The following is a 41,374-nucleotide window of genomic DNA, read 5'->3' as shown; positions in this document are numbered from 1 at the left end:
CTGGCGCAGGACCTGGATTGCTTCCCTGGCGAAGCGTCAAAGAACCGGGCGCGGGTGACCGATTCCCAAGACCTCCTGGGAATCGGTCACCCGTCAGCCGACGCGCGGGCAGCCGCGAGCCAGAGGGTCACCACGGAGCGGGCGGTCCGCTGGAGGTTCGCGGCGGTGACGTCGGGGGCGAGCAGATCGGCCGGGGCGGTGGCGCCGTCGGCGATGGGCAGGACGGCAGCGGCACCGGCGTCGAGCACCGTCTCGGCACCGTCGCCCACGCAGCCGGCGAGGACCACCACCGGGACGGCGAGCTCGCGCGCCATCGAGACCACCCCCGCCGGCGTCTTCCCGTGCAGTGTCTGGGCGTCGACCCGGCCCTCGCCGGTGATCACCAGGTCGGCCCCGTGCAGGGCGGAGCGCAGCCCGACCACCTCGGCCACCAGCTCGACGCCAGGACGCAGGTCGGCCCCCAGCTGCAGGAGCGCGAGGCCCGTCCCCCCGGCAGCACCTGCCCCGGCGACGTCACGACGGTCCTCGCCGGATCGGGCGACGACGTCGGCCCACCGCGTGAGCGCCGCCTCGAGGTGCGCGACGTCCTCTGCGGACGCCCCCTTCTGCGGTCCGAACACGGTGCTGGCGCCCCGCGGTCCGAGCAGCGGGTTGTCGACGTCGCACGCCACGTCGAGGCGGACGTCGCGCAGCCGGGGGTCGAGCCCGGACCAGTCGACGTCGGCGACGTCGTGCAGGCCTGTCGCCCCCGCTCGCACCGGTTCGCCCGCCCCATCGAGCACGCGCGCACCCAGCGCGACGAGCAGCCCGGCGCCGCCGTCGTTCGTGGCGCTGCCGCCGATCCCGACGACCACCCGCGTCGCCCCGGCGTCGAGCGCGGCGCGCACCAGCTCGCCCGTCCCGAACGTGCCCGAACGGTGCACGTCCCGGTCCCCCGCGGCCACCAGCTCGAGGCCGGAGGCGGCGGCCAGCTCGACCACCGCCGTGGTGCCGTCGCCGAGCAGGCCGAACGACGACTCGACCGAGGTCCCGAGCGGTCCCGCGACGGTCACCGGGACGTGCCGGCCACCCGTGGCGGCGACGAGCGTGGCGGCCGTGCCCTCCCCGCCGTCGGCCATCGGCACGCACGCCACCTCGGCGTCCCGCGCCGCGGCCCGGACGCCCTGCTCGAGCGCGGCACAGACGTCCGCGGCGGGAAGGCTCTCCTTGAACGAGTCCGGCGCCAGCACCACCCGCAGGCTCACAGCACCACCAGCGAGAGCACCCAGATCACGACGATCGTCGTCAGACCCTGCACGAGGGTCGCGCCGGTCTGGGCGCGGTAGGCCTGGGCGACGCTCATCCGGGAGAACTGCGCGACGACCCAGAAGTAGCTGTCGTTCGCGTGCGAGACCGTCATCGCGCCGGCGCCGATCGCCATCACGACGAGCACCCGCCCCAGGTCCGACCCGAGACCGAGGTCGCCGACGAGGGGCGCGACCAGTGCCGACGTCGCGACGAGCGCGACCGTCGACGACCCCTGGGCGGACTTCAGCGCGGCCGCGACGAGGAACGGCATGAACACGCCGATGCCGAGACCCGACAGCGACTCACCGAGGTAGTCGCCGAGGTCGCTGGCCTGGATGACCGCGCCGAACGCGCCTCCGGCGCCGGTGATCAGCAGGATGGGACCGGCCGCGGTGACGCCGTCGGACAAGTCGGCCTGCATGCGCGTGCGCCACGAGTCGGACCTGCCGGCGCCGGTGTCGGCGGCCGTCGCGACGCGCACCTTCGAGCCCACGAGCGGCAGCGCTGAGACGACGCCGACGAGCAACGCGATGGCCGGGGTGCCGAGGAAGGTCAACGTCGACGTGGCCGCACCGAACGGCTCGGCCGGCAGGGCTGCCACCGACCCGATGCAGATCAGGGCGATCGGCACCAGGATCGGCGCGAACGCTGCGAGCGGCGACGGCAGGTCGGCGTAGCGTTCCTTGAGCTTCTCGAAGTCCGCCGTCGCGACCTCCAGGGCCGACGTCGCCTCCCCGGCGGGCTCCTCGCCGGCGAACCGGGTCGCCCACCAGAGCCCGGCGAGTGCCGCCGGGATCGCCAGGGCGAAGCCGACGAGGATGACGAGGCCGAGCTGGTCGGTGAGGTCGAGGTTGCCCGCCGCAGCGATCGGGCCGGGCGTCGGCGGCACGAGCGTGTGCGTCGCGAACAGCCCGGTGGCCAGCGCCACGGACATCGCGACCGTCGAGGTGCCGGTCCTGCGGGCGAGCGACTCCTTGAGCGAGTTGAGGATGACGAAGCCGGAGTCGCAGAAGACCGGGATGGACACGATGTAGCCGATGATCGAGACCGCCAGCATCGGATGCCTGGGGCCGATGAGCTTGATGACGAGCTCGGCCATCGTCACGGCGGCACCGCTGCGCTCGAGGATGACGCCGATGATGGTGCCCAGGGCGATGACGATCCCGATCCCGGCGAGGATCGCCCCGAAGCCCTCGGTCGCCGTGGCCACGACCTCTCCGCCGGGCACGCCGAGGCCGAAGCCCCCGACGATCGCTGCCACGAGCAGGGCGATGAAGGGATGGACCTTGAGCCACGTGGTGGCGATGACGATCAGGCCGACGAGCCCGATCAGGACGAGGACGAGCTCCATGACGCTCCCTTCGAGGGCGCCGACCCGGGCCGTCGACGCGTGATGGCCGTCACGTTATCGCGCACGATGCCCCGCCGACATCGGGCGGACGCCCCACGGTGCAGGCCTTCAGTCGTCGGCGACGGTGCGCATGCACAACCGACCCGTCCGCACGGCGCCGACGAGGAGGTGCGCCGCGCCCCGCACGTCGCGCACGTCGACGCCGCTGAGCGTGGCGGCCCGGTCGAGTCGGTAGCGCAGCGTGTTGCGGTGCACGTGCAGGTGCGCCGCGGTCGCGGCGAGGTCACCTCCGGACTCGAGGTAGGCCACCACCGTCGTCGCGAGGACCGCGTCGGCGGTCGCCAGGCGGTTCCACGGGTCGGCGAGCGCGGCCGTGCGCCAGTCGTCGTCCAGACCGGCGACGAGTGCTGGCAGCGGGTCGTCGGTCCAGCGCAGCACCACGTCCGCGTCGTCGGCAGGGTGGCCGGGCGGCCGGACCGCGACGACGTCGAGGGCCGCCGCACACGAGATCGGCAGGGCATCGACACCCGGTCCGAGCGACGGGCCCACCACCAGGACGACCTCGCGCCGCACCGGTCCCAGCGCCGACAGGAGCGCTTCCGTGGCGACGTCGTCGGGCACGAGCACGAGCAGCTGCTCGGGTTCGAGCAGCGCGGTCAGCAGGTGCAGACCGCTGCGGTGCAGTGCCCTCCGCGCCGCGTGCACCCTGCCGTCCACCGGTCCCCGGCGGGGCAGCACGAGCACGGCGTGCCGCGGCACGTCGAGGTCGATGCCCAGCCCCTCGGCCCGCCGTCGCACGGTGGCGCGTTCGGCGGAGTCCTGGTCTGGTCGGACGAGCGCGCGGACGACGGTGTCCAGACGCGTCGACCGCCACTGCTCGTCGTCGAGGTCGGCGGCCTGCTGCACCATGAGCTCAGCGGCCATCTGCAGCAGGTGCCCCACCTCCCCGAGCGTCTCGGGATCGCCGGTCAACCCGATCGCACCCACGGTTCGACCGTCGACGACGATCGGCGCGTTCACCCCGGGCCGCACCCCCGACATCCGGTCGGCGAGGGCCTGGTCGACCGTGACCGTCCGTCCGCCGCGGATCGCGAGCAGGGCGCCCTCATGGACCTCGCCGAGCCGCGAGAGGTCGCCGGACCCGACGATCACCCCGTCGGCGTCCATGACGTTGACGTTGTGACCGAGGCGGTCCATCGCCCGCTCGACGATGCGCCGGGCGAGGTCGGGGCCGAGCCCGTCGACCAGGGGATCCATCAGGTGCACCCGCCGCCGTCGAGCTGGGCGAGCCCGGCCAGGTCGCCCGAGCCCCACTCCGTGGGACCGGCCGCAGGCTGCATGAGGGCGTCGTCGTCCTCGACGTGGTCGAGGCCGACGAGGTGGCCGAGCTCGTGCAGCAGCGTCGCCCGGGTCTGCTCGGGGCCGAGGGAGGTCAGCTGCGGACCGTCCAGCAGCACCTGGCCGGTGATGTAGCGACGATCGCCGTCCTCGTCGGCCCATGCGCTCCCCCCGAGACCGAGCACGTTGCCGGACAGCTCCGGGACCTCCTCGTCGTCGGTCCACGCGATCAGGACGGGCTCCCACACGTCGCCGTCGCGCGCGGGCTGCCAGTCCGCAGTGGGACTGCGCGTCGCAGCACCCCGCAGGTCGAAGGCGAGTCCGGTGAGCTCGGACATCTCCGCGAGCGCGTCCGTCACGAGCGCCTCCGTGCCGGGTGGGCCGGTCCGGTCGTCCAGCACCACGCGCACGGGCTCGCACGCGTCGTAGGTGACCGGCTCGTCGGAGTCCGGCTGGGTGACCAGGAAGGCGTACTGCCCGCCGTCGGGCGTCGTGCGGATGTCCTCCGGGTCGGCGACCGAGGACGGGTCCCACGTGACGACGACGCCCGTGCCCTCCGGGTCGAGCAGGATCTTGCCCATCACCGCGCCGAGCGCGACGAGGAAGAAGCCGACCGCCACGGCGGCCCGACGCCGCGCGCGTCGTTGTGCCGGCGTGGGACCGAGCCGCACCGGGCCCGGGTACGAGGTCATGGCCGGGCGCCGATCGCGGCGATGCAGCGTTCCGCCGCGGCGCGACCCGCCTCGAGCGCGGCCACCGGCTCGCGCCGCACCGTCCACACCGAGAGGAACCCCGCGGCGAAGGCGTCGCCGGCGCCGGTCGTGTCGACCACCGGCGAACGAGGCGCCGTGACCTGCTCGCGCCGAGGCTCGACGTCACCGCGTCGCTCGACGAACGCCGCACCCATCGGCCCGAGGGTCACCACCAGCGCCCCGACCCCGTCGGCCAGCGCGTCGAGGTCGACGTGCGGCCCGCGAGCGTCGACGAGCACCCGCGCCTCCTCGAGGTTCGGGAACAGCAGGTCGACGCCCGCGACCCAGCGCAGGAACGTCGGACCTCCGCAGTCGCGCAGGAAGGACACGGTGCTGGGGTCGACGCTCACCCCGACGCCCCGCTGCTCGGCCTGCGCGACCAGGGCGTCGGCGACGGGCCGGGTGGCGGGGTCGAACCACGTGTACCCGGTCAGGTGCAGCCAACCGACACCGTCCCACGCGACCTCGGGGACGTCGTCGACACGCAGCGACGTGTTGGCGCCGCGGTCGACGAACATCGTCCGCTCGCCGACGTCGTCGAGCTGCAGGACGATCGTCGCGGTCGGGAGGTCGGTGTCGGCGGCGAGCATCGCGCGCACGCCGTGCTCGGCGAGCGCAGCCTCGTGCCGTTCGACGCCGTCCGCCCCGACCCGGCCCACGAAGGTGCACTCGACGCCGAGGTGGCCCAGCCAGGCTGCGACGTTGGCCGCCGAGCCTCCGGGCCGCATGCGGATGCGAGCCGTCGTGTCGCTCGCGGCCGCGGTGGGCGCGAGGGCCTTCACGCTGATGTCGTCGACGACGTCACCGACCACGAGGACGCGCGTCACTGCCTCGCCCAGGCCACCGCGATGTCGGCCGCGACGCGGATGTTGTTCTCCACGATGCGTATGTTCACCTCGAGGCTCTTGCCCTCGGTCAGCTCGACGATGCTGGCGAGCAGGAACGGGGTGACGTCCTTGCCCTCGACCTGCTTCTCCTCCGCCCGTCGCAGCGCCTCGGCGAGGGCCCGGTCGTGCAGGTCGGGGTCGAGCTGCTGGTCGACGGGCAGCGGGTTGGCGACGACGATCCCCTCGCACATCTCCAGCTGCTCGCGCGACTCCATCACCGCGGCGACGGCTGTGGCGTCGGGGACCGACCAGTCGAGCCGGTGGCCCGACGACGACAGCCAGAACCCGGGGAACTCCGCCGTGCCGTAGCCGATCACGGGGATGCCGAAGCTCTCGAAGCGCTCGAGCGTCGCAGGGATGTCGAGGATGGACTTGACGCCGGCCGAGACCACCGTGATGGGGACGCCGGAGAGCGTCTTGAGGTCCGCGGACTCGTCCCAGGTCTGCGCGGCTCCGCGGTGCACGCCGCCCAACCCACCGGTGGCGAAGACCCGAACCCCTGCGAGGTCGGCGATGAACGACGTGGAGGCGACCGTCGTCGAGCCGCTGCCAGCACGCGCGAGGACGATCGGCAGGTCGCGCGTGCTCAGCTTGGGCAGGTCCTCCTCGACGAGTCGCGCGAGGGAGTCGTCGTCGAGCCCGACGCGCATGTGGCCGTCGAGCACGGCGACCGTGGCGGGGACGGCCCCGTGGCCGCGCACGAGCGACTCGAAGCCGCGGGCCGCGTCGAGGGCCTCCTCACGCGGGAGGCCGTGGGAGATGATCGTCGACTCGAGCGCCACGACGGGGGTGCCCGACGACAGGGCATCGGCCACCTCGGGTCTGACGATCAGTGGTGCGTCGGACATGTGGTGCTCAGATCGTGGTCTGGTGGAAGTTGGCGTGCGACCGGGAGGCGGTGGGGCCGCGCTGTCCCTGGTAGCGCGAGCCGTACTTCTGTGATCCGTAGGGATGCTCCGCGGCGGAGGACAGCCGGAAGAAGCACAGCTGACCGATCTTCATCCCCGGGTACAGCTTGATCGGCAACGTGGCGACGTTGGCGAGCTCCAGCGTGACGTGCCCCGAGAAGCCCGGGTCGATGAAGCCCGCGGTCGAGTGGGTCAGGAGACCGAGCCGGCCGAGGGAGGACTTGCCCTCCAGCCGCGCGGCGATGTCGTCGGGGAGCGTGACGGTCTCGTAGGTGGAGCCGAGCACGAACTCGCCCGGGTGCAGCACGAAGGTCTCGTCGCCGTCGACCTCGATCGCACGCGTGAGGTCGCTCTGGTCCGCCGCCGGGTCGATGTGGGGGTACTTGTGGTTGTCGAAGACGCGGAAGAACTTGTCGAGCCGCACGTCGATGCTGGACGGCTGGATCATCGCTCGCTCGAGCGGATCGAGGCGCACCCGGTCGGCGTCGAGCTCGGCGAGGATGTCGCGGTCGGAGAGGAGCACGCGGTCACTGTACCCAGCGGATCGGCCCACGGTGGCGGCTATGGTGGCCGCCTCATGTCCGATCACGCGTACGCCCAGATCCGCTACGAGCTCTCCGACCACGTCCTCGTGGTCACGCTCGACCGTCCCGGGCGTCGCAACGCCTTCACCCCCGTCATGGCCGACGAGCTGGTGGACGCGTTCGCCCGCGCCGACGCCGACGACGACGTCCGCGCGGTCGTCCTGACCGGTGCGGGCGACCACTTCTGCGCCGGAGCGGACCTGCAGGGCGGGGAGAGCGCGTTCGACTCCTCGGGGCGGCCGAGCACGGAGGACCTGGCGGGACGCGTCTCCCTCGCCGTCTACCGCTCGCTGAAGCCCGTGATCGTGGCCTTCGAAGGCGTCGCGGTGGGCGTCGGTATCACGATGGCGCTCCCCGCGGACCTGCGCATCGCCTCGACCCACAGCCGGTTCGGGTTCGTGTTCGTGCGCCGTGGCATCGTGCTCGAGGGCGCCGCCGGCTGGTTCCTGCCCCGACTCGTCGGCGTCGGCAAGGCCCTGGAGTGGAACGTCACCGGCCGACTCGTGGAGGCCGACGAGGCGCTGACCGCGGGCCTGCTCACCGAGCTTTGCGAGCCCGGGGAGGTGCTTCCCCGCGCGATGGAGATCGCGCGGGAGATCGCCGAGAACGCCGCCCCGGTCGCGGTGGCGCTCACGCGTCGCCTCATCTGGTCCGGGCTCGGCCAGGCGCACCCGATGGACGCCCACCAGGTCGACTCCGCCGTCCTCGCCGAGCGCGGCGCCTCCCCCGACGCTCGCGAGGGCGTCACGTCGTTCCTGGAGAAGCGGCCCGCAGAGTTTCCCGACCGCGTCTCGACCGACCTGCCTCCGACGGGCGGCTGGTGGGAGGAGCGGGAGTACCAGGAGCCGGACGCGTCCACCTGAGTCGGAAGCGAGCCGAGACGTGCGCAGCCAGCAGTGCTGGACGCCCTCGTGCCCGACGTGAGGGCGCGGGCGTCGAGCCTTCCAGAACGCGCGCCCACCAGGGCCGACCCGAACCACCCCCACCCACGGTGGTCTGGGGGTCCCCCCTGCGCGGAGTGCTCGGGGGCGTAGCGCGGAGCGCGCCGAAGGCGCTGGTCCGCGCGCATCGAGGCCACGCCCGGACTCTGCGGACTCTCCAAAACCGACTGTCGGTGGTCGAGCGTATGTTTGATTCATGGACATCGGGGAGAGCACGAGCGAGGAGGCCATGGTCATGGCTGCTCGCACGGCGGCTCGGGGTGAGGCGGCAGTGTATTCGGCGATGCTCGCGTTCCGCGACGCCGAGGAGGCGCGGATCAGCCGGCTGGACTCCCCGATGCGGCAAATGGTGGAGCGCTCGGCGATCCCGATGACGATCGGTCAGGCCATGGGACTCTCGGAGAACCAGGTCTGGTCCCGCCTCGCGACCGCCGACCGGATGGTCGCCCACGCGCCCACCTGCTGGGCCGCGTTCACCGAGGGGCTCATCGATGCCGCCCGCGTTCGCGAGATCTCCACGGGATTGGACCGGCTGGAACGGGAGTCCTCGTGGGCGCTGCTCGACGAGAAGGCCCTCGCCTACGCCACCACCCACACCACTGCTGAGCTGCGGGCCTGGATCAAGCGGTTCGTCACCCGCATCGAGCCCGACGAAGCGCTCGAGCGGGCCGAGAAGGCCCGCGCCCAGCGCCACGTGTCCCTGCACCACCTCGAGGACGGCATGTCCTGGCTCTCGGCCTACCTGCCGTCGCACCAGGCAGCGGCGGTGATGAAGCGCCTCGACCGCGCCGCACGCATCCCCGTCGACGACGAGGACGACCGCACGTTGCCGCAGCGGACCGCCGACCTGTTCGTCTCCTGGCTCACCCACGGCGACACCACCGCAGAGCCCACCATCGGTGGCGACGTCGCGGTGATGATCGAGGCCGACGTCCTCACCGGACTCATCGACGGCCACGCCCAATCCAGTGATGGCGAATGGTCCGTCCCCGCATCGTGGATCCTCGAGAACATCGACCCCGACGACACCTTCTGGCACCGCATCATCACCGATCCCGTCACCAGCGACGTTCTCGCTCACGACTACGTCGGACGGTTCGCCCCCGAGACCCTCGCCAAGGCCATCAGGTTCAGGGACGGCGTCTGCCGAGCACCCGGATGCCGGGTCCCCGCCGAACGATGCGACCTCGACCACCGAGAACCCTGGCCCACCGGGGCGACCAACGGATCGAACATGTGGGCACTGTGCAGGAGACACCACTCCATGAAGGGCCACGACGTCCTGCGATGGATCCTGCCCACCGGCCGCCAAGTCTCCGCCGAAGCCGCCCTCACTGGCTGAGCTACGCCCGACGACCGATCGGGCAAAAGATGGCTTCACGACCGAGCGATGCCGCGCTCGGAGCCGATGACAGGATCCCTCGCAACGCGCTCCGCGCGAGGAGGTGGGGATCCCGACAGCGTCTCCTCGCTGCGCTCGGAGCCGATGACGGGAATCGAACCCGCGTATCTTGCTTGGGAAGCAAGCGCTCTGCCATTGAGCTACATCGGCGAACGGCCTCACTGTAGCCGACGGGTGAACGTCGCGATCCGGGCGCGTCCGAGCGGCATCGGCGGTGTTCCCCGGCGATGACGATCCCTTGAACACGTCATGTCGACGCCGAGCCGCCGACGACGCCCGCGAGCCGGGGCTCTACGGTCATGCCCATGACGCAGCCGCTGACCCTCCCGGCCGTCCCGTCGTCGACCCCCGCTCCGGACTCCCCCGCAGCCTGGACGACCCGGACCATCACGTTCCCGTCGCCGCCGCAGGCCACCGCGCCGGTGCCCACCGACCGTCCCGGCGACTTCAGCTACTCCAACCTCAGCGGCCGTCCCTCCGGCTCGATCGTCCGCGCCCTCGGCACCGTCGTCCCAGGGGTGCGCAGCATCATCGACGACATCGCTCCCTTCGCCTCCTGGTGGGAGCAGCGCAACCGAGAAGCCGTCGGGTCCGGTCGTCCGCTGTGGATCGTGCTCGGCGACTCCCTCTCCCAGGGCATCGGCGCCACCTCTCCCGACCGGGGCTGGGTCGGCCGCCTTGCCGACGACCCGCCCGCGTTGCTGCGCGGCATGGAGGTCGTCAACCTCTCCTTCAACGGGGCCCGCGCCATCGACGTGCTCGAGCGCCAGCTCGACGTGTGCGACGACCTGCGCCGTCACCACGACGTCGCCCGCGTGACCATGCTGATCGGCAACAACGACCTCATGAAGCCGAGCTGGTGCCGCGAGCTGCCCGCCACGCTGCATCGGCTGCTCGACGCCATCCCTCAGGGCACCGTCGTCGGCCGACAGCCCGGGATGCAACGCACCGCGCGGCTGTTCAACCGGATGGTCGAGGTCGCCGCCGCCCGTCGCGGGCTGCACGTCGCCGACTTCCGCATCCCGCACCTGCGTGACTTCGCCGGCCGTCTCGGGCGCGACTTCTTCCATCCCAACGACCGCGGCTACGCCGAGATGGCCGCAGCGGCCCGCCTCACCGTCTGAGTCCCCAGGCGCCGGCGAGACTGGTCGGCGGGACCAGCGGCTCGGTGCTTCACTGGGCGGATGGACCCGGAGACGGCCTTCACCTACTCCAACCTCAGCGGCAGGCCCCCCGGTCCGATCGTCTCCGCCCTCGCCAAGGTGTCGTCCGGGGTCCGGTCGGTGCAGGAGCAGGTCGAGCCGTACGCCCACGCCTGGCAGGAGCACAATCGCGGCGCGGTCGGCGAGGTCGCCGCCGGACGCCCCTGGTGGGCGGTGCTGGGCGACTCGATGTCGCAAGGCATCGGTGCGAGCGCCCATGACCGCGGCTGGGTCGGGCGCCTCGCGCCGCAGGTGGGTCTGCCCTCGGTCAACCTCTCCTTCAACGGCGCCCGGATCGCCGACGTCCTGGAGCGCCAGCTCCCCGCCATGGAGGACCTCGCTGCCCAGCACCGCAGTCCCGCCGCGCTCGTCACCCTCATGATCGGCAACAACGACATGATCAGCCGCCGCTGGCGCAGGGAGATCCCTCGAGCGATGCGCGACCTCCTGCTCCGCATCCCCCGCGGCACCGTCGTCGCCACCCAGCCCGCCGCACACGGCGCGGCGCTCACCGTCAACGAGGCCATCGACGAGATCGCTGCCACCGGACGCATCCAGGTGGCGGAGTTCCGCGTCCCTCACATGCGGTCCTGGCGCGGCTGGGTCGCCGCGGACCGCTTTCACCCCAACGACGAGGGGTACGCCGCGATGGCCGAGGTCATGGCCGGCGCCGTTGCGGGCCCCTGGTCCTGACGCCTCCCTCCGCCCATGGGTGAGAAGTCCCTGAGAGATTCGGTACGGACGCGTTCCTCACCCGGCGGACGTCGCACAGTGACCTCACGCTGAGCCTGTGAACGACGACGCGAGAGAGGCGACGCTGCTGCGGGAGGCGCGCCTCGGAGACCGCACAGCCTTCGACGGCATCGTGCCCCGTGCTCGGCGCCTCGGGCCACGCCCAGCGCATCGCCGGGACCGACGTGATCGAGGTGCGCGCCGCGATCGACCTGCGGGCCGACGCCGACCTCGTCCACGAGGTCGCAGCCCGCACCAGCCAGGAGGTCTCGTCCTCCCTGAGCGCCGTGAAGCCCGCGACCCGCGTGCTGCTCGACGCACCGCGACGACTGTCGCGCCTCACGACCAGTGGACCGGCCCGGGTCCACTGACCCCCAGGAGACACGACAGAAAGGAACGATCATGGGATTCGCTGACAAGGCCAAGGAGGTCATCGGGGACGTCACCAACGACGACGAGCTGAAGGCCGAGGGCACGAAGGATCAGAGCAAGTCGAGCATCAAGGATGCCGGCGAGAACGTGAAGGACGCCTTCAAGAAGTAGGCGTTCCCCGAGGGCCCCGACCACCGTGTTGTCGGGGCCCTACGCTGACGTCATGTCCCTCGTCCTGCTGAGCTCCGACGGTGCGGTGCGCACCATCACCCTCAACGCTCCCGAACGCCTCAACGCCCTCGACCGGCCCCTGCTCGACGAGCTTCGCGCCGCCGTGGAGACGGTCGCCGCCGACACCGACGCCGCTGCGCTCGTCGTCTCCGGCGCGGGCCGTGCGTTCTGCTCCGGCGCCGACCTCGAGAGCCTGTTCGGCGACCGGACCCGTCCGGTGCCGGAGCTGCGCGACCATCTCATGGGCGTCTACGCGTCGTTCCTGCCGATCCGCGATCTCGCGATCCCGACCATCGCCGCCGTCCACGGACCCGCAGTGGGAGCCGGCCTCAACATCGCGCTGGCCTGCGACGTGATCGTCGCGGGACCGGACGCCGGGTTCGGGCCGACGTTCTCCCGGATCGGCCTGCATCCCGGCGGCGGGTGCACGTGGATGCTGACCCAGCGCATCGGAGCCGCGAACACGGCCGCCGCCCTCTTCGCCGGCGACGTGATCGACGCCGAGCACGCCCTGGCCCTGGGCATCGCCCAAGAGCTCGCCGAGGATCCTCGTGCCCGAGCAGACGAGCTCGCCCACGCGTGGGCGGGGCGCAATCGTTCTGTGATGGCCGACATCAAGCGCTCTGTCGCGTTGGCCGCGAGCGCCGACGCCGAGACCTCGCTCGCGTTCGAGGCCACGGCCCAGGCAGAATCGCTGTCGTCGCCGGAGTTCGACGCGTTCGCCGCGAAGTTCGCCAAGCGCTGAACCCACTCCGGCCGCCCGCCCACGACCCATGACCTCGCCCTCAGGAGCATCAGCATGACCCGGCCCGCCCTCGTCCTCGCCGCCGCGTCGGCCATCTCCGAGGTGGAGCCGCCGGCGGAGGTCGTCGAGGCCTGGGAGACCCGGCTCGACTACCTCGAGCGCATCGGTGACGACATCGAGGCGGCGTCCGACGGCAGTGGTGATCCCTCCGCCGCGCAGCCGACCGAGCAGGAGACCGCAGCGAACGAGGAGCTCACCGACTGGTGGTTCGCGACCTGCGAGTCCTGACGGCTCGGTCCATGGCGCAGGCTCCCTCAGTGTCCTCGGTGGGAGTCGGCCACCGCGGTGGCCTCGGCTGCCAGGGCGTCGAGGACGAGCCGGACGGACGGACGCTCGTACCGGTCGGGCCTCAGCAGCGCGGAGATGTCGCGCTGGGCGACGACACCGGTCAGGGGCCGGCTGATGAGCCCGTTGCCGTGGTCGCGGGTCGTGAAGCGCGGCAGGATCGCCAGTCCGTGGCCGGCTGCGACCATCGCCTCGACGACGCCGTTGTTGGCGAAGCGCTGCCGGACCCGCACCGGCTGGCCGGTCACGGCCACGACGCGCTGGAGGACCTGGTCGAACGGCTGCCCCTCGGGAACCCCGATCCACGACTCGTCGGCGACGTCACGCGGTGACAGCGTGCGCCGACTGGCCAGCCGATGACCCTCGGGCAGGGCCACGTCGAGCGGCTCGGTCATGAGGGGGACGACCTGCAGGCCGCGCTCGCGCCAGCGCGCGGACGTCACGGGCGCGTCGGAGACGACGACGTCGTGGTCGGGGGTCAGGTCCGCGTCGTCCTCCGACGTCTCGACGTCGGTGCACTCGAGCTCGACGTCGGGTCGGTCGGCGAGTCGGGCCAGCACCCCCGGCAGCAGCATCTCGCCCCCGGTGGGGAAGGTGGCGAGCGTGACGCGACCGGCGGGGGTCGCCATGAACTCGCGCCAGGCCCCCTCGGCCCGCTCGATGGCGGTCAGGATCTCGACGGCGGTCCGAGCCAGCGCGCGCCCCGCCTCCGTGAGGGCGACGCCTCGGCCGGCCGGCTCGACGAGCCCGTAGCCGGCCTCGTGCTCCAACGCCTTGAGCTGCTGCGAGACCGCCGAGGGAGTGATGCTCATCGCATCGGCGACAGCACCGACCGATCCCCGCTCGGACAATTCCCTGAGAACCCGCAGACGCCGCACTTCCATGTAGCCATGGCTACACGAATAGTGAAGTTCCCTTCGCTTGTCCTTGATGTTTTTCCGCAGGAGACTGGAGCCGTCCGACCACCGATCCCACCCCTGGAGACACCATGTTCACGCTCCCCCTGCTCGGCGCCGCCATCCTCGTCGCGGGCACCGTCCACACCGCCCGGCTCGTCGCCACCGACGGCCTGCACCGCGTGGCGGCCACGCCGCGCTACTGAGGCGGCACGGGCCGTCCGAACCCCGGACTTGTCTGCTGACCCCCGGACGCGGATACTGGTTACCAGCCGGTAGCACCAGCGAGTAACCTGTGCGCCGGACTCCCCCACCCCCATCTGAGGAACAGGCAGCATGAGCCACTACAAGAGCAACCTGCGCGACGTCGAGTTCAACCTCTTCGAGCTCTTCGGGCGCGACGAGGTCCTGGGATCCGGCCCGTTCGCCGAGGTCGACGTCGAGACCGCCAAGAGCATCATCGCGGAGGTCGACCGCCTCTCCCGCGAGGAGCTGGCCGCGTCCTTCGACGACTCCGACCGCAACCCGCCGGTCTACGACCCGAGCGACAAGACCGTGACGATGAACCCCGCGTTCGCCAAGAGCTACGCGGCGTGGATGGACTCCGGCATGTGGAACCTGCAGGTGCCCGAGGAGCTCGGCGGCCAGAAGGCACCCGCCTCGCTCATCTGGTCCACCGCGGAGTTCGTGCTCGGCGCCAACCCGCCCATCTGGATGTACGCCGCCGGCCCGGCCTTCGCGGGCGTCGTCTTCGAGAACGGCAACGAGCGCGACCAGAAGATCGCCGCCCACATGGTCGAGCGCCAGTGGGGCGCCACGATGGTGCTGACCGAGCCCGACGCCGGCTCCGACGTCGGTGCCGGCCGCACGAAGGCCACGCCCAACGAGGACGGCTCCTGGAACATCGAGGGCGTCAAGCGCTTCATCACGTCGGCCGAGCACGACATGAGCGAGAACATCATGCACCTCGTGCTCGCGCGCCCCTCCGGCGTCGAGGGTGCGGGCGGTCCGGGCACCAAGGGCCTGTCGCTGTTCCTCGTCCCCAAGATCCACTTCGACCAGGAGACCGGCGAGCTCACCGGCGAGCGCAACGGTGCCTACGTCACCAACATCGAGAAGAAGATGGGCATCAAGGTCTCCACGACGTGCGAGGTCACCTTCGGCGACCCGAGCCTCGGCGGACCGGCCAAGGGCTGGCTGCTCGGCGAGGTCCACGACGGCATCAACCAGATGTTCCGCGTCATCGAGAACGCCCGCATGATGGTCGGCGCCAAGGCGATCGCCACGCTGTCCACCGGCTATCTCAACGCGCTCGAGTTCGCCAAGGAGCGCGTGCAGGGCGCCGACCTGACGCAGGCGTCGGACAAGACCGCCCCGCGCGTCACCATCACCCACCACCCCGACGTGCGACGTTCGCTGCTCACGCAGAAGTCGTTCGCCGAGGGCCTGCGCTCCCTGATGCTCTACACCGCGACCTGGCAGGACGCGGTGATGATCAAGGAGGCCGCCGGCGAGGACGCCTCGCTCGAGGAGGCCGTCAACGACCTCCTGCTGCCGATCGTCAAGGGCTACGGATCGGAGAAGTCCTGGACCGTCCTCGGCACGGAGTCGCTGCAGACCTTCGGCGGCTCGGGCTTCCTGCAGGACTACCCGCTCGAGCAGTACGTCCGCGACGCCAAGATCGACACCCTGTACGAGGGCACCACGGCCATCCAGGGCCAGGACCTGTTCTTCCGCAAGATCGTGAAGAACAAGGGCCAGGCCATCGGCCACCTCGCCCAGGAGATCCAGGCGTTCGCCCAGGGCGAGGCCGGCAACGGTCGCCTCAAGGTCGAGCGCGAGCTCCTCGGCAAGGGGCTCGAGGACACCCAGGCCATCCTGGGCGCCATCTTCGGCGACCTCATGTCGGCCAACCCGGCCGACGAGAAGGGCGACATCCGGAACATCTACAAGGTCGGCCTGAACACCACCCGCCTCGTCTACGTGCTCGGCGACCTCGTCGTCGCGTGGCTCCTCCTGCGGGGCGCCGAGGTGGCCGTCAAGGCTCTCGACGAGGGTGCCACCGGCGCCGACAAGGCGTTCTACGAGGGCAAGATCGCTGCGGCGTCGTTCTTCGTCAAGAACGTCCTGCCCAAGCTGGCCGGCGAGCGCGCCATCGCCGAGGCCATCGACGCCTCCGTCATGGAGCTCGACGAAGCAGCCTTCTGAGCCAGCCGACAGCGGCCCTCGATCGACCTCCCGGTCGGTCGGGGGCCGCTGTCGTCGACGGTCGGTGTGGCAGGCTGAGGCGGTGCGTCTGATCAACCCGCTCTGGTACCTCGCGGCGCTCACGATCGCCCTCGGCGGACAGGTCGTCGGCACGGCGGTCGCGGCCAGCTCGTGGGACGCCGTCCGCGACGCACCCCTGGTCAACGTCTCCGAGCCCGTCGACGCGACCGGCACGTCGGTCGCCGTCTTCACCGACCTCCCGCAACCGGACCGCGACATCCGTTGCGTCGTCACCGAGACCGCCGACGACGCGGACGGCGAGCCCGTGGACGTGCCCGAGGCCCCGCTGGACCTCACCGCCGTCTCCGACAGCACCACCTGGCACCTCGTCGGGTTCCTGCTCGACGCCCCCGACGCGCAGGTGCGGGTCGCGTGCGCAGCGCAGGACGGCGCGGGCGACAGCGCCTCGTACGCGGCATCGACGCCCGACGGTGTCGGGGAACGCGCCAACCTGGGCAACGGGATCGGCTGGCTGGCCACGCTCGCGGGCATCGTCCTGGCCATCTACGTCTTCACGTCCCGTCGCCGCCACCGCAAGGAGTCCCGCTCGTGACCGACCTCCGGACCTACGTCGACGCGTGGCGGCACAGTGCCCACGCCGTCCTCGACCTCACCGACGACATCGCCGACCACGAGTGGATGCTGAGCACGGACCTGCCCGGCTGGGACGTGCACGACGTCGTCGCCCACCTGGCCCACCTCGAGGCCGTCCTCGCCGGACAGACCCCGGACACGGAGGTCGACGCGACCGCCTCCGGGGTCCTGAGCACCTACACCGAGGCCGGCGTCCAGGAGCGACGAGGCATGAGCCCGGCGGACGTCGTCGCTGAGCTGCGGGCAGGGGTGGCGGCGCGAGAGGCCGCGCTCGTCGACCTCCCGACCGACCCGGGGGCGCCGGCCGACCGGACCCCGGGAGCCGCGCCGTGGACGTGGGAGGTCCTGCTGCGGAACCGGGCGATCGACGCCTGGTGCCACGAGCAGGACCTGCGTCGCGCCCTCGGACGTCCCGGCAGCCTCGACACGCCCGGGGCCCACGTCACCACCCGGACGTTTGCCGCGGCCATGCCGTTCGTCCTGGGCAAGAAGGTCGCACCCCCGGCCGGGACCAGCGTGACGTGGGAGGTCCGTGGGCCCGTCGAGCTCGCCGTCGGAGCCACCATCGGGCCGGACGGGCGTGCGGCCCCTGACCGCTCGGACTCCCCCGACGTCACGCTGCGGATGGGCTCGGAGGACTTCTGCATCCTCGGCGCCGGACGACGACGCCCCGAAGCGGTCGACGTGACGCTCGAGGGCGACGAGGCGCTCGGCGCGCGGGTGCTGGCAGCGATGGCCGTGACCATCTGAGCCCTGTCAGCCGCCGGCGTCCATGAGCTCGAACCTGGACTCCCAGTCCCTCTCGAGCCGCCGGAGCTCGTCGGCGCACCCGGGGACGCGCGAGACCCTCAGCGAGTCGACCGGCGCGAGCTCCTCGGCACGCTCGGGGTGGGCGCCGAGGACCCAGCACGCGTAGTTCGCGGCACGGACGGCATCGGTCGAGTGCCCGTCGGACGTGTCGCTCTCGTACAGACCGGCCCACACGTCGTACTGCAGGGCGGCGGCGACCAGCGCGTCGACGTCCTCGACGTCCCCGTCGCGCAGGAGCATCCACGCGGCGAAGGAGTCGGCGAGGTCCTCCTCCGAACCCTCGTGCTCCAGGTCGTGCAGCTGGACGAGGGCGTGGGCGGCCTCGTGCATCACCGTCTCCCGCCAGATCCGCAGCACCGTGGCGTCGGGGTCGGGGTCGCCGGCCTCGGCCAGCTCGTCGCGGGCCGAGGCGGACTCGTCGACGCACAGGTCGATGCGCTCGTCCCACCCGTCGAAGGAGGTGCCGAAGTCGCACGACCGGACCCTGACCTCGACGTGGCGCGGCAGCTCGACGACGCGGTTGAGGTCGGCCACGGCCCCGGCGACGGCACCGTCGCGACGCATCGCCCGCTGCTCGTCGGCGATCTCACCGGACTCCTCTGCCCACGTGACGACGAAGCGCGGCTCGCCTGCGAAGACCGGCCGGTCCTCACCCGGCGCCAGCAGCACGAGAGCGACGATGGCGCCCACCGCCACGAGCAACGCCGACGCCGAGATCGCCGTCGCCGCCAGGACGTCACGTGCTCGCACTCGCTGATCGTAGGCCGCTCGACGGCGCCCTGTCCCCGATCCCACTACGGTGGTCGCATGAGCTGGAGCACGCACGACATCCCCGACCAGTCCGGACGTCGCATCGTCATCACGGGCGTCACCGGGGGTCTCGGCTTCCACACCGCGCTCGAGCTGGGTCGCGCCGGTGCCGACCTCGTCGTCACCGCACGCGACGCGACCAAGGCCGCCGAGACGATCGACCGACTCCGCCGCGAGGTCCCCGACGTCTCCGTCGAGGACCTCTCCCTCGACCTGGCCGACCTCGGCGACGTCGCGCGGGCCGCCGCCGAGCTGACGGACCGCCACGACCGCATCGACGTCCTCGTCAACAACGCCGGCATCATGATCCCGCCGTACACCGAGACGGCCGACGGCTTCGAGCTTCAGATCGGCACCAACCACCTGGGTCACTTCGCCTGGACCGCGGCCCTCTGGCCGGTGCTGCGCGCCAGCGACGCGCGTGTCGTCAGCGTCTCCTCCCTCGCGCACACGTCGGTGCGGGGGATCGACCTGCGCAGCCTCACGACCGAGGGGTCGCCGCGGAAGTACAAGCGGTGGCAGTCCTACGGGGAGTCCAAGCTCGCGAACCTGCTCTTCGCCCTCGAGCTTGACCGTCGGATCAAGGCCGCCGGGCTCGGCGCGGTCAGCCTTGCGGTGCACCCGGGCATCTCCTCGACGAACCTGCAGAAGACCGGTGTCGAGATGGGCAACCCGTTCGCCGGGTCCGCGCTCAAGCAGGTCTCCAAGCTCGCGTCGCAGTCGGCGGCTGCGGGCGCCTGGTCGACTCTGCGGGGTGCCACCGAGGAGTCACTCACCGGCGGCGAGTACATCGGTCCGGGGTCCCTCGGCGGCGTCCGCGGGCGTCCCCAGCAGGTCGGCACCAGCAGCACCGCCAAGGACGAGGACCTCGCCGCTGCGCTCTGGACCGCGTCCGAGGCTGCCACCGGCGTCGACTTCACCGTCTGACCCGCCGGGTCACCCGAGGTCGCGCATCCGCTCGCGCGCGGTCGGGTCCTCGGCCAGCAGGTGGGCGCGGGTGCGCCGGCGCAACCGCCAGATCTGCAGCATCCCGAGCGTCCAGAGGACGTACTGCACCGACATCGCCCACACGAACGCCTCGGGCGGGTAGGCGCTGCCCGAGCCGGGCGTCCGCCAGTCCAGCACGGCCCCGATCGCGATGACGACGAGGAGCGTCGCGATGAACCCGCCCTGGTTGATGATGCCCGTGGCCGTCCCCAGCCGGTGCGCGGGGTTGAAGCTGCGGCCGAAGTCGAAGCCGATCATCGATGCCGGACCACCGACGCCCACCACGACCACGAGGACGACGAGCAGCCACAGCGGCGCCGGCCCTGGCCACGCGAGGACGACGGTCCAGACCGCGACGATGGCGGCGATGATCGACAGCACGAGGTCGGAGCGGTGCCACGGGTGCCGTGTGATGAACAGCGCCAGCAGTGGACCGGCCGCCATCACGGCCACGACCAGGACCGTCAGCAGGACACCGGCCTCGGCCGACGTCCGGCCCTCTCCGCGCACGAGGAACGGGTACCCCCACAGCAGTCCCAGGGTCGTCGCGCTGAACTGCGTCGTGAAGTGGGTCCAGAACCCGAGGCGCGTGCCGAGGTGGCGCCACGACTCCGAGAGGCTGCTGCGCACGACCGGCCACGACATCCGTGGGCCGAGCACGCGGCGCTGGTCCGGCGCGTCGTGCACGACGACGATCAGCAGCACGAGCAGCACCACCCCCAGGCCCGCGGCGGCGAGGTAGGTGGGGGTCCAGCCGACGGCGTTCAGCGACCACGTCATCGGCACGGCCGCGACGATGGCACCGAGCTGGCCGGTGACACCGGTGAGCTGGGTGACCAGCGGGATGCGGCGAGGCGGGAACCACGTGTTCACCAGCCGCAGGACGCACACGAACGTCATGGCGTCGCCGAGGCCGACGAAGACCCGCGCCGTGAGCGCGACCGGGTAGGTCTCGGCGAGTGCGAACGCCGACTGCGACGCGATCAGCACGACGGTCCCGATGGTGAGGATCCGCCGCGCGCCGAAGCGGTCGAGCAACAGGCCGACGGGGATCTGCATTCCCGCGTAGACCACGAGCTGCAGCATCACGAACGACGACAGCTGTGACGCGGAGATGCCGAACCGCTCGCTCGCGTCGAGCCCGGCCACCGCCAGGGACGAGCGGTGGAAGACGGCCAGGAAGTAGACGGCGAGCCCCACCAGCCAGATGCGCAGCGCACCCGACGGAAGCGGGGCCAGGGTGCTCACCCGGCCAGTGAACCAGCCGGGTGTGGTCCCTCGCCGTGCGGGGGACGGCAGCCGTGGCTAGCGTCGACCGGGTGTCAGAGCTCAGCCTGGTCGACTGGCGCGTGCGCGTCGCCGACCTCTACGCACAGGTCCGGGCCGACGACGACCCCGCACGTGCCCACGCCACCTGGCGGGCCGGCCGCGACCGGCTGTTCCGCGAGCATCCTCAGTCCCCGCTGCCGGCGCACGACCCTCTTCGCGAGACCGGCCTGCCCGTGTGGGAGTACGACCCCGCCTGGCGGTTCGAGCTCCCGCGCGGCGGAGGCCTCGACGTGTGGTCGCTGCACCAGTACGGCGATGGGCTGTTCGTCCCCGTCAAGGACGCCAAGGGCGCCTGGCTCGGCGGGAGCGACGACGCCGTCGTCGTCGACCTCAACTTCGCCTACCACCCGTCGTGCCGCTACGACCCACGCTGGCGCTGCCCACTAGCACCACCGGGCAACGTGCTCGATGTCGAGGTGCGTGCGGGGGAACGACTGCCCTGACGGCTCACCGGCGGGTGGCGGTCCGGGAGACCTTCGCCGGCGTGAACGCCTGATGCGTCAGTAGGCCAGAGCCATGGCGGGGTCGCGCAGGATCGCGGCCACGTCGGCGAGGAACCTCGATCCCTGCTGCCCGTCGACCACCCGGTGGTCGAAGCTCAGCGCGAGCGTCGTGACCCACCGCGGGACCACGGCGTCGTGCTCGTCGACCCAGGGGCGACGCTCGATGGCACCGACCGCGAGGATGCCGGACTGTCCGGGGTTGAGGATGGGCGTGCCGGCATCGACCCCGAACACGCCGATGTTGGTGATCGTGAACGTGCCTCCGCTCATCTGCACGGGCTGGGTGCGCCCGGCCCGTGCCGTCGCGGTGAGCTCGCCGAGCGCCTCGGCCAGCGCGTGCAGGTCGAGCGCCTGCGCCGACCTGATGTTCGGCACGACGAGGCCGCGGTCGGTCGCGGCGGCGATGCCGAGGTGCACGTCGTCCTTGACGACGATCTCCTGGGCGTCCTCGTCCCACGTCGCGTTCAGCTCCGGGGTCCGGCGCAGCGCGAGGCACACCGCACGCGCGACGATCAGCGTCGGCGAGACCTTCACGTCGGCGAACTCACGCGACGCCCTCAGCCGCTCGAGCAGATCCATCGTGGCACTGACGTCGAGCGTCACCCACTCGGTCACGTGCGGCGCGGTGAACGCCGAGGCGACCATCGCCTGCGCGGTCATCTTGCGCACGCCCTTGACCGGGATGCGACGCTCCCCGCCGCTCCTGCCGGCAGGTGCCGGACCGGACGGCGGCACGGACCCGGCGGCGCGGGTGGCGATGAAGGCCTCGACATCGGCCCGGGTGACGATCGGTCCGTCGCACGGCACCTCGAGCAGGTCGACACCGTGGTCCTTCGCCAGCTTGCGGACCGGCGGCTTGGCCAGGGCACGCAGCGGCCTCGCGACGTCGACCCTGGCGCTCGGCGCCGGCTCCGAGGCCTTCCGGCGGCGCCGACGCGTGGACGCGGTGCGCGGTCCGTAGCCGACGAGCACGGCCTGGCGCTCGCCCTGCTTCTCCTGTGCGTCCTCGGCAGGCGGCTGCGCGTCCGACCCCTCGCCGGCGGCACCGATGCTGATGATCGGCGTGCCCACGGGAACCGTCTCCCCCTCCTGGACGTGGATCGCCCCGACGACTCCGGCGAACGGGCTCGGCAGCTCGACGACGGACTTCGCCGTCTCGATGTCGACGATCGTCTGGTTGACGGCCACCTCGTCGCCCACGGCGACGTGCCAGGTGACGATCTCGGCCTCGGTCAGTCCTTCGCCCACGTCGGGCAGGTTGAAGTCGCTCATCGTCGCCTCCTCAGAACGCCATCGAGCGGTCGACGGCGTCGAGCACGCGGTCGAGGTCGGGCAGGAAGTCGTCCTCCACCCGGCTCGGCGGGTAGGGGAGGTCGTACCCGGTGACGCGCAGCACCGGAGCCTCGAGGCTATGGAAGCACTCTTCCTGCACGCGTGCCGCGATCTCGGCGCCGAGGCCGAGGGTCCGGGCCGCCTCGTGCACGACGACCGCCCGGCCCGTGCGACGGATCGAGGCGTGGACGGGGTCGAGGTCGAGCGGGGACAGCGTGCGCAGGTCGATGACCTCGAGGTCCAGGCCGTCCTCGGTGGCGGCCTCGGCGGCCTCCAGGCACGTACGCACCATCGGGCCGTAGGTGAGCAGCGTCAGGTCGGCGCCCTCACGCGCGACCCGCGACGCGTGCAGCGGGGCCGGCTCCGCACCGATCTCCGAGGTGTCCCAGTAGCGACGCTTGGGCTCCATGACGACCACCGGGTCGTCGGACTGCACGGCCTGCTGGATCATCCAGTAGGCGTCGTGCGCCGTGGAGGGGGCGACGACCTTGAGCCCAGCGGTGAGCACGAACTGCCCCTCCGGGCTCTCCGAGTGGTGCTCCACCGCGCCGATGCCGCCGCCGAACGGGATGCGGATGACGATCGGCATCGGCACCCGACCGCGGCTGCGGAAGTGCAGCTTGGCGACCTGGCTGACGATCTGGTCGTAGGCGGGGTAGACGAACCCGTCGAACTGGATCTCCAGCACCGGTCGGAATCCGCGGTAGGCCAGGCCGACGGCGGCTCCGACGATGCCGGACTCCCCGAGCGGGGTGTCGATGACGCGTCGTTCGCCGAAGTCCTTCTGCAGACCCTCGGTGACGCGGAAGACGCCACCGAGGGGGCCGACGTCCTCCCCCATGACGAGGACCTTGTCGTCACCCTCGAGCGCGGCGCGCAGGCCGGCGTTGAGAGCCTTGGCGATGCTGGTGGTGCTGCCGGGTGCGGGGATCATGCCGGGCTCCCCTCGAACGAGTCGTGGTATCTGACGTAGTCGGCCTGCTGCTGCGCGAGGTCGGGCGTCTGCTCGGCGTGGACGAGCGAGAACAGCTCGGCGAGGTCCGGCTCGGGCAGCGCCTTGCACGCGGTCCGCAGGTGCGCGCCGAGGTCGTCGGCCTCGACGGCCAGCTCGGCGAAGAACGACTCCTCGGTGCCGAGCGAGCGCAGGTAGGTCTCGACGCGCGCCTGCGGGTCCCGCTCGCGCCAGCGGTCGACCTCGGCGGCGTCCCGGTAGCGGCCAGGGTCGTCGGACGTCGTGTGGGCGCCCATCCGGTAGGTGAGGGCCTCGATGAGCATCGGGCCCTGCCCGTCCCGGGCGCGCCGCAGCGCCGCGCGGGTGACGGCGTGCACGGCGAGGACGTCGTTGCCGTCGACGCGCACGCCGGGGAAGCCGAACCCGTCGGCGCGCTGCGCGAGCGGCACGGTGGTCTGGCGCTCCAGCGGCACCGAGATGGCCCACTGGTTGTTCTGGCAGAAGAAGACGACCGGCGCGGCGAACGAGGCGGCCCAGACGAAGGCCTCGCTGACGTCGCCCTGGCTGGTGGCGCCGTCACCGAGGTAGGCGATGACGGCGGCGTCCCGGTCGTCGGTGCTGTCGTCGTCGTGCCCGTGGCCGACGCGACCCTCCAGGCTCAGGCCCATCGCGTAGCCCGTGGCGTGCAGCGTCTGAGCGCCGATGACGATGCTGTACAGCGCCATGCCGGTCTTCGTGGGATCCCAGCCACCGAGCTCGACGCCGCGGAACAACCCGAGCAGCGCGGCGGGGTCGATGCCGCGGGTCCAGGCGACGCCGTGCTCGCGGTACGTGGGGAAGGCGAAGTCCTGGGGCCCGAGCGCTCGACCCGAACCCACCTGCGCGGCCTCCTGACCCTGGCACGGGGCCCACAGCCCCAGCTCGCCGTGGCGCTGCAGCGCGGTGGCCTCGGTGTCGATGCGGCGCACGAGGACGAGGTCGCGGTACAGCGAGCGGACCTCGTCGACGTCGCCGTCGAAGGAGTACTCGTCGTGCTCGACCCGGACCCCGTCGGGGGTGAGGAGCTGGACGAGGCCGGACTCGATCCACGCGGGGTCGGAGCCGGAGTGCGGACGGAAGGGGTCGCTCATGGGTGGTCCTCTCGCTGCCGATGCGGGGTGGCCGATCGGATGGGCGGACGGACGGGGCGAGCCGCGGGGGTGGTGCGGACGGTCCCGGCCACGGCGTGACTGGCGTCACACCGTGCGAGAACGGTACCCCGTCGGTGCGTCGCGAGCCAAGCAGGGCTCGCCGGTCAGCGCCCGGTGAGCCAGCGCGCCGCGAGGTCGAGGAAGCGGTCGTTCGCCTCGGGCAGGCCCACGCTGACCCGGACGCCCTCGCCCGCGAAGGGGCGGACGGCGACGGGCTGCATCGCCTCGGCGAAGGCGCTCGCGTCCTCACCGAGCGGCAGCCAGACGAAGTTTCCCTGGGCGTCGGGGACCTGCCACCCCTGGTCCCGCAGACCCGCCACGAGCACCTGGCGCTGCTCGACGACGGCGTCGACGCGTCGGCCGAGCTCGTCGGCCGCCTCGAGGGAGGCAACCGCTGCGGCCTGGGCGACGTCGGTGACGGAGAACGGGGGCGTGACCGAGCGGATCGTCGCGGCCACGTCGGCCGAGGCGATCGCGTAGCCCACGCGCAGCCCGGCCAGGCCGAACGCCTTGGAGAAGGTCCGCAGGACGAGGACGTTCTCGTGTCCGGCAGCGAGCAGCGCCAGTCCGCTCGCGGCGTCCTCCGGGCGGACGAACTCGACGTACGCCTCGTCGACCACGACGAGCACGTCGTCGGGCACGGCCGCCACGAACCGCTCGAGATCGCCGTGCGTGACCACCGGTCCGGTCGGGTTGTTCGGGGTGCAGACGAGCACCACGCGGGTGCGGTCGGTCACGGCCTCGGCCATCGCCGCGAGGTCGTGGGTGGCGTCGGCCCGCAGCGGGACGGTGACGGCCCGCGCGCCGGCGGTCGCGACCGCCAGGGGGTACGCCTCGAAGGACCGCCACGGCACGACGACCTCGTCGCCCGGACCGCAGTAGGCGCTGATCGCGGCGAACAGCACCGACACCGACCCGGTCCCGGCGGCGAACCGGTCCCGCGGCAGGCCCGTCGCGCCCGCGAGGGCGTCGTACAGGTCGTGCAGCCCCGCGTCCGGGTAGCGGTTGACACGGCTCATGATCGCGGCGGCGCGCTCCACGACGCCCGGCAGCGGAGGGTACGGGTTCTCGTTGCTGGAGAGCTTGAGGTCGTCGCTGCCGGCCGGGCGGCCGGCGCGGTAGGCGACGATCGCGGCGACGCTGGGACGCGGACGGGGTGCAGGCACCCCCCGAGGGTAGACCCGCTCGTGACCGGCGGAGACGGTGCGCGAGGATGCGCGCGTGGCAGCCCGCAGCGATCGATCGCCCGTCGTCGGCTACGTCCTCGTGCTGACGGCGGCCGTCCTGTTCGGCGTCAACGCCGGGATGTCACGCATCCCGCTGCGCTCCGGCACCGACGTCACCACCTTCACGTCCGCGCGCATCACCGCGGCCCTGGCGGTCATCGTGCTCGTCGCGCTCGTCGTCGACCGGTCGGCGCTGCGCCCACCGCGCCTGCGCGAGCTCCCGCTCGTGGTCGGACTCGGGGCCGTCGGCATCGCCGGGCTCCAGGGGACCTACAACGTCGCCATCGACCGCCTCCCGCTCGGCATCGCTCTGCTGCTGGAGTACACCGGCCCCGTGCTCGTCGTGCTCTGGGTGCGCTTCGCCCGCAGGGAGCCCGTGCACCCCCGCGTCTGGCCCGCGCTGCTGCTCACCCTCGTCGGCCTCGCGGTCGTCGGGCGGGTGTGGGGCGGGCTCGCCTTCGACGGCCTCGGCGTCCTCATGGGTCTGGCCGCCGCCGTGTGCTTCGCCGCGTACTTCCTGCTGGGCGAGGACCTGCGGGTCGGTGCCGAGCCGCTGCGCTGGTTCCTGTGGGCGTTCGTCGCGGCGGCGGTCCTGATGAACCTCGTCCGGCCGGCGTGGCACGCCACCACCCTCGGCGCCGATGCCTCCGTGCTCGGACGCCTCGACGCCTTCACGGTCCCGGCCTGGACCGCGATGACCTACGTCGTCGTCCTCGGCACGGTGACGCCGTTCTTCCTGCTGCTGCTGGCGATGCGCTCGCTGCCGGCCATCGTCGTGAGCGTCGTGGCCATGCTCGAGCCGATCGTCGCGACGATCGTCGGCTGGGCGTGGTTCGAGGAGTCCCTCACCGCCGTCCAGGTCGCCGGCGTCGTGGCCGTGATCGTCGGCATCGTGCTGGCCCAGACGGCACGGCGGACCCGGTCGTCCGTGGAGATCCCCCCGCCCCCGTGAGCAGATGGCGGAACGCGTTCCGTCCGGATCGGTTCGACGCTGCGCGTCTGGGAGGATCGTCACATGGGTCGACTACTCACCGCATGGATCCTCAACGCCGCCGCGCTGGCCGCGGCCGCATGGCTGCTCGGCGAGCAGATGAGCATCGGCACGGGCGCCGACGCCACCGAGGACCGGCTGCTCACGCTCGCCGTCGTCGCCGCCGTCTTCACGCTCGTCAACCAGCTCGTGAGCCCGGTCATCAAGTTCCTGGCACTGCCGTTCATCGTGCTCACGCTCGGGCTCGCCCTGCTCGTCATCAACGCGCTCATGCTGCTCCTGACCGAGCGCATCACCGACCTCGTCGGCGTCGACTTCGTCATCGAGGGCTTCTGGTGGGCCGTCGCCGCGTCCATCGTCATCTCGGTCGTGAACGCCGTCCTCGCCTCGCTCACCGGGACGCGTCGGTGAGCGAGCCGTACCGCGTCGCGCTCGTCTGTCTGGGCAACATCTGCCGCTCGCCCATGGCGCACGTCGTGCTGGAGGACCGGCTCGAGCGGGCAGGCCTCTCCGAGGAGGTCGAGGTGGCCTCGGCCGGGACGGGCGGCTGGCACGAGGGCGAGCCGATGGACCCGCGCGCCGCGGCCACGCTGGCCGACGCCGGCTACGACCCCTCGCGTCACCGCGCTCGGACGTTCACGCGCGACTGGTACGCCGAGCACGACCTGTTGCTGGCCATGGACCACAGCAACCACGCTGACATGGCCGACCTCGCCCCGAGCGTCGACGCGACCTCCTCGCTGCGCATGTTCCGGTCCTTCGACCCCGATGCGACCGAGGCCGACGACGAGGTCCCCGACCCCTGGTACGGCGGTGACGAAGGCTTCCGGCACGTCCTCGCGATGGTGGAGCGGACCGTCGATGCGCTCGTCGAGGAGCTGCCGCGGCTCCGGTCGCGCTGACCTGACCCGCTCCCTGTCCCCACCCGATACCCTGCCCGCATGGCAAGGATGGCGGGCACGGCCTCGCGCGCGGAGGCGCTGATCGGGCGCGGGGTGGTCTCGACCACCTCGGTGGCCGGCGGCGACATCTGCACGGCCACCCGGTTGCGTCTCAGCGACGGTTCCAACGCCGTCATCAAGACCCGTCCGCAGGCACCGGATGGGTTCTTCCGTCGCGAGGCCGAGGGCCTGGAGTGGCTGCGCGCGGCCGGAGGCGTCCCCGTGCCGGAGGTGCTGGGCGTCGACGACGAGTGCCTCGTGCTGGCCTGGGTCGAACCGGGACGCCCGACGGCCGAGACCGCCGAGGCGTTCGGCAGGTCCCTCGCCGCCACCCACGCGGCCGGCGCGGACTCCTTCGGCGGCGATCGCGACGGCTTCATCGGACTCGCCCCGCTGCCCAACCGCCCGCTGCCGAGCTGGCCGGAGTTCTACGCCTCGCGCCGGGTGATGCCCTACGTCAGGGCCGCCGTCGACCGCAAGGCGCTCACCGTCGAGCAGGCCCGCACGATCGAGCAGACGATGCGTCGCATCCACTCCGTCGCGGGACCCGAGGAGCCGCCGGCCCGCCTGCACGGCGACCTCTGGTCGGGCAACGTCGTCTGGTCCACCGAGGGCACCGCGTGGGTCATCGACCCCGCTGCGCACGGGGGTCACCGGGAGACCGACCTCGCGATGCTCGCCCTGTTCGGTGCACCGCACCTGCAGCGCATCCTCGACTCCTACGCCGAGGCTGCGCCACTGGCCGACGGCTGGGAGCAACGCGTCCCCCTGCACCAGCTGCACCCCCTGCTCGTGCACGCCGTGCTCTTCGGCGGCAGCTACGGCTCGCGCGCCACCGCCGCCGCCCAGGCCGCCCTCTCCCCCGCCTGACCCACCCCCGGGCTGCGGTTTACAACGGTCTGTGGGCAAGCACGCACTTCCCGCGGCAGATCTGCCGCGGGAAGAACAAGGTTGCCCACAGACCGTGGTAAACCCCACTCGTTCAGGGCGGTTGGCACACTGGGCCCATGCGCATCCTGGTGGTGGACGACGATCGGGCGGTTCGTGACTCCTTGCGGCGGTCGCTGGAGTTCAACGGCTACACCGTCGAGCTCGCGTCCGACGGGGCCGAGGCGCTGGCCAAGGTGCCGCGCATCGACCCGGCCGTCATCGTCATGGACGTGATGATGCCGCGCCTGGGTGGCCTCGAGGCCACCCGCGCACTGCGCAGCGCCGGCAACGACGTCCCCATCCTGGTGCTCACCGCACGCGACGCCGTGTCGGACCGCGTCGACGGGCTCGACGCCGGCGCCGACGACTACCTCACCAAGCCCTTCGCCCTCGACGAGCTCCTGGCCCGGGTGCGGGCGCTGCTGCGCCGCTCCTCGCGCCAGGCCGAGCTCGAGGCCGACGAGGCGCCGCTGACGTTCGCGGACCTCACCCTCGACCCCGTCACCCGTGACGTCACCCGTGGCGATCGGTCCATCTCCCTGACGCGCACCGAGTTCGCCCTGCTCGAGCTGTTCATGCGCCGACCCAAGCGCGTCCTCGAGCGCGCCTTCATCCTCGAGGAGGTGTGGGGCTTCGACTTCCCGACGACGGCGAACTCGTTGGAGGTCTACGTCGGGTACGTCCGGCGCAAGCTCGAGGCCGAGGGCGAGGACCGCCTCCTGCACACGGTCCGCGGCGTGGGGTACGTGCTGCGCGAGACGCCCCCGTGAGCGACACGGTCCGAAGGACGACGCCGGCCGAGGACGACTCCGCGGAGCGCACCCCGAGGCGCCCGGTCGGCTCCGCGGTCGACGCCGTCCACCGCGCCGTCACGCCGTGGACGTCACGCGCCTCCCTCGCCCTGCGGGTCGCCCTGCTGACGACGGCGGCCGTCGCTGCGGTCCTCGCCGTCGCCAGCGCCGTCGTCTACGTCACCGTCCGCGCCGAGCTGCAGGACGCGCTCGACGAGTCCCTGCTCAAGCGCGCCGACGCCGCGGTGGCCGCCGGGTACAGCCCCTCCTCGATGAACGAGGCCGACGCCGACCTGCTCTCCGCCTTCGGCATCCGGTTCATCGCGGTCGAGGGCGGACAGGTCTTCACCCGACGTGCCGACGCGGACTTCCCGTACGACCGCCGCGAGATCGCCGTCTCGATCGGGCAGTCGCAGAGCTCTCGCCGGACGACGACGATCGACGGCGAGCCGTACCGCGTCGTCGCCGTCCAGGCCGGCCCGGGACAGGCGCTCGTCCTCGCGCAGTCGATGGAGTCGACGCAACGTTCCCTCGACAGGCTCCAGCTCGTCCTCCTGCTGACCTCTGCCCTCGGGGTGCTCGTGGCCGGTCTGGCCGGCTGGGTCGTCGCCACCAACGGGCTCCGACCGGTGCGCCGACTCACCGCGGCGACGGAGCGGGTGGCGCGCACCAACGAGCTGCGCCCCATCGAGGTGACCGGTGACGACGAGCTCGCCCGGTTGTCGACGTCCTTCAACCACATGCTGCTCGCGCTCGACGCGTCGCAGGAGCGCCAGCGCCAGCTCGTCGCCGACGCCGGTCACGAGCTGCGCACGCCGCTGACCAGCCTGCGGACCAACATCGAGCTGCTGGGCCAGGCGTCGGAGAACCCCGACCGCTCGCTCACCGCCGAGCAGAGCGGCGAGATCATGGCCGACGTACGGGCCCAGCTGCAGGAGCTCACGACCCTGGTGGGCGACCTCGTCGAGCTCGCCCGCGACGAGCCGCTCGACCGCTCGCCGGAGGTGCTGGACCTCGCCGAGGTGGTGGAGCAGGCCGTCGACCGGGTGCGGCCCAGGGCCCAGGGCCTGACGCTGGACGTCGAGCTGCGGACCTGGGCGGTCTTCGGCGAGCCGGCCCTGCTCGAGCGGGCGATCACCAACCTGCTGGACAACGCCGTCAAGTGGAGTCCCGAGAGCGGCACGGTGACGGTCCGGCTCGCCGACGGGGTGCTCACCGTCGCCGACCAGGGGCCGGGGATCGCCGAGGCCGACCTCCCGCACGTCTTCGACCGCTTCTACCGCTCGCGCGAAGCCCGCACGATGCCCGGCTCCGGCCTCGGGCTGTCCATCGCCCGACGCGCCGCCGAGCGGCACGGTGGGTCGGTGGACGCCCACTGCCCCGAGGCCGGTGGCACCGTGCTGACCCTCACCGTCCCGGGCCTGGAGGAGGGCGCCGGGGCGGGTCGCAGGGGCTGATCCGGCCTTCTTCGAGCGCTCACACTCACCGCTCAGCGTGTTCTCAGCGATGAGGAAGAATGTGGTGACATGAGCAACGAGAACGATCCGTTCGCCTCGGATCCCTACGTCCCGCCGCACCGCAGGTCCGACGCCGGTGCCGAGCAGGGACCGGACGCGTCGACGTCCGCGGGTCCTGACGACGCCGAGCCCACCGTTCCCGTCCCCCCGGCCGGTCAGCCCGAGCACACCACCGAGCTCCCCCGGGACGCCGTCCCGTCCGACCCGACGCCGCACGACTCCGCGCGCCAGGACGCCTCTCACGACGACGGGACGTTCCACCGCTTTGAGGACGACGCCGCCCCACGCCGCGAGCATGCGCCGCCGGTCGCCGAGCACCCCGTGCCCACCGCGGCCGCCGCAGGCGCGGGTGCGGCCGGCGCCGGATGGGCCGTGCAGCAGGCACCCCCGGCGCGGCGACCCCGCAAGCGGCGAGGACGCCGTCTCGCGGGCGCGCTCGCCGTCGTGCTGCTCGCCGGCGCCGCCGGCTTCGGCGGCGCGGCCCTCTACGGCGCCCTCGACGACGACGGCCCCGTGACCGTCAGCTCCCTGCAGGGCGAGGTGGACGCCGAGCCGGCCGCGACCGGGCAGATCGAGCGCGTCGCCGAAGCCGTGCTGCCGTCGGTCACGCAGATCAACGTCGCCGGCGCAGGAGCTGCCGGTTCCGGCACGGGGATCATCATCAGCGACGACGGTGAGATCCTCACCAACAACCACGTCATCGAGGCCGCCGCCGACGGTGGCACGATCACGGTCGCCTTCAACGACGGCACCAACGGCGAGGCCACCATCCTCGGACGCGACCCGAAGACCGACCTCGCCGTCATCAAGGTCGACGGCGTCAGCGGGCTCACGCCGGCGACGCTCGGGTCGTCCGCGAGCCTGACGGTCGGCCAGGAGGTCGTCGCCATCGGCTCGCCGTTCGGCCTCGAGAGCACCGTGACCAGCGGCATCGTGAGCGCGCTCAACCGTCCCGTCGCCTCCTCCGACGGCACCGGCGGCGGCTCCACCGTCTTCCCGGCGGTCCAGACCGACGCGGCCATCAACCCCGGCAACTCCGGTGGTCCGCTCGTCGACCTGCAGGGTCGCGTCGTCGGGATCAACTCCGCCATCCGCTCCGGCGGCTCCGCGCCCGGCGAGGCCGGCTCGATCGGCCTCGGGTTCGCCATCCCCGTCGACCTCGCGCGCAGCGTCGCCGGCCAGCTCCGGGCCGGGGAGACCGTCGAGCACGCGCAGATCGGCGTGACCGTCCGTCCGGCCGTCGACAACGACGAGATCACCGGCATCGGCGCCGAGGTGGTCGAGGTCAACCCTGGTAGCGCCGGCGCCGACGCAGGCCTGCAGGAGGGTGACGTCATCACCTCGATCAACGACGTCCCCGTCGGCAGCTCCAACGCCCTGGTCGCCGCGATCCGGGGGTACCGTCCCGGCGACGAGGTCACGCTGTCGTTCCTGCGCGGCGGGGAGCGCCAGGAGGTGTCCGTGACGCTCGACTCCGACGGCGGCAACACCGCCTGACCGCGGCCCCCGGTGGCGCGATCTCGTGCGTCGATGGCCGGATCCCTCGTGGTCCCGGACCCGGTGCCGCCCTAGGTTGGGCGCGTGAGCACGCCCGCGACGACCCGGCCGACGCGCGACCTGACGGTCCTGGCCCTGACGACGGTCGTGGTCGTGTGGGCGTCGGCGTTCGTCGGCATCCGCGCACTGGCCGGGGCGTTCGATCCCGCCGCGCTCACCCTGGGACGCCTGCTCGTCGGTGCCGCCGCCCTCACGCTCATCGCCCGGCCGTGGAGGCACCGCCTGCCGCGAGGCCGGACGCTGGCCCTGACGGTCGCCTACGGGGTGGTCTGGTTCGGCGTCTACAACGTCGCGCTGAACGCCGCCGAGGTCTCCCTCGACGCCGGCACCACGGCACTGATCGTGAACATCGGACCGCTGCTGATCGCGCTCGGTGCCGGTCTCTTCCTCGGGGAGGGCTTCCCCCGGCCCCTCGTGCTCGGGCTCGCGGTCGCCTTCTCCGGCGTCGCCGTCATCGCCCTGAGCACGCGCGAGTCGGCCGAGGTCGGCGCGGACGGCGTGCTGCTCGCCGTCGGCGCGGCGCTCGCCTACGCAGCCGGTGCGCTGCTGCAGAAGCCCACGCTGCGGACGGTCCGGCCGGCCTTCTCCACCTGGCTCGGTTGCTCGATCGGCGCGCTCGCCTGCCTGCCGTTCGGGCCACGCCTGGTCGAGCAGGTCGCCGACGCCTCGGTCGGCGAGGTCGCGTGGCTGGTCTACCTCGGCGTGCTGCCGACCGCCGTCGGGTTCGTGGCCTGGTCCTACGCGATCGAGCGGCTCAGCGCCGGGACGGTCGCCTCCACCACCTACCTCGTCCCGGCCACGGCCATCGTCATCTCCTGGATCCTGCTCGCGGAGGTGCCGGCACCGCTCGCGTTCGTCGGCGGCGCCCTGTGCCTGGCCGGTGTGGCGATCACCCGGTGGCGCCCACGGACTCGGACACCGGCCCCTGCGTGAGACCGCGGCCCCGACGTGCGGACCGTCGCCCGCGGCCGCACAGTGATGCCATGAGCGATGATCTGAAGGCCGGCGACCGCGTGAGCTGGGAGACCTCACAGGGGCGCACGCAGGGGACGGTGGTCGAGAAGAAGACCAAGGACTTCCAGCTCGCCAAGCAGCAGTGGCGCGCGAGCGAGGACGAGCCGAAGTACGTCGTCGAGAGCGAGAAGACCGGCGCGCGCGCCGCGCACGAGCCCAGCGCGCTGCGCAAGCTGAAGAGCTGACGCTCCGGGGCAAGCTGAAGAGCTGACGCTCAGCCGACGAGGTCGAGCACCAGGTCGCGCAGGATCGCGAACCCGCCCTGGGTGAGGATCGACTCGGCGTGGAACTGGATGCCGTGGAAGTGCGGCCCGGCGACGTGGTGGACGTCGCCGGTGGCCTCGTCGCGCTCGACGCTCACCCCGGCGGGGAGCCCGGCGCGGCCGACGCGGGCCACGAACGTGTTGTAGAAGCCGACCGTCTCGGTACGGCCCAGCATGTCCAGGCGTGACTGCGTGCCCTGGAAGACGATGTCCTTGAACACGAGGTCCAGCCCGAGGTGACGGCTGAGCACCTGGTGCCCGAGGCACACCGCGAGGAAGGGCTGCTCCCTGGCGAGCAGGTCCGTGACGACGTCGTCGAGCACCGCGATCTTGGGCTCGTCGCTGCGCCGCGGGTCGCCAGGGCCAGGACCCACCACGACGAGGTCGTACGCCTCGAGCGCCGCCACGCCCTTCTCGCGCAGGACGTCGGCGTCGTGGCGCACGACGTCGGTCTCCATGCCGAGCACGCCGAAGACGTGGCTCAGCATGTTGACGAAGTCGTCCTCGCCGTCGACGATCACGACCCGCTTGCCCTGCAGCGTCGGCTCCGGGGCCGCACCGGACTGGTCGGAGAGCCAGAACTGGCTGAGCCGCTGGTTGCGCGAGCCGAGGGCGATGAGCACCTCGTCGTCGCGGGTGAAGGCGTCGAGGTCGGTCGACGGGAGCGGAGCCGCCTCGACGAGACCGAACGCCGACAGGATGCCCGACGCCTTGGCCCAGGTCTCGGCGGTCTCGTAGGCGGGGTCGGAGTCGCGCACCAGCGTCGCGCCGGCAGTCACCTTGACGTTGCCGCCGGCGTCGACGTCGGCGGTGCGGATCAGGATGGGCGCGTCGATCGTCGGGGCACCGTCGGCGTCGCGACCGACGAGCGCGGCGACCGACGCGTAGTAACCGCGACCGTGCTCCTCGTAGGTCTCGATCAGCCGGCACGCGTTCTCGACCGGGCTGCCGGTGACCGTGGCGGCGAACATCGAGTCGCGCAGGACGTCACGCACGTCGCGGTCGGTGCGCCCGGCGAGCAGGTACTCGGTGTGCACGAGGTGGCTCATCGGCTTGAGGTACGGCCCGAGCACGAGCCCGCCCTCGTGGCAGATGTCGCACATCATCTTGAGCTCCTCGTCGACGACCATGAAGAGCTCGTAGATCTCCTTCTCGTCGGACAGGAAGCGCAGGAGCTCGCGCTTGCGGTCGGCGTGGGTCTCCAGGCCGCGCAGGCGGAACGTGCCGCTGATGGGGTTCATGCGCACGGCGCCGGCCTCGACACTGACGTGCCGCTCGGGGCTCGCACCGATGAGGTGGCGGTCGCCAGTGAAGACGCAGAAGGTCCAGTAGGCGCCGCGCTCGCGCTCGAGCAGCCGCCGCAGGACGGTGAGGGCACGGTCGTGTCCCCAGTCGGCGACGCGGGATCGGTGGTGCCGGCCGATGACGAGGTTCGCGCCCTCGCCGTGGCCGATCTCCTCGTCGATGACCCGGCGCACCATGGCCGCGTAGTCGTCGTCGGAGGTCTCGAAGCCGCCGGCGTCGGCGAGCTCGATGGGGACGTCGGGCAGGAGGTCGAGCAGCTCGGCGAGCGGGACCTCGACGCGCATCCGCGCCTCGATGACGCTGAGCGGCGTGCCGTCGTCGTGCGCGCGGAAGCCGCGTTCGCGTACCTGGGCGAACGGCACGAGCACGAGGGAGTCCCACTCCGGTTCGCCGGTGGCGCCCGCGTCGGACAGCGGGATGTCGGCGAGGCGCTCGACGTCGGTGCGCGGGCCGCCGAGAAGCGTGACCGTCTCGGCGTCTCGGCCACGGATGATGGCGAACGCGGGCTGGGCCAGCAGGTCGTCCAGCAGGGTCATGGGGTCCTCGTCGGGTCGGGCTCCCGGCAGTCGGGCACGGCCTGGGCCAGCGTAGACGCTGGCCCCCATGGTATCGCCGCGATACCATGGGGGCATGGGCATGACGCTGCGCTTGAGCGACGAGGACGACGCCACGCTGTCTGCGCTCGCCGAGAGCGAGGGGATCAGCAAGAACGAGGCAGCTCTGCGCGCGATCCGCGAGCGAGCCGAGCGGATGTCGCGCGACGACGAGGTCCGGCGCCTGACGCGCGAGGCGATCGACCGCTACGGTCCGTTGCTCGACCGACTTGCTCAGTGACCGCCCCGACCAGTGACCGGCTGGACCGGTGACCGTCTACCTGAGCATCGACCTGGCCCTCGCCGTGGTCGAGGAGTCCGGCGTGGGCCCGGTCCGCGACGTCGGGCTCCTCGATGCCGCCGTCAATCGGCCGCGGGCCAGCGCGTTCGGCGCGGACGCCTACCCCACGCTGGACGAGAAGGCCGCCGCGATGATGGAGTCCATCGTCCGCAACCATCCACTCGTCGACGGCAACAAGCGGCTGGGCTGGCTGTGCGTCTACGTCCTCTACGGCCTGAGCGAGGTGGAGCTGGATGCGCCGGAGGATCCCGCCTACGACCTCGTGATCGGCATCGCCGAAGGGCGCATCGACTACCCGAGGACTGCTGCCACACTGGCCTCATGGACATCGACGTCGACCTGATCCGGCGCGACCTCGCCCAGCTGGTCAGCTACGACAGCGTCGGGGGCAGCCAGGCCGAGGCGGGCGTGCAGCGCTGGGCCGCGGCCACCCTGCAGGGGCTGGGCCTCGACGTCGACCTGTGGCCGCTCGACCTCGAGACGCTGCGGGCCGACCCGGAGTACCCGGGCGAGGAGGTCGACCGCGAGGAGGCGTGGGGTTGCGTGGGCACGTGGCGCCCCGGCGGGGGTGCCGGGCCGTGGGCGGCAGAAGAAAGCGCGACTCCCGCGCTGATCCTCAACGGCCACCTCGACGTCGTGCCGTCGGGCGAGCCGGAGTGGTGGACCGGGCACGACCCCTTCTTCCTGCACGAGGCCGACGGTCGCTGGTACGGCCGCGGGGTGTGCGACATGAAGGGCGGCGTCGTGGCGATCCTCGCGGCGGTGCGCGCGGTCGGGGAGCAGCTGACCCGGCCGTTCGCGGTGCACACGGTGATCGGCGAGGAGGACGGTGGCATCGGCACGTTCGCCACGCTGCGCCGCGGTCACACCGGCGAGGCGTGCCTGATCGCCGAGCCGACCGACGGTCGCATCGTCGCGGCCAACGCCGGGTCGTTGACGTTCCGCCTGGAGATCCGTGGTCGCTCCACGCACGGCTCGATGGCCGGCCGCGGGCTCAGCGCGCTCGACCTGTTCGAGCGGGTGCACGCGGCACTCCGAGCCCTCGACGAGCGTCGCAACGTCTCGCCGCCGGCTCCGTTCGGTCCGCGGCCGTGGCCGATCTCCGTCGGCATCGTGCGCGCCGGCGACTGGGCCAGCACGGTGCCGGACCTGCTGGTCGCGGAGGGCCGCTACGGCGTGATGCCGGGCGAGTCGTTCGACGAGGCGACGGCGATCTTCGAGCGGGCGTTGGCCGAGATCGACGAGTCGTGGTTGCGCGAGCACCCGGTCGAGGTGAGCTGGCCGGGCGGCAGGTTCGCCGCCGGCGCCCTGCCCACGGGGCACGCCTTCGGCGAGCAGGTGGCCGAGGCGGTCATGAGCACCGGAGCGGACCGGCCCGAGCTCGTCGGTGCCCCGTACGGCTCGGACCTGCGCCAGTACGCCGCGATGGGCATCCCGACGCTGCAGTTCGGACCCGGTCACATCGAGCAGGCGCACGCCGTCGACGAGTACGTCCCGATCGACGAGGTCGTCGCCAGCGCCCGCGCGTACGCGGCGTTGCTGCTGGACCGCTGCGGCTGAGCTCGGCGGCCCCGTTAGACCGTCGCGCCCTCCGCCGGACGCGGCGGAGGTGCGCCGTCGCCGAACCAGAACCGCAGGTGGTCGTCGATGACGTTCTCCAGCCGACCGCCGGCCTTCTCCAGGACGCGCCGGGAGGCGTCGTTGTCGCGGTGGCAGGTGACGAGCACGGGATCGGTCCCGAGGTCGGTCGCCTCGGCGAGCCCGGCACGCAGGGCCTCCCCCGCGATGCCGCGGCCTCGAGCGGAGGGCCGCACCGAGTAGCCGACGTGGCCGTGGGCGTCCCACAGCGGGCGGGTCAGCGCGTGGCGGACCGCGAGGAAGCCGAGCAGCGGGCCGCCGCCGGGCCACTCGTCGTCGACGATCCACCGGAAGCTGCAGTGCACGAGGCCGGCCGCCATCGGCTCGTCCGGGTCCTCCATCAGGGCCCGGTTCTCCACGTAGGACCGGAAGTCGTCGAGACCGGTGGGGACGTCGCCGCTCACGAACCCCGAGCCGTCCGCCGGGCCGTCGCCGATCTCGGCGAGGCACTCGGCCCACGCGCGGTGGCGGGCGGCATCGGGACGGACCAGGTGGATCACCGACCAAGCCTAGGTGTTCTCCCCGGAGAGGTTGGGCACGCGCCGTCCCTGACGGGCCGCCGATAGGCTGGACGCACATGGACATCGCACGAGAAGCCGCACGACGCCGGACCTTCGCCATCATCTCCCACCCCGACGCCGGCAAGTCGACGCTCACCGAGGCTCTCGCGCTGCACACCGAGATGATCAGCGAGGCGGGCGTCACCCACGGCAAGGCCGGCCGCCGTGCCACCGTGTCCGACTGGATGGAGATGGAGAAGGCCCGCGGCATCTCGATCTCGTCGACGGCCCTGCAGATGCAGTACGGCGACACCGTCGTCAACGTCGTCGACACCCCCGGCCACGCCGACTTCTCCGAGGACACCTACCGGGTGCTCGCCGCGGTCGACGTCGCCGTCATGGTGCTGGACGCCGCCAAGGGCCTGGAGCCTCAGACGCTCAAGCTGTTCGACGTGTGCCGCCGCAGCGCCATCCCCGTCATCACTGTCGTGAACAAGTGGGACCGCCCGGCGCTCGCGCCGCTGGAGCTGCTCGACCAGATCCAGCAGCGGCTCGGCATCGTCCCGACGCCGGTCACCTGGCCGATCGGGATCGGCGGTGACTTCCAGGGCGCTCTCGACCTCCGCTCCGGTGAGATCATCCGCTACCACCGGACCGCGGGCGGCGCGACGATCGCCGGCGAGGAGGTCCTCGACCGGACCGCCGCCGAGGAGGCGTTCGGGGTCGACCTCGCGACCGCCGAGGAAGAGGTCGAGCTGCTCGCCGCCGACGGCATGGTGCACGACCAGGAGACGTTCCTGTCCGGGCGCACCAGCCCCGTGCTCTTCGCCGCCGGACTGCTGAACTTCGGCCTGAGCCAGCTGCTCCAGGTGCTCGTGGACGTCGCCCCGGCTGCGGCGGACCGGCGGGAGGCCGACGGTGGGAGGCGTCCGGTCGACTCCCCGTTCAGCGCCTACGTCTTCAAGGTCCAGGCCGGCATGGACCGCAACCACCGCGATCACGTCGCGTTCGCACGGGTGTGCTCGGGGCGGTTCGAGCGCGGCGACGTCGTCGAGCAGGCCTCCACCAGGCGCCCGATCACCACGAAGTACGTGCAGAGCATGTTCGGGCGGGACCGCTCGACGGCCGACGAGGCCTTCCCGGGCGACGTCATCGGACTGGTCAACGCCACCGGGTTGCGCATCGGCGACACCCTGAGGGCGCAGGGCGAGCGGGTGGAGTTCCCGGCCATCGTGCGGTTCGCTCCCGAGCACTTCGCCGAGATCCGCGCCGCCGACGTCTCCCGGTCCAAGCAGTTCCGCCGCGGCATGGACCAGCTCGACGCCGAGGGGGTCGTGCAGGTGCTGCGCAACGACGCCCGCGGGGACGCGGCCCCGGTGCTCGCGGCGGTCGGTCCCATGCAGTTCGAGGTGGTGCAGGACCGGCTCGCGAACGAGTTCGGTGCGCAGACCCGGCTGCAGCGCCTCGACTACTCCGTCGCCCGTCAGGTGGCCCGCGCCGACGTCGGCCTGCTGGCGGGCACCTCGGGCGTGGAGGTCTTCGAGCGCAGCGACGGCACCGTCCTCGCGCTCTTCACCGACCGCTGGCGGATCCGCTCGGTCGAGCGGGCCCACCCGGACCTCGAGCTCGCGGTGCTCGCCGCCGACGTCGAGCTGGCCTGAGGCCGCCGCGTCACCCGGCGGGCGGGAGTCAGTCCTGGACGGCCTTGGCGACGGTGATGCACGTCGTGATCCACCGCCGGTCGCGCGCGTCGAGGTCACGAAGGGCGAGGTCGGCCGCCTCGACGGCCCCGAGCGCGGCGTCCATGGTGCGCACGACCACCCAGTCACGGGCGCGTTCCTCGTCGAGCCCGGCCACGTCGACGAACGTGTGGAAGCGGCGCCGGATCGCGAACCGGGCGTCGTTCGCGGCCAGCACCTCCTCCCAGCGGTTCCACAGCATCGGCGCCGGCTCGTAGTGGGGATCGCCGCTGATGCCCTTCGGGTCGATGGCCAGCCACTCGTCGAGGCCGTCACCTCGTCGTGAGGCGAGGACGTTCGTGTCGTGCAGGTCGCCGTGGAGGGTGACGCCGTCGGTCGCGGGATCGGTGGCGAACGCCCGACCGAGGGCGACGGCCTGGTCGAGCAGCCGCCGCGGCACGGGCAACCGGGTGCCGCGCGCCTGCAGGTCGGCGCTCCATCCGGCGACGAGCTCGCTGAGCAGTGGCAGGCGCCCAGGCGCGGGGACGTGCAGCTGGTCCACGAGATCGGCTACCACCTCGCAGGCCTGCAGCACCGGCAACGACGTGAGGTCCCGCGGTCCGGCACGCTCGAGCAGGAGCGCGCCGCGTCGCGGGTCGGCACGCAGCAGCCGCACCGCGGACCGGCCGTCCCACGTGTCGAGCGTGAGGTGCTCGTGGGCCGACTCGACGTCGACGTGCCCGATCTTGAGCGACCACTCCTGGCGCTGCGGGCCCCTGACCGGGAGCACCATCGCCACCTGTCCATGCTGGGCCGGGCCGTCCGGCTCCAGGTCCCACGAGGCGAGGAGGTCGGTCAGGACCCCGGGCAGCCCCTCCACGAAGGCCGCCCAGGACGGCCCGCGATCGCGGGCGGAGCGCCGCAGCGGCTCCGGCACGAGCGCTGCAGCCCCGCTCACTCGCCCTCGACCGGGGGCGGCGAGTCCTCGAACTCCGGGTCCTCCGGCTCGTCGGCATCCGGGTCCTCGGCGTCGGCGACGGGCAGCGGCAGCTCGACGTACTCGGCGACGTCGACGTCGCCGGACGGCGTGAAGCTCACCACCTGGACGCCCACGGGCACCCCGTCGGCGTCGAAGGTGACGACGGCGACCTGCGCCTCGCGCCGCAGCTTGCTGCCGAGCGCGATGGGGAACACGGCACCACCGGTCGACCCGATCGTCAGCCGCGTCGTGGGGGACTCGCCGTCGCCCTCGATCGCCTGTGGCCCCACCTGGTAGTGCAGGTGGCCCGAGAGCACGAGGTCGGTGCATCCCGACGCCGCCACGTCCCGGGCCGAGCCCCAGGAGTGCACCACGAGCACGCTCGCGCGCTCCTCGGCCTC

The 41,374-nt window shown here is 72.3% G+C and carries 44 protein-coding genes and 1 tRNA gene (1 of these 45 cut by a window edge); 26 read left to right on the top strand and 19 right to left on the bottom strand.

Annotated features, from left to right (window positions below; translation table 11 throughout):
* Window positions 1-86: 86 nt before the first annotated feature.
* From ABD213_RS04780 to dcd, 7 genes are all read right to left on the bottom strand, one after another.
* Window positions 87-1,244: a glycerate kinase gene (locus tag ABD213_RS04780; protein ID WP_344325138.1), complete on the bottom strand. Its 1,158-nt coding sequence runs from the start codon at window positions 1,242-1,244 to the stop codon at window positions 87-89.
* Window positions 1,241-2,638 carry a GntP family permease gene (locus ABD213_RS04775; RefSeq protein WP_344325135.1) on the bottom strand — a complete coding sequence of 466 codons (1,398 nt, stop codon included), beginning with the start codon at window positions 2,636-2,638 and terminating at the stop codon, window positions 1,241-1,243. The genes ABD213_RS04780 and ABD213_RS04775 overlap by 4 nt, the downstream gene beginning before the upstream one ends.
* 108 nt (window positions 2,639-2,746) lie before the next feature.
* Window positions 2,747-3,895, bottom strand: a complete 1,149-nt coding sequence (locus ABD213_RS04770; protein WP_344325132.1) for a sugar diacid recognition domain-containing protein — start codon at window positions 3,893-3,895, stop codon at window positions 2,747-2,749.
* Complete coding sequence (locus ABD213_RS04765; protein ID WP_344325129.1) at window positions 3,895-4,668, bottom strand: matrixin family metalloprotease; 774 nt, start codon at window positions 4,666-4,668, stop codon at window positions 3,895-3,897. The genes ABD213_RS04770 and ABD213_RS04765 overlap by 1 nt, the downstream gene beginning before the upstream one ends.
* Window positions 4,665-5,555: a carbohydrate kinase family protein gene (locus ABD213_RS04760; protein ID WP_344325126.1), complete on the bottom strand. Its 891-nt coding sequence runs from the start codon at window positions 5,553-5,555 to the stop codon at window positions 4,665-4,667. Before ABD213_RS04760 ends, ABD213_RS04765 begins: the two co-directional genes overlap by 4 nt.
* A complete protein-coding gene (locus tag ABD213_RS04755; protein WP_344325123.1) occupies window positions 5,552-6,463 on the bottom strand; it encodes a pseudouridine-5'-phosphate glycosidase in 912 nt (303 codons plus the stop codon). Before ABD213_RS04755 ends, ABD213_RS04760 begins: the two co-directional genes overlap by 4 nt.
* 7 nt (window positions 6,464-6,470) lie before the next feature.
* Complete coding sequence (gene dcd / locus ABD213_RS04750; RefSeq protein ID WP_344325120.1) at window positions 6,471-7,046, bottom strand: dCTP deaminase; 576 nt, start codon at window positions 7,044-7,046, stop codon at window positions 6,471-6,473.
* Between the two features lie 54 nt (window positions 7,047-7,100).
* On the opposite strand from dcd, the gene ABD213_RS04745 reads away from it, so the two are divergent.
* Window positions 7,101-7,970 carry an enoyl-CoA hydratase-related protein gene (locus ABD213_RS04745; RefSeq protein WP_344325117.1) on the top strand — a complete coding sequence of 290 codons (870 nt, stop codon included), beginning with the start codon at window positions 7,101-7,103 and terminating at the stop codon, window positions 7,968-7,970.
* 274 nt (window positions 7,971-8,244) lie between these two features.
* Window positions 8,245-9,390 (top strand): HNH endonuclease signature motif containing protein, encoded by a 1,146-nt coding sequence (locus ABD213_RS04740; protein WP_344325114.1) that lies wholly within the window; start codon window positions 8,245-8,247, stop codon window positions 9,388-9,390.
* Between the two features lie 139 nt (window positions 9,391-9,529).
* On the opposite strand, the gene ABD213_RS04735 is transcribed toward ABD213_RS04740, so the two are convergent.
* Window positions 9,530-9,600: transfer RNA gene (locus tag ABD213_RS04735), tRNA-Gly, on the bottom strand.
* Between the two features lie 155 nt (window positions 9,601-9,755).
* Here ABD213_RS04735 and ABD213_RS04730 point away from each other — a divergent pair.
* The 6 genes from ABD213_RS04730 to ABD213_RS04705 all read left to right on the top strand — a co-directional run bounded on the left by ABD213_RS04730 (window position 9,756) and on the right by ABD213_RS04705 (window position 13,020).
* The gene (locus tag ABD213_RS04730) at window positions 9,756-10,574 is read left to right on the top strand and encodes an SGNH/GDSL hydrolase family protein (RefSeq protein ID WP_344325112.1); all 819 of its coding nucleotides are present in this window, start codon (window positions 9,756-9,758) and stop codon (window positions 10,572-10,574) included.
* A gap of 60 nt (window positions 10,575-10,634) precedes the next feature.
* Complete coding sequence (locus ABD213_RS04725) at window positions 10,635-11,345, top strand: SGNH/GDSL hydrolase family protein (protein ID WP_344325109.1); 711 nt, start codon at window positions 10,635-10,637, stop codon at window positions 11,343-11,345.
* A gap of 179 nt (window positions 11,346-11,524) precedes the next feature.
* The gene (locus ABD213_RS04720) at window positions 11,525-11,755 is read left to right on the top strand and encodes a hypothetical protein (RefSeq protein ID WP_344325106.1); all 231 of its coding nucleotides are present in this window, start codon (window positions 11,525-11,527) and stop codon (window positions 11,753-11,755) included.
* Between the two features lie 31 nt (window positions 11,756-11,786).
* Window positions 11,787-11,927 (top strand): CsbD family protein, encoded by a 141-nt coding sequence (locus ABD213_RS04715; RefSeq protein WP_344325103.1) that lies wholly within the window; start codon window positions 11,787-11,789, stop codon window positions 11,925-11,927.
* A gap of 52 nt (window positions 11,928-11,979) precedes the next feature.
* The gene (locus tag ABD213_RS04710; RefSeq protein WP_344325100.1) at window positions 11,980-12,732 is read left to right on the top strand and encodes an enoyl-CoA hydratase; all 753 of its coding nucleotides are present in this window, start codon (window positions 11,980-11,982) and stop codon (window positions 12,730-12,732) included.
* A gap of 54 nt (window positions 12,733-12,786) precedes the next feature.
* Complete coding sequence (locus ABD213_RS04705) at window positions 12,787-13,020, top strand: hypothetical protein (RefSeq protein WP_344325097.1); 234 nt, start codon at window positions 12,787-12,789, stop codon at window positions 13,018-13,020.
* 26 nt (window positions 13,021-13,046) lie between these two features.
* Here the strand turns inward: ABD213_RS04705 and ABD213_RS04700 are convergent, their stop codons facing one another.
* Window positions 13,047-13,961 carry a LysR family transcriptional regulator gene (locus ABD213_RS04700; RefSeq protein WP_344325094.1) on the bottom strand — a complete coding sequence of 305 codons (915 nt, stop codon included), beginning with the start codon at window positions 13,959-13,961 and terminating at the stop codon, window positions 13,047-13,049.
* 348 nt (window positions 13,962-14,309) lie between these two features.
* On the opposite strand from ABD213_RS04700, the gene ABD213_RS04695 reads away from it, so the two are divergent.
* The 3 genes from ABD213_RS04695 (at window position 14,310) to ABD213_RS04685 (ending at window position 17,585) form a co-directional block, all read left to right on the top strand.
* Window positions 14,310-16,181 carry an acyl-CoA dehydrogenase gene (locus ABD213_RS04695; protein WP_344325091.1) on the top strand — a complete coding sequence of 624 codons (1,872 nt, stop codon included), beginning with the start codon at window positions 14,310-14,312 and terminating at the stop codon, window positions 16,179-16,181.
* An 82-nt stretch (window positions 16,182-16,263) separates the two neighbouring features.
* Window positions 16,264-16,794 carry a hypothetical protein gene (locus tag ABD213_RS04690; RefSeq protein WP_344325088.1) on the top strand — a complete coding sequence of 177 codons (531 nt, stop codon included), beginning with the start codon at window positions 16,264-16,266 and terminating at the stop codon, window positions 16,792-16,794.
* Complete coding sequence (locus ABD213_RS04685; protein ID WP_344325085.1) at window positions 16,791-17,585, top strand: maleylpyruvate isomerase family mycothiol-dependent enzyme; 795 nt, start codon at window positions 16,791-16,793, stop codon at window positions 17,583-17,585. The genes ABD213_RS04690 and ABD213_RS04685 overlap by 4 nt, the downstream gene beginning before the upstream one ends.
* A 6-nt stretch (window positions 17,586-17,591) precedes the next feature.
* Here the strand turns inward: ABD213_RS04685 and ABD213_RS04680 are convergent, their stop codons facing one another.
* Window positions 17,592-18,395 (bottom strand): DUF4344 domain-containing metallopeptidase, encoded by an 804-nt coding sequence (locus tag ABD213_RS04680; protein WP_344325082.1) that lies wholly within the window; start codon window positions 18,393-18,395, stop codon window positions 17,592-17,594.
* A 57-nt stretch (window positions 18,396-18,452) separates the two neighbouring features.
* Between ABD213_RS04680 and ABD213_RS04675 the strand changes: the two genes are divergently transcribed.
* Window positions 18,453-19,382 (top strand): oxidoreductase, encoded by a 930-nt coding sequence (locus ABD213_RS04675; RefSeq protein WP_344325080.1) that lies wholly within the window; start codon window positions 18,453-18,455, stop codon window positions 19,380-19,382.
* A gap of 9 nt (window positions 19,383-19,391) precedes the next feature.
* On the opposite strand, the gene ABD213_RS04670 is transcribed toward ABD213_RS04675, so the two are convergent.
* On the bottom strand, window positions 19,392-20,690 hold the full coding sequence (locus ABD213_RS04670) for an MFS transporter (protein WP_344325077.1): 1,299 nt from the start codon (window positions 20,688-20,690) through the stop codon (window positions 19,392-19,394).
* Between the two features lie 71 nt (window positions 20,691-20,761).
* Between ABD213_RS04670 and ABD213_RS04665 the strand changes: the two genes are divergently transcribed.
* Window positions 20,762-21,214: a DUF1684 domain-containing protein gene (locus ABD213_RS04665; RefSeq protein ID WP_344325074.1), complete on the top strand. Its 453-nt coding sequence runs from the start codon at window positions 20,762-20,764 to the stop codon at window positions 21,212-21,214.
* A 57-nt stretch (window positions 21,215-21,271) separates the two neighbouring features.
* On the opposite strand, the gene ABD213_RS04660 is transcribed toward ABD213_RS04665, so the two are convergent.
* From ABD213_RS04660 to hisC, 4 genes are all read right to left on the bottom strand, one after another.
* Complete coding sequence (locus ABD213_RS04660; protein WP_344325071.1) at window positions 21,272-22,546, bottom strand: dihydrolipoamide acetyltransferase family protein; 1,275 nt, start codon at window positions 22,544-22,546, stop codon at window positions 21,272-21,274.
* A 10-nt stretch (window positions 22,547-22,556) separates the two neighbouring features.
* The gene (locus tag ABD213_RS04655) at window positions 22,557-23,540 is read right to left on the bottom strand and encodes an alpha-ketoacid dehydrogenase subunit beta (protein ID WP_344325068.1); all 984 of its coding nucleotides are present in this window, start codon (window positions 23,538-23,540) and stop codon (window positions 22,557-22,559) included.
* Window positions 23,537-24,688, bottom strand: a complete 1,152-nt coding sequence (pdhA, locus tag ABD213_RS04650) for a pyruvate dehydrogenase (acetyl-transferring) E1 component subunit alpha (protein ID WP_344325065.1) — start codon at window positions 24,686-24,688, stop codon at window positions 23,537-23,539. The genes ABD213_RS04655 and pdhA overlap by 4 nt, the downstream gene beginning before the upstream one ends.
* Window positions 24,689-24,852: 164 nt before the next feature.
* Entirely contained in the window at window positions 24,853-25,914 is a 1,062-nt protein-coding gene (hisC, locus tag ABD213_RS04645; RefSeq protein WP_344325062.1) for a histidinol-phosphate transaminase, read from the bottom strand.
* A gap of 55 nt (window positions 25,915-25,969) precedes the next feature.
* On the opposite strand from hisC, the gene ABD213_RS04640 reads away from it, so the two are divergent.
* The 9 genes from ABD213_RS04640 to ABD213_RS04600 all read left to right on the top strand — a co-directional run bounded on the left by ABD213_RS04640 (window position 25,970) and on the right by ABD213_RS04600 (window position 33,900).
* The gene (locus ABD213_RS04640) at window positions 25,970-26,926 is read left to right on the top strand and encodes an EamA family transporter (protein ID WP_344325059.1); all 957 of its coding nucleotides are present in this window, start codon (window positions 25,970-25,972) and stop codon (window positions 26,924-26,926) included.
* A 63-nt stretch (window positions 26,927-26,989) separates the two neighbouring features.
* On the top strand, window positions 26,990-27,376 hold the full coding sequence (locus ABD213_RS04635) for a phage holin family protein (protein WP_344325056.1): 387 nt from the start codon (window positions 26,990-26,992) through the stop codon (window positions 27,374-27,376).
* The gene (locus ABD213_RS04630; RefSeq protein ID WP_344325054.1) at window positions 27,373-27,867 is read left to right on the top strand and encodes a low molecular weight protein-tyrosine-phosphatase; all 495 of its coding nucleotides are present in this window, start codon (window positions 27,373-27,375) and stop codon (window positions 27,865-27,867) included. The genes ABD213_RS04635 and ABD213_RS04630 overlap by 4 nt, the downstream gene beginning before the upstream one ends.
* Window positions 27,868-27,906: 39 nt before the next feature.
* Entirely contained in the window at window positions 27,907-28,776 is an 870-nt protein-coding gene (locus tag ABD213_RS04625) for a fructosamine kinase family protein (RefSeq protein ID WP_344325051.1), read from the top strand.
* A 137-nt stretch (window positions 28,777-28,913) separates the two neighbouring features.
* Complete coding sequence (locus tag ABD213_RS04620; RefSeq protein WP_344325048.1) at window positions 28,914-29,606, top strand: response regulator transcription factor; 693 nt, start codon at window positions 28,914-28,916, stop codon at window positions 29,604-29,606.
* Complete coding sequence (locus ABD213_RS04615; RefSeq protein WP_344325045.1) at window positions 29,603-31,084, top strand: sensor histidine kinase; 1,482 nt, start codon at window positions 29,603-29,605, stop codon at window positions 31,082-31,084. Before ABD213_RS04620 ends, ABD213_RS04615 begins: the two co-directional genes overlap by 4 nt.
* 69 nt (window positions 31,085-31,153) lie before the next feature.
* Window positions 31,154-32,641, top strand: a complete 1,488-nt coding sequence (locus ABD213_RS04610; RefSeq protein ID WP_344325042.1) for a S1C family serine protease — start codon at window positions 31,154-31,156, stop codon at window positions 32,639-32,641.
* 84 nt (window positions 32,642-32,725) lie between these two features.
* Window positions 32,726-33,634 (top strand): DMT family transporter, encoded by a 909-nt coding sequence (locus tag ABD213_RS04605; protein WP_344325039.1) that lies wholly within the window; start codon window positions 32,726-32,728, stop codon window positions 33,632-33,634.
* A 50-nt stretch (window positions 33,635-33,684) separates the two neighbouring features.
* Window positions 33,685-33,900, top strand: coding sequence for a hypervirulence associated TUDOR domain-containing protein (locus ABD213_RS04600; RefSeq protein WP_344325036.1), 216 nt, complete (start codon window positions 33,685-33,687; stop codon window positions 33,898-33,900).
* 29 nt (window positions 33,901-33,929) lie between these two features.
* Here ABD213_RS04600 and ABD213_RS04595 read toward each other — a convergent pair whose 3' ends face one another.
* Window positions 33,930-35,819 carry a chorismate-binding protein gene (locus ABD213_RS04595; RefSeq protein ID WP_344325033.1) on the bottom strand — a complete coding sequence of 630 codons (1,890 nt, stop codon included), beginning with the start codon at window positions 35,817-35,819 and terminating at the stop codon, window positions 33,930-33,932.
* 94 nt (window positions 35,820-35,913) lie between these two features.
* Here ABD213_RS04595 and ABD213_RS04590 point away from each other — a divergent pair, with 94 nt between their 5' ends.
* Genes ABD213_RS04590 through ABD213_RS04580 form a run of 3 tightly spaced genes read left to right on the top strand, consistent with a single transcriptional unit; the run spans window position 35,914 to window position 37,737 of the window.
* Window positions 35,914-36,117, top strand: a complete 204-nt coding sequence (locus tag ABD213_RS04590) for a CopG family transcriptional regulator (protein ID WP_344325030.1) — start codon at window positions 35,914-35,916, stop codon at window positions 36,115-36,117.
* Between the two features lie 28 nt (window positions 36,118-36,145).
* A complete protein-coding gene (locus ABD213_RS04585) occupies window positions 36,146-36,520 on the top strand; it encodes a type II toxin-antitoxin system death-on-curing family toxin (RefSeq protein ID WP_344325027.1) in 375 nt (124 codons plus the stop codon).
* Window positions 36,499-37,737 (top strand): ArgE/DapE family deacylase, encoded by a 1,239-nt coding sequence (locus ABD213_RS04580; RefSeq protein ID WP_344325024.1) that lies wholly within the window; start codon window positions 36,499-36,501, stop codon window positions 37,735-37,737. Before ABD213_RS04585 ends, ABD213_RS04580 begins: the two co-directional genes overlap by 22 nt.
* Before the next feature lie 14 nt (window positions 37,738-37,751).
* On the opposite strand, the gene ABD213_RS04575 is transcribed toward ABD213_RS04580, so the two are convergent.
* Window positions 37,752-38,315, bottom strand: coding sequence for a GNAT family N-acetyltransferase (locus tag ABD213_RS04575; protein WP_344325021.1), 564 nt, complete (start codon window positions 38,313-38,315; stop codon window positions 37,752-37,754).
* Window positions 38,316-38,392: 77 nt separating this feature from the next.
* Between ABD213_RS04575 and ABD213_RS04570 the strand changes: the two genes are divergently transcribed.
* Complete coding sequence (locus tag ABD213_RS04570) at window positions 38,393-39,976, top strand: peptide chain release factor 3 (protein ID WP_344325018.1); 1,584 nt, start codon at window positions 38,393-38,395, stop codon at window positions 39,974-39,976.
* A gap of 28 nt (window positions 39,977-40,004) precedes the next feature.
* Here ABD213_RS04570 and ABD213_RS04565 read toward each other — a convergent pair whose 3' ends face one another.
* On the bottom strand, window positions 40,005-40,952 hold the full coding sequence (locus tag ABD213_RS04565) for an aminoglycoside phosphotransferase family protein (RefSeq protein ID WP_344325015.1): 948 nt from the start codon (window positions 40,950-40,952) through the stop codon (window positions 40,005-40,007).
* Window positions 40,949-41,374, bottom strand: the end of a protein-coding gene (locus ABD213_RS04560) for a metallophosphoesterase (RefSeq protein ID WP_344325013.1). The gene runs 1,197 nt beyond the window's last position; 426 of the gene's 1,623 nt are visible here — the last part of the coding sequence; its start codon lies beyond the right edge, outside the window; its stop codon occupies window positions 40,949-40,951. Before ABD213_RS04560 ends, ABD213_RS04565 begins: the two co-directional genes overlap by 4 nt.

Source organism: Aeromicrobium halocynthiae (assembly GCF_039531385.1).
In the GTDB taxonomy this organism is placed as follows: domain Bacteria; phylum Actinomycetota; class Actinomycetes; order Propionibacteriales; family Nocardioidaceae; genus Aeromicrobium; species Aeromicrobium halocynthiae.
The sequence above is the reverse complement of the archived record's forward strand: the minus strand, read 5'-3'. Positions and strand labels throughout refer to the sequence as shown.

Bases quoted from the DNA above. Each gene is read 5' to 3' on its own strand.
- ABD213_RS04695 (WP_344325091.1), top strand. From the start codon at position 14,310: ATGAGCCACTACAAGAGCAACCTGCGCGACGTCGAGTTCAACCTCTTC.
- ABD213_RS04745 (WP_344325117.1), top strand. From the start codon at position 7,101: ATGTCCGATCACGCGTACGCCCAGATCCGCTACGAGCTCTCCGACCAC.
- ABD213_RS04620 (WP_344325048.1), top strand. From the start codon at position 28,914: ATGCGCATCCTGGTGGTGGACGACGATCGGGCGGTTCGTGACTCCTTG.
- ABD213_RS04580 (WP_344325024.1), top strand. From the start codon at position 36,499: ATGGACATCGACGTCGACCTGATCCGGCGCGACCTCGCCCAGCTGGTC.
- ABD213_RS04625 (WP_344325051.1), top strand. From the start codon at position 27,907: ATGGCAAGGATGGCGGGCACGGCCTCGCGCGCGGAGGCGCTGATCGGG.
- pdhA (WP_344325065.1), bottom strand. From the start codon at position 24,688: ATGAGCGACCCCTTCCGTCCGCACTCCGGCTCCGACCCCGCGTGGATC.
- ABD213_RS04610 (WP_344325042.1), top strand. From the start codon at position 31,154: ATGAGCAACGAGAACGATCCGTTCGCCTCGGATCCCTACGTCCCGCCG.
- ABD213_RS04675 (WP_344325080.1), top strand. From the start codon at position 18,453: ATGAGCTGGAGCACGCACGACATCCCCGACCAGTCCGGACGTCGCATC.
- ABD213_RS04755 (WP_344325123.1), bottom strand. From the start codon at position 6,463: ATGTCCGACGCACCACTGATCGTCAGACCCGAGGTGGCCGATGCCCTG.
- ABD213_RS04710 (WP_344325100.1), top strand. From the start codon at position 11,980: ATGTCCCTCGTCCTGCTGAGCTCCGACGGTGCGGTGCGCACCATCACC.
- ABD213_RS04600 (WP_344325036.1), top strand. From the start codon at position 33,685: ATGAGCGATGATCTGAAGGCCGGCGACCGCGTGAGCTGGGAGACCTCA.
- ABD213_RS04765 (WP_344325129.1), bottom strand. From the start codon at position 4,668: ATGACCTCGTACCCGGGCCCGGTGCGGCTCGGTCCCACGCCGGCACAA.
- ABD213_RS04770 (WP_344325132.1), bottom strand. From the start codon at position 3,895: ATGGATCCCCTGGTCGACGGGCTCGGCCCCGACCTCGCCCGGCGCATC.
- ABD213_RS04700 (WP_344325094.1), bottom strand. From the start codon at position 13,961: ATGGAAGTGCGGCGTCTGCGGGTTCTCAGGGAATTGTCCGAGCGGGGA.
- ABD213_RS04705 (WP_344325097.1), top strand. From the start codon at position 12,787: ATGACCCGGCCCGCCCTCGTCCTCGCCGCCGCGTCGGCCATCTCCGAG.
- ABD213_RS04660 (WP_344325071.1), bottom strand. From the start codon at position 22,546: ATGAGCGACTTCAACCTGCCCGACGTGGGCGAAGGACTGACCGAGGCC.
- ABD213_RS04725 (WP_344325109.1), top strand. From the start codon at position 10,635: ATGGACCCGGAGACGGCCTTCACCTACTCCAACCTCAGCGGCAGGCCC.
- ABD213_RS04730 (WP_344325112.1), top strand. From the start codon at position 9,756: ATGACGCAGCCGCTGACCCTCCCGGCCGTCCCGTCGTCGACCCCCGCT.
- ABD213_RS04635 (WP_344325056.1), top strand. From the start codon at position 26,990: ATGGGTCGACTACTCACCGCATGGATCCTCAACGCCGCCGCGCTGGCC.
- ABD213_RS04775 (WP_344325135.1), bottom strand. From the start codon at position 2,638: ATGGAGCTCGTCCTCGTCCTGATCGGGCTCGTCGGCCTGATCGTCATC.
- ABD213_RS04595 (WP_344325033.1), bottom strand. From the start codon at position 35,819: ATGACCCTGCTGGACGACCTGCTGGCCCAGCCCGCGTTCGCCATCATC.
- ABD213_RS04740 (WP_344325114.1), top strand. From the start codon at position 8,245: ATGGACATCGGGGAGAGCACGAGCGAGGAGGCCATGGTCATGGCTGCT.
- ABD213_RS04715 (WP_344325103.1), top strand. From the start codon at position 11,787: ATGGGATTCGCTGACAAGGCCAAGGAGGTCATCGGGGACGTCACCAAC.
- ABD213_RS04655 (WP_344325068.1), bottom strand. From the start codon at position 23,540: ATGATCCCCGCACCCGGCAGCACCACCAGCATCGCCAAGGCTCTCAAC.
- ABD213_RS04590 (WP_344325030.1), top strand. From the start codon at position 35,914: ATGGGCATGACGCTGCGCTTGAGCGACGAGGACGACGCCACGCTGTCT.
- ABD213_RS04570 (WP_344325018.1), top strand. From the start codon at position 38,393: ATGGACATCGCACGAGAAGCCGCACGACGCCGGACCTTCGCCATCATC.